This window comes from Shewanella sp. SM55, from assembly GCF_025654025.1.
GTDB classification, from domain to species: Bacteria; Pseudomonadota; Gammaproteobacteria; order Enterobacterales; family Shewanellaceae; genus Shewanella; species Shewanella oncorhynchi.
This window is the reverse complement of record NZ_JAKKRS010000019.1, coordinates 173015-220419: the sequence shown is the minus strand read 5'-3', so window position 1 is coordinate 220419 and position 47405 is coordinate 173015. Positions and strand designations below refer to the sequence as shown.

Here is a 47405-nt window from a genome sequence, read left to right as displayed (position 1 = left end):
TGTGGGGTCTCCCCATGTGAGAGTAGGTCATCGCCAAGCGCCTAATTTAGGTTAACGTGTAGACGTTAAGCTAAAGGAGCGGTAGTTCAGTTGGTTAGAATACCGGCCTGTCACGCCGGGGGTCGCGGGTTCGAGTCCCGTCCGCTCCGCCAACATTAAGAGATAAGCCTCATCGAAAGATGAGGCTTTTTTCGTTATGGCGTCGCGGATAATTCGTGTCAGTGACGCTAATGCTTCGGGCTCGAAGCACATGGTTATCGTCATACCCAGCCATCCCAATTCCTACGAGTGTACGTTATTGTTATTCGCATCAGTCCGAGATAATTTTAATCTCTTAGCTTGTAGCTGACGCTCTATCCCTACTGGTAACGTCTATCTTTTTCTAGTCCTAATTGACTTAATATCGTTTATATTGAAGTATTTATTATTAAGCAGATACTTAAATTCCAAGAATGATTGAAATTGAGTAATTTGCCCCAAGATCGTCTTAAGTGCTGCAGTTTTGTAGCGTCCATCAATGAGGTCTATGCCATGCTTTATGATTTAACGGTTGTACAATTTAGCAAGATGCTGAAAAATTTAAGCGTTATTCTTGAAAAAGGCGAATGCTTCGCAAACCTCAAGAAAGTTGATATGGCGGTGCTATTAAACTCACGTTTAGCGCCGGATCAATTCAATCTTATTCGCCAAGTTCAAATTGCCTGCGATACTGCCAAAATTGGCGTAGCACGTTTGACTGATAACTTAGATACAGTGCCAAAGCATGATGATAGCGAGACGACGCTGGCTGAGTTGCAAGCGCGTATTAGCTCAGTTTTGGATTATTTAGCGACGTTTAAAGCGGATGATTTTGCTAATGCGGCCACGATCCATGTCTCACAACCACGATGGGAAGGAAAATATCTTACAGGTTATGAGTTTGCCATTGAGCACGCTATTCCGAACATTTACTTCCATGTAACAACAGCCTACGCGATTTTGCGCCACAACGGTGTTGAAATTGGCAAGAAAGATTACCTCGGCGCTATGCCATATAAGTCGTAAATCTAGGCTAGATGTAGTACTGTTGCGTAGCCTAATTGTTGCGCAGCAGCGCTTTGCCGCTTGAGCTTACCAACCTTTCTGCATTACCACCTGTTCTTTCTCTACCTATGTTATGCCGCTTTGTCGCTGGAAATTTAGGACTCGTTAGGGTTCTGTTACGCCGATGAAGTCAATCAATACTCAGTTTTTCATTTCGACCTTACGTCTCGATTATTTTTATCCTGTTAGCATGTGATTTAATTTTGTTGGCTTAGGTAAATGATATGGGCCGTAAGTTTATGAGTCGCCAAATTATCTATTACTTAAATAGTGAATGGCGAATTGACTCATTATAAAGATGACCTGTTTGTTCGTTTTGAGCAGGGATTTACTGGAAGAGCCTATTTAAGGTTCTAATTAAAGGAGTTAGCTATGTCTATCGAATCTCAAGCCGTCGAGAGTCCTACGGATGCAACGACAACTGATTTACCGATGAAGAGCAAGAAAGCCAAAAAAGCCGCCATTACCAGTGGTTTGCGCCTCAAAGACAAGTTGACCCAAGATACTCGCCGCCGAATTGAAATTCTGCACGAGCAACGCCAACTATCCAATCGTTTCGGCGTGGATATAGAAATTGACTAAAGCCATTGGCTTGTCGCTAAGTATTGGATATCACATTTAGATATTTAGCCCGCATGTACAGCTTCACGACGTCCGTCGTGGAGCTTGCTCTCTTAACTTAGTAACTTTGCTGACTCAATTCATACTCCATTATCGTGACCATCTCGCCCTTATAATCTTCATGTGAAATCATTGACCAACCCAGCGCTCGATAAAAATCGGCTTTATCTGCAGTAAACAAATAGATTTTCTGTAAACCAATTGCTCTAGCATGCTCAATGACGGTATTGACGAGCAACTTACCTAATCCTTTATTTCGATGGTTTGCATTCACATACACATTGGCGAGCCAAGGACTTAAGTCGGTTCGGCTGTCCATATCGGCGGCGATTAATGACGATGATCCCATTACTTGATTTGCCTGTTCGCAGATAAACATCTTAGGAATAGCTGCGTCAGTTAAATAATCGTGCATTTCCTCAATCAGCGTGGTGACTGTGGCGTCCGCAGAACTTAAATGTGCCCATTCTTGATGATGCCATTGTGCCAGTTGTGGAATGTGCTGTGGGGCCGATTTTAGGTCGATAACTTTCATATAAATCTCTGACGTGTGTTATGCAAAGGGCTTAATGGTACGACATTATGGCGCGAATACTTAAGTCCGTTCGCTGGTCTACATTATGTGGCGGCAGGTTTGATTGAGCAGGTTTGACTGAGTATACCGCTTAACTTGGGAGTGGCAGAAATACGCTGGCTTCGAGTCCACCTTGTTGCGCGTGGCTAAAGCTAAGTTCGCCCTGATAACTGTCGACTATATCTTTGCAGATAGATAATCCTAAGCCATGGCCTTGGATGCTTTCATCTAACCGAATGCCGCGCTCGATGATAATCGACAATGCGGCATCGGAGACGCCTTCGCCATCATCACTCACTATGATCCCATAACCTGCGGTGGCAGCCGTTTGATGCACTATACGGATCTCAATGTTCTTGCGGCTATGTTTACAGGCGTTATCCAGTAAATTGCCTAAGAGTTCGAGTAAGTCATCCCGATCAAACGGCATCACTAAGCCGCTCGCGTAATGGCTATGAATAATGCGGTCTGGGTAGATACGCTGCATCACTTGAATCAGCGGCGCGAGATCTTCATCGAGCACTGTATAACGCCCTGGAGTGGACAGGCCGACAATCTTAGTGCGCTTAAGCTCTCTCTCGATGATGTGGTGCAGATTTGCGAGCACCTTGCTGCCCTCACTCCTCTGTTCCGGTGGAAGGCTTTCTAGGTAGGACTGCAGCCCTTGTAGCGGACGTTTCATTTCGTGGGCTAAGTTACCTAGGGCATTACGGGAGCGTTGCACTCGCTGGCCCAATTGATTGACTAAGCGATCTATCTCCTCAATCAGCGGGATGATTTCGCTCGGCATTTGATCTGGATTGATTTCTTGCCCTTGGGTGCGCATTTGCCGTATGGCTTCGGGCATCTGCTCTAAGGGTTTAAAGCCGCGTTTAAGTAGCTGATACTGCGCTAGTAATAGAATAACAATCGTGAGTAACACGGCCGCGCTGGCAAAGGCTAAAAAGTGTATTTGAGTTTGTTCGAGCTCGCTGATGTCTTCTGTCACCCACAGAGTCACTAATTGATCATCTTTGATTACGGCCTGACTGAACATCAGCCAATGTTCTTTGCCGACAAACTCAGTGGCTTGGCGTTGTTCACCAGCGGTCAGCTTAAGCATGTTTACGTTATGGTCGAATAGAGAGCGTGAGCGCAGAGTTTGTTCGCCGATTTGAATTGCAAAATAATGCCCAGAATTAACCCTGTGGTACACATTGGGTAAACGGTCTGAGGTGAGCGCCCATGTGCCATTGGGATTGTGATTCAGGGCGGAGATCAGGCTGTCGGCATCGTGTTGTAATCGCGAGGCAACAAAGTCTTGGGTTAATACTTGGATACCTTGGTACAGAAAATACAGTAACAGCACCATGGCAAAGGTGAGCGTGATCAGCAGATTGCGCGTCAGATAACCCTTGAGTGAATACACGCCTTTTACTCCTTGAGTCGATAACCTTGGCCGCGGCGGGTTTCGATATAATCCTTGCCTAGGCGCTGGCGCAGGCGGTTGACGTACACTTCGATAACATTGCTGTCTTTGATTTGATCTTCTTCATAAATGCGTTCACTGAGCTCTGACTTAGAGACGATTTTGCTGGGATTGACCATTAAGTAATGCAGCAGACGATATTCAATCTTAGTCAGCTCTATCACTTCACCGTCGACATTGGTGACGGCCTGTTTGTCGACATCGAGGGAAACGCCCGCATGTTGTAGCACATTGTCGGCGCGGCCAAAGTGGCGGCGGATCAACACTTCGAGCCTTGCGAGTAGTTCTTCAATGTGAAAAGGCTTGCCGAGGTAATCATCCGCACCCGCCTTGAGGCCGTCGACCCGCTCATGCCACGCATCGCGAGCGGTGAGGATCAGCACTGGCATAGCTAAGCCTTTTTGTCGCCATTGGCCGAGGACTTGTAGACCGGGTTTGCCGGGTAAACCGAGATCGAGGATCACGGCTTCGAAGTTTTCTTCTTCGCCTAAAAAGGCGCCATCAATACCGTTATCGGCGTGTTCGACGGTATAACCCGCTTTGTTAAGGGCGGGAATGAGGCGCGCGACCAGATCGGTATCATCCTCAATCAATAGCAAACGCATCAGTCGACCTTTTCCTTTAGCCACTCGCCGGTTTTGGCGTCAATCTTGATTTCATACACTATGCCATCGTCACGGAGGATTTCGAGTTCGTAGATGATCTTTCCATGTTTTTGCTCGACTTCGAGATCGAGCAACCGTCCCTTTAGCCGTGATTCATAGCGTTGCATTATGGTGTCGAAGGGCAAAACCTTGCCCTCCTTAACCCACTCGACCACCTTGTTTGAAAGATCATCGTCGTGGGCATTGCAGCTTGGACTGCTAATCATCCCAACGGCCAAAGCCAGGAATATTAACGGTATCTTCATCGAATATGCCCTTCTCGGCGAGGTTGTGACAATTGCTGCATTGACTGAATGAGCCGACTTTGGGGTTATCTTGCACCATACGCCTTGGGATCTCATCGTGTTTGCGAATAAAAAATGCCTGTTCTGTGATCTTCTGCGGCCCAGCGCCCGCAAGCAGTGGCGTGCTGTTTTTCATCACCTTACCATTTTGCGCCGCATGTTGAACCAGATATTCCTCAATCCTAGCAGTGACTTGAGGATCTAGGCTGGCGTTGTCACCAAAGTGATTCTCAAGATTGGTGGTAATGGCGCGCCATTTGTCGGCGGGGAGTAAGTTCGCGGGATAAGCCATGTGGCAGCTGCCACATTCTGCCGTATATTCCGCATTTTGTGGAATGGCGCGGCTGAGCTCGCGGCCATCGTCTGCATAGCCTGTGCCGGTTAAGGTTAGACTGATACCGATAACGCCAATGGCTAATGCCGCGGCTGTGAGTGATGAACCTAAGAACCAACTAATAGGGTGTGCTTGTTTAGTCATGACATCTTCCTTTTTGTGCCGTTACCTTCTGTTGAAGGTATTAATTGCTCTAATTGAATGAGTGATAAGGTCGAAATTTGGCGGTTATTGCAGGCTTAACCAAAGTAAGGCATCACCCTTTTCCTGCGGCGTACAGTCGCGTTTAAAGGTCCAGTTACAGTTACGGGTGAACCATTTCTCGATTTTGGCTGAGTCGGTTAAACGATCAGTGGTAATCGACGGCGCCATAGGGTCAATGGGTTTACGGGTATTTTGGTGCATCCCCATGTCCGTGACTTTGGCGGTATGGCAACTGGCGCAACTGCGACCGTCCATGTCCTGTAGCCAAAGCTTTTGTCCTGCGGCGGCGGTAAAGGGCCCTGCGCCTTGGGCTTGATAGCGTTGCAGTTGCGTGCCAATGCGCTCGGCGCTCAGTGGTAGGCTTTGCACTTTACTGTTGGCGGCGCTAACGCTAAGGCTAGTCAGCAGCAAGGTGGAAATCGCTATTATGACAAGGCGACTTTTATTCGTGTGTCTGGTTAATCTGTTCATAGGGCATTCCTTTTGGGCTGGATGTCTTATTGCTAAGCAAAATGGCTAATGGATTAATCTTCTTGTTCCACTGGGCGTTGTTTCTTGCCCGTGACCATGGCTCTGACTAAGTTTTCTTTGTGTAATAGGCTGCTGACGATGACGCCGCCAACATGGATGACCACAAGGAACACAGTGAAGTTGGCAAAGAATTCATGGACTTCTTTTAATGCGCCTTCGGACCAAGTGGCGAAAAAGCTCGTGGCTAATGGGCCGTATCCGTCGGTGGCGTACAGAGCCATACCCGAGAACCCCGTGATGGCTATGCTGGCAATCAAGGCCACTATCATCATTGCCCCAGCGGGGTTATGGCCTATGTAGTCTTTGGCTTTGCCCGTGATGAGCCCTTTGAGGTACACCAGCACTTCTTTAGGGCGAGTGATAAAGTTGCTAAAGCGCGCATTGTGGGTACCCACCACGCCCCATAACAGGCGAAATACGAGTAAAATTAAGATGCTATAACCTGCGTAACTGTGGATGGCCATCCATTCGTCTTCGCCCTCTGTGAGATAGGCTAAGGTGAAAAAGCCGACGAGTGACCAATGGAATATGCGGATCAACAGGTCCCAGACTTTAATGGTTTGCAGTGTGCTTGATGACATGAGGTGACGCTCCTAAGTGGGTTTAGGTGTAGGCTACTTAACCCAAACTTAAACCTCGCTTAAATTTTGAGGGGCGAATATTTATCGAATTGATGGGTTTGAGTGGTGCGCTTGCTCGTGTGGTGAGCCTTAAATGTCAACTTAAGTGTCCTTGTTAACCTATTGGTATTAAGGTAAATTCTGCCATCTCAACCGAGTGAAGGGATTAACTTATTTATGTCTACCGCCGTTATTCGCGCTTTTATCAGCCGCAATCCGAGTCGTAAATCCTTTTGTATTTATGCCGTTTTATTATTTTTGACTGAAGTCTTAATCGCTTTATATGCACCTGCGGGTTTTATCCGTGGTTTTGTGGGCGATGTATTGGTGGTGATCTTACTGTTTTGTATGGCGCGCGTTGTCGTTCCTGTCACCTATCCGGTAGAAAATACCGCAGCAAAAAACACCGGCGATGGCATTAAGCGCTTATTTCAAACTCCTTGGCTGGCGTTTGCGGTATTGCTGTTTGCCTTTGCTATCGAGTTTGGCCAGTATTGGGGTTTAGTCGACAAGCTAGGCTTGGGCGGAAATCGCTTGGCGCGGATAGTGATAGGTAGCCATTTTGATCCACTCGATCTCGTGGCATATTTTGTCGGTTACTTGATCTTATTGGGCTGTTATTGGAAAAGCCGCCAGTCCTAGTATTTGAATCCGCAAGAGCCACGTGACGTGTGTTTTCGCGGATAAGTAGGCGAGATAGGTAGACGAGATAAGTGGGGTAAGGGATGCAACCGATAACGGCATTTTCACTGCTAACAGCACGTACTGATGGACTTGAGCTTAATCCACTGAAAATGCCTTTGTATTTCAATGGCCAACATACTCATACCTTTATTGCTGGCCTAGTGATTGAAGGCCAATACCGCTGCGTTTTACCCAATAAAACCTCGGGGTATTTGGTCATTACTTCTTTTGATTGTCCCTTCGAAGAATCAACCGAGTTTAGTCTGCTTGATGAAGCGTTTAAGCTCATTGCGACGACATCTTTGGCGCAAATGTATGATTCATTTTTACTGCACTCACACTGGCCCATAGCCGATAACCGCTTGCGACTGCACTATTACGGTCAGTTTGTGCTGGATTTAGTCATTACTGCGGGCAGCTCTTGGTTAACGGCGCGGCCAAAACTTAAGCTGATTGAAGTTGTTGATCCCCAAAGCGATCCGCAAACGGCCGCCGCTATGGCCGAATTGGCTCAACGTTTAGCGGCCATCGAAAAGTCTCTAATGTGGGACTAAAAATGGCGTCATCTGCTGATTTAACCATGCCATAAAGACTTGCAGGCGTTTAGATAAATGCCGCCTGTGGGGATACAGCAAGCTTACAGGCATAGGTGGCGCAGGGTAATTTGGCAGGATCTCGACCAACTCTCCAGTGTGTAAATACTTAGCCACCCCTATGTTGGGAACTTGAATGATCCCCAGCCCCGCCAAGCAGGCTGAGCTATAGGCATCGGCATTATTTACCGTAATCAATTTAGGCAGTTGGATAGTAAGGTTCCCTTGATGAGTGTGGGGATCTTGATATTCAAAGCCTGAGTCAGTGCCACCTAATTGGCTTACGTAGTGGACGAGTTTGTGGTTTTGTTGGGTCAAATCTTCAAGGCTTTCGGGTTTACCGTATTGGGCAATATAAGCTGGGCTGACACAGTTCAGCATCTTAAAATGCCCCAGCTTTTTCGCTATTAATCCTTCTTGCTGCACACTGCCGACCCTAATCACACAATCGAATCCTTCGGCAATGACATCTACCTTACGATCTGTGCTGCTTAGTTCAAGCTCGATATGCGGATATTGCTCAATAAACTCAGCCAGTTTAGGGAGCACTAAGTTGCGGGCAATGCCAGTCGACATATCGACTCTGAGCCGTCCCGACACTTGCTCGGCTTGCAGTTGGAACAGGCTTTCTAATTCTTGAAATTCCGCCAGTAAGCTTTTACAGCGCTCGTAACAGCTCTGACCATCTTGGGTTAAGCGTACCGTCCGCGTGGTGCGTTGTAACAAGCGCGCACCTAGAAAGGTTTCGAACTGCGCCACCACATTCGACACATGGGTTTTCGATAGACCTAAGCTGACGCTCGCTTGGGTAAAGCTTTGTAATTCAGCGACCCGCATAAAAATTTGCATGGCTTGCAGTCGATCTTGCACGGCGATTGTCCTTTATTGGCTAACAGTCTTAGCATTTATAGTGTGTTTATCTCGTTAATTGCAAGTAATAAGCTGTGTTAGGCCTCAAGGCTTAGATTTCACTTCCAGCGACGATTATAAGGACTGACCATGAACACGACTCCAATTGCACTTATCACTGGCGCTAGCCGCGGTTTAGGTAAAAACACTGCCCTGAAATTAGCGGCGCAGGGGATAGATATTATCCTGACCTATCAAACGAATGCTGCAGCGGCCGCTGAAGTGGTTGCCGAGATTGAATGGCTGGGACGCAAAGCGGTAGCACTGCCGCTGGATGTGAGCGATAGCGGCTCATTTGCCGAGTTTGCCACCCAAGTGAGCACTATATTAGCTCAGACTTGGCAGCGGGAGTCGTTTAACTATTTGATTAACAATGCTGGTATCGGGATTCATGTGCCTATGGTGGAAACCAGTATCGAACAGTTCGATACCTTGATGAACATCCACGTTAAAGGGCCGTTCTTTTTGACTCAAACCTTATTGCCGCAGCTGATGGATGGGGGAAGCATTGTCAATATTTCCACCGGCTTGACGCGCTTTGCGATTCCCGGATTTGGCGCGTATGCCACTATGAAGGGCGCGGTCGAAACTATGACTAAGTATTGGGCGAAGGAGTTAGGCCCACGGGGTATTCGGGTCAATATGCTTGCCCCTGGGGCGATTGAAACAGATTTTGGCGGCGGCGCAGTACGGGATAATGAACAGATGAATCAGTTTTTAGCGCAGCAAACTGCGTTAGGACGTGTGGGCTTGCCTGACGATATCGGCGGCGCGATTAGTGCCTTGCTATCGCCTGCGGCTGCTTGGATTAATGCCCAGCGTATCGAAGCTTCTGGCGGTATGTTTTTGTAAGTATTTTTTGTGTAGAAATTTGATTTATTAATATATGAGGCAGAAACAAAGAAAGGGCGAATCGCCCTTTCTTATTTATGTGACTTCTGCACAGCAATCACTGCTAATACACCATTTTCAACAACGCTTAGCTGCAACCGCTAAGAACAACTGCTGTAGCAGGTTAGAGACGTCCTTTATAGCAGCCTCTTAGATAAAACCATTCTTCACAAAGCTTCTTAGAAGAAACCCAGTGGATTCACATCGTAACTCACCAAGAGATTCTTCGTATTTTGATAATGGTTGAGCATCATCTTATGAGTTTCGCGGCCGATGCCGGATTTTTTGTAACCACCAAAGGCGGCATGGGCAGGATAGGCGTGGTAACAGTTAATCCAAACGCGGCCCGCTTGAATGCCGCGTCCCATACGTTGAGCTGTATTCATGTCTCGCGTCCACACGCCAGCGCCTAAGCCGTACTCAGTATCGTTCGCGATCGCTAAGGCTTCGGCTTCATCTTTGAAGGTGGTGACTGAAATCACAGGGCCGAAGATCTCTTCTTGGAAGATACGCATCTTATTGTGGCCTTTCATAATGGTTGGGCTGATGTAATAACCTTCGCTTTGACCGCCATCGAGTTGGCAAAGTGTGCCGCCCAATAGCACTTCTGCACCTTCAGCCTTACCTATGGCTAAGTAACTTAAGATTTTATCGAACTGTTCTTTGGAGGCTTGAGCGCCAACTTGAGTGTCGGTATCTAAGGGATCGCCTTGCTTAATGGTTTGTGCACGGGCGAGCACTTTTTCAATAAAGCGATCGAAAATCGACTCTTGGACTAGCACCCGTGATGGGCAAGTACAGACTTCACCTTGGTTGAAGAAGGCCAGCAACATACCTTCGACGGCTTTATTTAAATATTCGTCTTCATGGTCCATCACATCGGCAAAAAACACGTTAGGCGACTTACCGCCAAGCTCAACGGTCGATGGAATTAAGGACTCGGCGGCGCATTTTAAAATGTGATAGCCAATTTCGGTGGAACCCGTAAAGGCCAATTTAGCGATGCGTTTGCTGGTGGCCAGTGCTTGTCCTGCTTCGGCACCAAAGCCGTTGACTACGTTAAGGATCCCCGCAGGTAATAGGTCTTCAATCAGTTCGAGCAAGACCAAAATCGATACCGGTGTTTGCTCTGCAGGCTTGAGTACCACACAGTTACCTGCCGCCAGCGCAGGGGCGATTTTCCATGCCGCCATTAAGAGCGGGAAGTTCCAAGGAATGATCTGGCCGACCACGCCTAAAGGCTCTGGGAAGTGATAACTGACTGTGTTGCCATCAATATCGGCGGCGCTGCCTTCCTGTGCGCGGATACAACCCGCAAAGTAGCGGAAGTGATCGGCGAATAAGGGCAAGTCGGCGTTTAAGGTTTCACGCACCGCTTTACCGTTTTCCCAGGTTTCGGCAACGGCTAAGTATTCGAGATTTTGCTCGACGCGATCGGCAATGCGCAGTAACAGGTTTGAGCGCTCGGTGACTGAGGTTTTACCCCAAGCGTCTTTGGCTGCGTGGGCAGCATCTAATGCTAATTCAATATCTTGGGCATCGGAGCGTGGGATTTGGCAAAAATTTTGGCCATTCACGGGTGAGCGATTGTCGAAGTATTTGCCATTGACTGGGGCGACCCATTTTCCGCCGATGAAGTTAGCGTATTTTTCTTTGAAGTTAACGATTGCGCCTGCGGTTCCGGGTTGAGCATAAATCATAAAATCATTCCTTCTTGTTGATGGCATGCTGGGCGTTGGCGATTTTTACGCTCTTGGCTTCAGCAAGGGAGTCTTGTTGATGCATCTCTGCTGGATGCCTTTTTAAATATTTTTCGTTTTGCTTTAAGCCAATCCTATTGATTGGCTTAGTGTTCTCTTATGCAACACCTTAGGCTTGCATACCAAGTGAGCATCGCAAGGAGAGTGCCAAACTGGCAGGAGTTGTACACTTGTTGTGCTAACAGTATGATGAAAAGCTAATTTTGCAGATTTGAATAAGTATGGGCACTCAGGGAGAGAAGTGTGTCCTGTGGTTACTTTGTCATTGAGTGGCACACAGCAATTGTGCCGAAACGGAACACAGCTCGGGGGACACGGCTATGACAGTTAAACCGCATTTACCATCGACACAGGCGTGGTTGGCCGATTCGTGGCAGCGCAGCATTGGCGCTGGCTTGTCAGAATTTCAGTTACCCCAAGATCTTAGGCTCGATGCCTGCGGACTAAAGCAGAAACATGAGCAATATCAAATGCTCATAGCATTAGTGCAATCCCATGCCTTGCCTTTGTTCAATCAGTTGATGGCGCATTCTAATAGCCGACTCCTGCTCTCCGATGCCGAGGGTTATGTGCTTAGGCACTGGGGCGTGAGCCGTTACTCCACAAAATTGGCGGACGTGGCTTTGGATATTGGGGTGAATTGGCTCGAACAGCACAAAGGCACCAATGCGATAGGGACGGCGCTCACCGCCAAACAAGCGGTCTCTGTAGTGGGTGAGCAGCATTTTATTCGCCAGAATCGTTTTATGAGTTGCACTGCTTGCCCGATATTTTCCCCCCAAGGTGAGATGCTCGGGGTGATAGATATCACCAGCGAGCAGCAAAGGCACACCCAGCAGACGCTGATGTTAGTGTCCAGTTTGGCGCAGCAGGTCGAGACCGCGCTTTTGTGCCATCTGCCCGATAGTCATTATCGAATCGATTTAGCGGCGCAGCCAAATCTGTTGAATTCGGGTTGGCAGGGCATAGTGATTGCCGATAGTGATGGTCGAATCGTGGGTTGTAATCCCATGGCGAAACAATTGCTTAATCATGCCAAGGTGGGCGATGCCGTCGAACAGTACTTAGGCGATAATTGGAGCCGTGCGGGTGGCTTTAATCAACATTTAGCTTTGCATTTACAGACTCAATCCTTAAATATTCCCAGCGCTAAGGGTCGAGTTGCGATGAGCAATAAATCGCTCAATCAATTGGGGGTTCGGTTTCGCGATCCTCTATTAGAACGCGCTTGGCAACATGCCAATAAGGTGATCACCAAGCAAATTCCGCTGCTAGTGCTCGGAGAAACGGGCGTCGGTAAAGAGCAGTTTGTTAAAAAGCTCCATGCCCAGAGCGCGCGTCGCACCGAGCCCTTAGTGGCGGTGAACTGCGCGGCATTGCCTGCCGAGTTAGTCGAATCTGAACTTTTTGGTTATCAGGCAGGCGCTTTTACTGGGGCAAACCGCACTGGATTTATCGGTAAAATTCGCCAAGCCCACGGCGGTTTTTTGTTTTTAGATGAAATTGGCGAAATGCCGCTGGCAGCCCAGAGTCGTTTACTCAGAGTATTGCAAGAGCGCGAAGTGGTACCCGTTGGCAGTAATCAAAGCTTTAAAGTCGATATCCAAATCATTGCCGCAACCCATATGGATTTAGAACAACAGGTGACTCAAGGGCTGTTTCGGCAGGATCTGTTCTACCGACTCAATGGCTTGCAAGTGCGCTTGCCTGCGCTGCGGGAGCGGCTGGATATCGAGCGTATTATCCATAAATTGCATCGTAAACATCGTATCGCCGCGCAGGATATCTGCCCAGAACTGTTAGGGAAAATGATGCAATACGACTGGCCGGGGAATTTGCGTGAGCTGGATAACCTCATGCAAGTCGCTTGCTTGATGGCAGAAGGGGACAATACCCTCAATTGGCAACATTTACCCGATTATCTGGCGGCCAAACTCACATGCGAGCCGTTAAAAGAAGACCTGTTGCAAGCTGCACCCTTATGTGAAGAATTTAAGGAGGTAAGCCGTCAACATTCAGTATCACCCCTGCCAAGTGGCAAGTTCGTTGTGGAGCCGAATGTCACACAGGTTCAATCGGATTCCCTAAATGAGGTGATTTATAGCAATGTGCTGCAGGCATACCAAGCCTGTAATGGCAATGTGAGCCAATGCGCTAAGCGTTTAGGGATCAGCCGTAATGCCTTGTACCGGCGATTAAAACTGATGGGGATTAAGGATTAATGCTAGCTTACGGCTCTTGTTGTGAAGCTCAATCAATCGCTAAATATCTCTTAATCACCCCACGTTTATCCACTTCGCAATAGACTAAAACCGAGAGGTTTTAGTCCACAATCTCTAGCTTCAGTATCTGACAATGTGACTTTTTGTTGTTGCCAATTTATGTCTAATAGGTTTTATTGATTCGTATAATCGATAAAGATCGTTTCTTCTAATTACAAATTCAGAACTATACTGCGGGCAGGCAGAAAAGAGCTTGGCGTTATGCATAGAAGAGGAACTGTTATGCATCTTACTAAAAGCCTTTTAATTATTTCTATGGGTCTGACATTGAATGTACAGGCTCAAACTTTACCAACAAATACCCTGACACGTGACAATGGTGCACCTGTGGGTGATAACCAAAACTCGACCACAGCGGGCAGTAATGGCAGCGTGTTATTGCAAGATGTGCAGCTTATCCAGAAGCTACAACGCTTTGCCCGTGAGCGTATTCCTGAGCGTGTCGTCCACGCCAGAGGCACAGGTGTCCATGGTGAGTTTGTATCGAGTGGCGATTTTAGTAACCTAACCCAAGCGGCACCCTTTGCACAAAAAGGTAAAGTGACGCCCGTATTTGTGCGCTTTTCTACCGTGATCCACTCAAAAGGTTCGCCAGAAACGCTGCGTGATCCCCGTGGGTTTGCGACCAAATTTTATTCGGACCAAGGTAACTGGGACTTAGTGGGTAATAACTTACCCGTATTCTTCATTCGCGATGCGATCAAGTTTCCTGACATGGTGCATTCACTCAAACCATCGCCAGTGACCAATATGCAAGATCCGAATCGTTTCTTCGATTTTTTCAGTCACGAAGCGGGTTCAACCCATATGTTGACTCAGGTTTACAGTAACTTAGGTGTACCTGCCAGTTATCGTGAAATGGACGGTTTCGGTGTGCATGCGTACAAATTTGTGAATCGAGATAACCAAGTTAAATACGTGAAATTTAACTGGAAGAGTCTGCAAGGTGTTAAAGGCTTACGTCCCGATGAAGTGGTTAAAGTCCAAGGGCAAAACTTTAACCATTTAACTGATGATCTTTACAGTGAGATCAACAAGGGTAACTATCCTAAGTGGGATCTGTACGTTCAATTACTCGACCCGACTGAGCTTAATAATTTTGATTACAACCCGTTAGATGCCACTAAGGTGTGGCTAGATGTGCCAGAACAAAAAGTGGGCACTATGACGCTGAACCGCATGCCTGCAAACTTCTTCCAAGAGACTGAGCAAGCGGCATTTGCGCCATCGAATTTGATCCCAGGGATTGAGCCTTCGGAAGACAGATTACTGCAAGGCCGTATGTTCTCCTACGCCGATACTCAGCTGTATCGACTCGGCACGAATTTGTCGCAATTGCCGATTAATAAACCCTTAGTGGCGGTGGCAAACCACAACCAAGAAGGTGCGGGCAATATGGGGCATACCCAGTCCGATGTGAACTATCAACCGAGCGTACATTTAGCCTTGGCCGAAGATAATCGTTATCGTGCGGTAACAACTGCGCTGACGGGGACTGTGCAACAAACGGCTATTAGCAAGCAGGATAACTTTAGCCAAGCGGGCGTCTTTTATCGCAGCTTGAGCAAGCAAGATAGAGCAGATCTGATCACTAACTTGGCCGGTGACTTAGGCAAAGTGAACGATGCCAATGTGAAACATCAGATGCTCAGTCACTTTTATCGTGCAGACCCAGAGTTTGGTGAGCGTTTAACCAAGGCCGTAAAGGGTGATCTGGCCGACGTTAAACAGCGTTCAATCTGATGTCGTTATTTTTAGGACTGTTTGGGTCGCAGAGATTTGCGCGTTAACAGTCCGAACCCAGTAAGTCCCGCAAGACGTAAACAAGCTCTTTTCTGCCCAGTTTAAGAGGGCGTCTTGCGGGCATTTCGTCACCTCTTATTGTTTAAATCTCTATTTTAGCTGTGCTGGGAGCCATTGATGAAACACACTATTGCTATCTTATTATTGATTATTGTGGCCCTGAGTATGTCGGTGGCAATGGGGGCGGGTTCGCTTCAAGCACCATTGGTTACATCCGCAACTGCAAGTCAAACAGACGAGCCCGATACCGCACAAGTACAATTGCTGGTGGACTACTTTTTTGCTGCAGCGCGTACCGGCGATATCACAGTGCTTGAGCATTTTCTCGATGCGGGCTTCCCTATTGACCAGAGAAATAGTCAAACCTATACCGCGCTAATGGTGGCGGCCTATAACGGCCAAGAGGCTGCAACGGATTTATTGCTTGAGCATGGTGCTAATGCTTGTTTACAAGATAAGCGTGGTAATACGGCAATGATGGGCGCTGTGATTAAGGCCGAATTCAATATCGTAAAGCGGCTATACGCGAAAGAATGCGATGCGAGCCTAACGAATAATGCCGGAATGACCTTGACTGAGTTTGCCCGCTACTGGGGTCAAAGTGGCGCTTTACAGCAAGCGAGTTTAAAGCAATAAAGACGCTAGATCTTGCCATCTCTTGCGCTTGATCACTCTGGGTCATTATCTTTAATCTGTTTAGATCTCAGCATTTACTATTAGCCATAAGTCTGCTTGTTAATAGCGTCTATGCCTTTTATGGTAACTTTTTGAATATCGTTTAATACGGTTTGGCCTTCGGAGAGCGATTCATGTTTGATGCCTTACTACTGACGCAAGAAGATAAACGCACGTTTGCTCAAGTTTCACAAATTACAGAAGCTGATTTGCCAGAAGGGGAAGTCTTGGTTGATGTCGCCTATTCCTCGCTGAATTATAAAGATGGTTTAGCTGTGACCGGTGCTGGCAAAATCATTCGTCAGTTTCCTATGGTACCAGGCATCGATTTTGCGGGCGTGGTGCGCGAATCGACGGATGCAAGATACCAAGTTGGCGATCAGGTGATTTTGACGGGCTGGGGCGTGGGCGAAAACCACTGGGGTGGTATGGCGCAAAAAGCGCGAGTTAAAGCCGACTGGCTGGTGCCCATGCCGCAAGGTTGTGATGCCGCTAAATCCATGATGATAGGCACTGCTGGGCTTACGGCTATGTTGTGCGTGCAAGCGCTGCAACAGGCTGGGATAACACCGCAAAGTGGGGATATTCTTGTCACAGGTGCCAGTGGTGGTGTGGGTTCTGTGGCGGTGACTTTGTTCGCCAATGCTGGCTATCGTGTGGTCGCCTGCAGTGGTCGAGTTGAACAGAATGCGCCTTTATTGAAGGAGCTTGGTGCCGCAGAAGTGATTGATCGCAGTGAGCTTGAACAAGATGCTAAGCCGCTTGAGGCGCAGCGCTGGGCGGGTGTGGTCGATACCGTTGGCAACAAGATCCTCGCCAAAGCATTAGCGCAAATGCAATACGGTGGCGCCGCCGCTATCTGTGGTTTAGCGGGCGGTTTTGCATTACCCACAACCGTAATGCCATTTATTTTACGAGGAGTGAGTTTGCTGGGAATCGATTCTGTTTCTTGTCCATTTGAGAAACGAAAAGCGGCGTGGGAAGCTGTGATTAAAGCACTGCCTGCACATTTCTATCAGCAAGCTTGCCAGCAGATTTCATTGGCAGAGGTGCCTGATTTCGCGAATAAAATTATCCAAGGTCAAGTCACGGGGCGTGTATTAGTTAAGCTGTAATCCCGTTTCCTACGTTTTAACACGATGGCAACGCCGAGGTGTTGCCAATTACGACTAAACCATTAGTTCTGCCTCCTATACTTGTTCTTCATATCGGCTACCTCGGCAGCGTGATCGTCACTTCAAGTCCGGTTGGGATACGGTTCTCGGCTTTAATCTTACCTTTGTGGGCGGTAATCGCCGCTTCAGTGATCGCCAGCCCAAGTCCCCAGCCACCGCTTTCTCTTTGTCGTGCCGAGTCGGGGCGGTAGAAAGGTTTAAAAATGGCATCGAGTTCGGCGGCATCTATGCCTGGACCATCGTCTTTTATGGTAATTTGTACTTGATCAGCCGTCGCACTCGCCTGCAGGTGAATATCGCTTGCGGCATAACGGATCGCGTTACGCAGCAGGTTTTCAATCGCGCGGGAAAGTGATTTAGGAAAATGCGCTAACTCAATTTCTTCATCTATATCGATAGTAATGCTTTTACCTTGCTGTTCTGCTTCAAATTCCGCATCGTCTAAAACTTGGCTCAGGGATTCGGCCAAGCCTAAATGTACTTTGGTTTCGTTAGTGCTGAGCTTGACCCGCGAGAGTTCTAACAATTCACTGATAAGCTTTTCGAGTTGCTCTGCTTCATAGCCGATACGATCCGTTTCTGCCGTTTGCTGGCCCTTTTTACGGGCGAGGGCTAACGACAATTGTAAACGGGTGAGCGGGGTACGTAGCTCATGGGAAATATCGCCCATCAATCTCTGTTGATTGTTCATCATAGATTCGATGGAGTCGGCCATGCTATTGAAGGCCTTAGCTAATTGGCCTATTTCATCTTTACGCTGTGTAGTGGACTTATCGACTCGGTGACTTAAGTCACCCTCTGCGAGGGCATTAGCACTCTTTTTAAGTGAATTTAATGCCTTACCTAAATGCCACGCGAGCAGGCCACATAATAATCCCGATAGGAAAATTGCTAAGCTTAAAGTTAATAACTTATTTTCGGCGAAGAAGAAAAACCAAGGCCGCGGATGGTTATCCGGCAAGCGGCCGTAGAGTGAATAGGTTTCAGCGCCCAGATTAAATTGATAGGGACCAAACACCAACTCATCTTTAAATTGATGGCTAATCGGTTGTTTTTCTTCATCTGCCATCAGCATAAAGCTGCGCACACCGCGACTCACTCTGTGGGTGTTGACCACTTGACCTTGGCTGTTGACAAGATAGACCCGTAGCGGCTTGCCTTCCATGTCTCGATGTCTTTCCCAGCGGCGAAGAAAATCGGACTCCAGTAAGGCGGGGTTTTCTTGAATGCGCTTAGCTATAGTCGATAGGACTTTTTCAAGGTGAGGTGGCAGCGGCGCACGGTCGTGACTCTGTTGCAGCAATGGCAACAGACCGACCAAGGCAATGATCAGCGAGCTGCAGAGCCAGAATCCGAGCAATAATTTGATAAATAAACGATTAGGCACAGTCGATACCGCCATTAAGGGAGCCAAATATAACCTTTGCCACGGATGGTTTTCACCCTTGGCCGACCATCGCTACGCTCGGGGAGTTTTTTACGTAGATTCGATAAATGCATGTCTAAGCTGCGATCGAAGGGCATGAGTTTTTTGCCGAGTACTTTCTCGTTCAACTCTTCCTTATTCATCAACTCTCCCGCGTGCAGCGCAAGGGTGTGCAGCAGATTGAATTCTGTGCCTGTGAGTATGATTAATTGCTCATTACAGTAAGCTTCTTGGCGCGATGGATCTAAGCGCAGATCGCCAAACTCTTGGGCTGGTGCGGCATGGATTTCTTGGGTTGTTAAGTTCGAACGACGAATAATGGCGCGGATACGGGCGATTAACTCTCTGTCATTAAACGGCTTTGGCAGATAATCATCGGCGCCAATTTCAAGCCCAACAACGCGATCGATTTCATCGCCGCGAGCGGTCAGCATTAATACTGGCGTTTGCTTGTGCTGACGCAGTGCACGCAGGACTTCAAAACCGTTCAATTTAGGTAGCATGACATCGAGTAAGATTAGATCGTAATCCGCATTTAGTGCCAGATCTAAACCCTGTTTACCATCGTAAGCCAAGGTTAACTGAAACCCTTCTAACTCGAGCAGTTGCCCTAGCAGCTCAGATAAACCCAGATCGTCATCGATTAATAATATCCGACTCATATTGTTCCTTAATCTCTGTAATATGGCCTTATGCGCCCATGTAATACTGGCACTTTTAGCGCTTTGGCTGAGTATACCTGTTTTGATGTCAATTGCTGTGTAGCAATGTAAGCCAAAGTAAAGAATAGAGAATCTGTTATACCCAAGCAGCCTCAGGATAAGAGTTTCAGAGCGTCTAGGGTGATTCAATTCAAGGCGCATCAATGACAGAATGTCGGCCACCTTTTGAATTGATGCAACTTTACAGTGATTTACTCAGGCAACGCCCTCACTTACATATAGGGGGTTAGACTGGAAGGGTCGAAAGTGACTCGGCTTAAAAGGGTCGTCACTGTGTCTTATTACTTGCCATATTAAAGTTGAACCATCGAGGTTAACACTATGAAAACATTATCACCTTTGAAAGCGAGCCTGTTTGCCATTCTAGCGAGTTCTGCGGTTTTCGCGACGGCAGTTAATGCTGCACCTAAGGATGCTGGCTGTGACTTCTCTAAATCTGAATTCCATAAAGGCGACCGCATGGAACATGGCGGCCGACATATGGACCACGGTGGCATGCATCGTATGTTTGAAGGGCTCGATTTAACGGATGCCCAGAAAGCTGACGTCAAAAAGTTGTTTGCCGATCAGAAAGCCACGCGCGCTGATAATCGTCCAACGAAAGAGGAACGCTTGGCACATCGCACTGAGATGCAGGCCTTAATTACCGCGCCTAGTTTTGATGAAACACAAGCAAAGGCACTGATGAGTGCGCAGCAAGAGCAGCGTCAAACTCAAGCCATTGAACGTATGAAGCTGCATAATCAAATATTTAATCTGCTGACACCAGAGCAGCAAGCTCAGTTTAAAGCGCGATTTGAAGCACAAGCTGGTAAAGAACCTCGCGGTTAAGCGTCTTAGCTGATATACAATAGGGTCATAGCTTCCCAAGATAGATCCCTTATGACTCAAACTTCCCAATACGATTTTTGGGTCAAACTGGCTAGCCGCGCTTCCGTGGCTACCGCTTTGATCCTTATTCTTATCAAGATGTTCGCTTGGCTTTATTCCGGCTCTGCCAGTATGTTGGCATCTTTGACGGATTCCTTTGCCGATGCTCTCGCTTCTATTATCAATTTTATTGCCATTCGTTACGCGCTTGTGCCGCCGGATCATGACCACAGATATGGCCATGGTAAGGCTGAGCCGTTAGCATCTCTAGCGCAATCCGCCTTTATTATGGGCTCCGCATTTTTATTACTTTTCTATGGTGGCGAGCGTCTATTAACACCTGTTCCGGTTGAAAATGCCACCATAGGTGTAGTTGTTTCTATCATAGCGATTGTGATGACGTTAGCTTTAGTCATGTTGCAGAAACGCGCATTAGCGGCGACAAAAAGTACTGTGGTTGAAGCTGATTCGCTGCACTATAAATCAGATTTATTCCTTAATGGTGCGGTATTGTTGGCATTAGTATTAGCGCAATACGGTTGGTGGTGGGCTGACGGTTTATTTGCGGTAATGATTGCATTTTATATCGGTCATCAAGCCTTTGGCTTAGGTTATCGCTCAATTCAAGCCTTGTTAGACAGAGAGCTAGACGAAGAAACTCGCCAGCAAATTACGCAAATCGCGATGGAAGATCCACGGGTGCAAGGGCTGCATGATTTACGCACTCGTCAAGCAGGCAAAACTGTTTTTATTCAATTTCATTTAGAACTCGATGGCAATTTGAGTTTGAATGAAGCCCACAGTATTGCCGATACAACAGGGATAAGAGTCAAAGCCGCCTTCGAAGATGCTGAGGTGATTATTCACCAAGATCCGGTTAAACCTGATGTAAACGAAACATAAATTAAGGGCAAGTTATGGCATGGATGCAGAAGCAAAGTCACAGATGGGATCATTCCACTCGATTGATATGCCGCTATCATAGGCTATCGACTCGCTTTGAGTTGATAGCCGAATCTGTGGTTTCTGACGTTAGCATTCCTATGAATGCAGAAATCACGCTCCTGATGGAACAGAAATCTTCGATAGTAAATCAAGCAGATAGTACCGTATCTCCTGTGATAGCGGGGGCTTGGAGTCAGTTAGTCCTGCGTAAACATCTTTATTACTTACCGCAGAAAATTGATCTCGACATTGCTAACCAAGCTTATCGAGTCCATGTCTGGCCATTATTTCTTTGGCGTACACGTATTACTTGTGTGGCGTCTGGCAGAGTTGTCGTATCCAAATGTTTGGATGTGAGAAGGCGTCGTTCCCTCATCCGTTGGCTATATGCGAGTTTTATAGGGCTGTTGCGGGTGTTAAGTTAAAGTTATTAATAGTTTCAATTTAAAAATAATACTTACAGTAAATATTATTTAGCCACATAACGAATAACAATAACTTCCATTTTCCGACTCAAGCTGAATCAATGCTGTATGATTTGTATTTTGATAATTTAAACCATGACACTTCTGAATTGCTTATTGTAATATCCGCGCCGTCTAATACTTTCGTTAAATCATTAGGGAATTATGATGAATAAATTATCAATTGTTGCTATCTCTTTACTATCAGCATTAGCGGCCACTCAAGTCTCTGCAGCAACCGACACTACTGGATTTTATGTGGGTGGTGCATTAAATAGAGTCACAGCTGATGCTTTTGATGGTTCAGAAACCGGTACTGGTGTAGGCGTATACGGTGGCTATAACTTCAATGAATGGTTTGGTTTAGAAGCTAACCTGTTTGCCACTGGTGACTTAGGCGATAAGGATGTTGATATTAGTGCAGGTGCATTAAGCTTCACACCTAAATTTACTGCACAAATTAATGATATTTTTTCTGCCTATGCCAAAGTGGGTATTGCATCTATGGCGGCGAATGTTGATGGCTATGGTTACGATGAAGACTTTACTGGTTTTGGTTGGACTTATGGTGTAGGTGTTAATGCCGCCGTAACAGAGCACTTAAATATCCGTGTAAGCTATGATGTCACTACAGGTGATTTAGATGCCGACCGTAGCTATTTAGGATTAAAAGATATTGACACTGATATTAAGCAATTCGCTGTAGGTATGCATTATCAATTCTAATTTTTTAGATTTGGCATATTTAATTCATGCCAATGAAAATTAATTTAAAATAAAAAGGGATGTGAAGATATCCCTTTTTATTGTTTGATATGAATAAGCTTGTATTGATATAACGAGTAGTAACGTTATTTTATCTACTCAATCCATCGACAGTTCTTTTAATTTCCGCGTTAAGGTATTTCGTCCCCAGCCTAAACGTTTCGCCGCTTCCTGTTTATGGCCTTGAGTATGGCGCAGCGCAGTTTCTAGCAGTATGCGCTCGAATGCGGGCTGCACCTCAGTTAACAGATCGCTGTTTCCTTCCGAGAGTTTTTGGTCTATCCACTCAGTTAGTGCCGATTGCCAATCTTGGCTGCCTTTCGCCGTGTGGGTGACACTCACAGGGTCTTTCAGTAATTCTGGCGGTAAATCTTGGGGTAAAATTTCTTGCCCCGATGCCATTACGGTTAACCAACGACAGGTGTTTTCAAGTTGTCGGACATTACCAGGCCAAGGTAATTGGGAGAGTTTTACCGCGGTTTCCTTGGTCATGATCTTAGTTTCTACGCCAATTTCCTTTGCTGCAGAGGCGAGGAAATGGGTGGCGAGTTGGGGAATGTCTTCCCGTCTTTGTGACAGTGGCGGTAAGTGCACGCGGATCACGTTGAGGCGATGGAATAAGTCTTCCCTAAAGCCGCCTTTTTGCACTAATAATTCAAGATCTTGGTGGGTCGCCGCTATGATACGCACATCCACTTGCACTGCATTATGACCACCGACACGGTAGAATTGACCGTCGGCAAGCACTCTGAGTAATCGTGTTTGTACATCTAGCGGCATGTCGCCGATTTCATCTAAAAAGAGCGTGCCACCGTTTGCTTGTTCGAAGCGACCTTGGCGGACATTGGCTGCGCCAGTGAAGGCACCTTTTTCGTGGCCGAATAGCTCAGATTCGATCAAATCCTTAGGGATCGCTGCCATGTTCAGCGCGATAAACGGCTTATCTTTACGTGGGCTGTGCTTGTGTAAAGCGCCAGCCACTAACTCTTTTCCCGTACCCGATTGACCATTGATCAGCACGCTGATCGATGAGCGTGAAAGCCTGCCTATGGCGCGAAACACTTCCTGCATCGCTGGCGCTTCACCTATGATTTCGGGTGTTTTGACTTGGGTTTCCTGCGCGGGTGCAGGGCTCTGTTCAGTGGCATGGGTAAGTGCGCGCTCAACCAGAGAGATAGCCTCATCGATGTCGAAGGGTTTAGGCAGATACTCAAATGCGCCCGCTTGATAGGCACTCACTGCACTGTCTAAGTCTGAGTGCGCTGTCATAATGATCACGGGAATATGGGGATAATGCACCTGCAATCGTTCGAGCAGGCTTAAACCGTCCGTGCCGGGCATACGGATGTCCGACACTATCACGTGCGGTTGCGATATTTCTAATGCCTGCCACAGGGATTCGGCGGCGGCAAAGCTGGCGGTGCTGAGCTTAGCACCTTGCAGTGCCTTTTCGAGTACCCAGCGTATCGAGCTGTCATCGTCGAGGATCCACACTTGTTCACTAATTCGCATCTTGCTTCCTCATACGGTATGGGTAGGTACTGTCGAAATTATTTAGCGCTTAAAATTGGTAATGAAATGATAAATTCTGTGTGCCCTGCGCTGGAGAGGCAATCGATCCTTCCCGAGTGTAAACGGGCAATATTATGAGCAATCGAGAGGCCTAAACCTGAACCTTGCTCACGGCTTGTCACCATGGGATAAAATAATGTGTCCATTAGCTCAGGCGGTATACCGGGGCCGTTGTCGATAATCGATAGGGTTAACACTAGCTTGTGGCGCTGTGAGCCTATGGTGACTTGGTGTTGAGTGCGAGTGCGGATCAAAATTTCGCCGCCCGTATGTTCAAGCGCCTGCACCGCATTTTGTAAAATGTTCAGCACAGCTTGCTGCATTTGGTCAGGATCCATCTCGATATCGGGAATGGATGGATCGTAATCCCGTTTGAGCTGGATGTTAGCGGGCAGCGCCATTTCAACTAACTTATAGACCTTTTGCACCACTTGATGGATGTTGTGCAGACTGTGCTGTGTCGGCCTTTGGGGGCCGAGCAGACGGTCCACTAAATTACGCAGCCGATCGGCCTGCTCTATGATGAGCGTAGTGAATTCCTTCAGCGCCGGATCATCCAGCTCCCGCGATAATAGCTGTGCCGCACCGCGAAGGCCGCCTAAAGGATTCTTGATTTCATGGGCTAAGTTGCGCACCAAAAACTGCGCCGCTTGTTGCTGTGCATCTTGACTCAGTTGCTGATGAATGCGTCTTTGTTGGTCAACTTGGCGCAGTTCGAGCAGGCTGAGTTCAGCCTCGTCATCGAGGGGAATAAGGGTTAAATCAACGGTATGATGTTGGCCATCGAGCGTGACTAGTGCTGCCGTATTGACCGTTAAGCCTTGGCCGGCTGTTACTGCATCCATTAATAGCTTGGCGTCGACACCGAGGATTTGATAGTGCTCAGGCAAAGTTTGTTCTACGAGTCTATGGCTACCAACACCTAATAATTGCTCTGCTGCTGCGTTGGCATAACAAGGCTTGAGATCCTTATCTATGACAAGTACAGCGGTAACTAAATGATTGAGCAGTGTCTCTTTATCCATCGACCGTTCCTAGAAATAGGGTTGCACCACTATGGTGCACCAATCTGGTGCAAGCTGCAACTTGTCTTCATCAAACGGTTTAGTCAGGAGGAGTTAATCTAACTTCATGTATTTAAAGTTTTTATACTAACTTTTACTATACAAATAGTGACATTAACGCTTAGCTGCTTGATGAAGAAATATCTTTCTTGGTGAACTTGATGCAAAGACTTTGCCGTTTTGAGTCAAAGCGTCAACGACTAAGGTATGTTCACCTCGGTCGATGTTTTTGAGTTTGAAGGTACCGCCAATTTGTGGCTGACCTATGGGGTTGCCATCGAGCTTGAGGGCCATCAAATACTGACTTTTTAGCTCTGGGGTGATAGTCGCAACGACGTCGAAATCGCCATTGTTATCTCTGACGGTTTCCTCTTCGGTCGGAGAGGTAATATTGACTTGATATTTAATAGATTCAATTGCTTGATTTGAGCTGTTTAAGTCTGTTTTGGGCAGAGGAAGGGCAATTTGATTTAAGGTCTTATCTTTTAGCTCAACGACTTGGGCATTTGGCTGCGGCTCATCGGAGTAATGGACTTTGCCATCTTTATCGACCCATTTATAAACAGTCGCTTGCGCTAACATGCTAAATAGCACTAAGCCGATGAGTGTGAGTGAACGCATGCTAAAGTCCCTGTAGCCTTGAGATAGAGTTAATCAAGATTAGTCTCTTTTACATCAAAAATCATGGTGTTTGTTGCGCTAAGTGGTTAAGGACGTCACCACTGAGAAGGTATAAAGTCGACAGAAAATGGGGAGGCAGAAACAGGGGTTAGTTAAAGTGGGTTAAGCTCGGGCACTAACATGTGCCCGAATTCGATCCATCAATTACAGGCTTGCATCGAGTTGTTTCTCGATCTCACTCGCTTTGACCCAAGCGGCATGTTGGGATAATTGAGTGGCATAGCGTTCAATGTGTTCAAATTTCGCGAGATCGCCACTGTTAGCCAGTAGCTCCACCACGAAGGACATCATGATATCCGCACCCGTGAGCTTGTCTGCAACAAGATAGGTTTTATCAGCCAACATATCATTGAAGTAATGACTAATCTTACTGACTTCCGTCGCGGCATAACCTTCAAGGAAATTGGTTTTACAACCGTCCTTTTGCACGAACATACGCAGTAACAAAGGCAGCATGGCTGAGCTTTCGGCAAAGTGTAGCCATTGCAGATAACTGACATAGTCTGCGCTGTCTCTGGCGGGGGCTAAGGTATCCGCCGCATATTTTTCAATCAGATATTCGGTGATCGCACCCGATTCTGCTATCACTTGACCGTCCATTTCGATAACGGGTGATTTGCCTAACGGATGAATTTGCTTAAGTTCGGGTGGCGCGAGAAAAGTCTGGCTATCACGTTGATAACTCTTAATTTCATAGGGTTGACCGAGTTCCTCTAGCAACCAGATGATACGTTTAGAGCGTGATTTATTGAGATGGTGCAAGGTGATCATGGGCTTTCCTTTGGACACTGAGAGTACATTTTGGCTGTCGCACCATTATGGTGCTACAGCTCTTTTTAACGCATTTAGCACACTTGTGCGCCTGTCTTTGTTCATTTCAAGCTGAGCGTCGCGTATTTATCGCTTAGCCTCTCGCGTTCAATTGCGCAACTATGGTTTCGGCTACGGCTTCGGATGATCCCGGATTTTGGCCTGTGATCAAATGGCCATCTGCGACGACAAAGCTTGTCCAGTCATCACCTTTGACATAATTGCCACCATTTTTCTTCAGCATGTCTTCAACCAAAAATGGCACGACATGAGTGAGTTGCACGGTTTCTTCTTCAGAGTTGCTGAAACCGGTAACACGCTTGCCGCCGACCAATGGCTTGCCATCACTGGTTTTAGGGTGCAGCAATGCAGCAGGCGCATGACATACGAGCCCTAGGGGTTTATTGGCTTGATAAAACTGTTCAATCAAGACGATAGAATGTTTATCTTCGGCAAGATCCCACAGTGGACCGTGGCCGCCCGGATAAAAAATCGCATCATAATCGGCTGCATTGATTTCACTTAAGCGAGTGGTATTCGCTAGCAGTGCTTGAGCCTCAGGATCTTTGCTAAAGCGCGCAGTAGCTTCGGTCTGAAAGTCTGGCTCATCACTTTTTGGATCGAGTGGTGGTTGACCGCCCAGTGGCGAGGCTAAGGTAATGTCAAAACCTTTATCTTTAAAAACATAAAAAGGTGAGGCGAATTCTTCTAGCCAAAAGCCGGTTTTTAAACCCGTATCACCGAGTTTATCGTGTGACGTGATTACCATTAATATATTCATTTTCATACCATTACCTAAGTTGCTCACATCAATATGTGTGAGCTTTGGGTTTAGTTCATTTGACGTTATAGGGCTAAGGTCAAAATGTCACGGCTCATGGTTGGGTCAATATTGCCATGTTCGCCTAGTGCCACCATGCCGTGCAGTTCAAGCTGTTTCACTACAGCATCAACGTGGCTGGCATCGAGATCATAGGCAGATAAATGTGTCGGTATGCCCATGGCTTCGAAGAAAGCCTTGGTTTTTGCGATAGCGGCGTCGATACGCTCGTCATCTGTACCTGTGTTGATGTGCCACACACGGTCGGCGTACTGGAGTAACTTGTCGCGTTTAGCCTCTTTTGTACATTGCAGCAGGGCAGGCAGTATGATTGCCAATGTGCGCGCATGGTCGATATCGTAAAGTGCAGTTAGTTCATGGCCAATCATATGGGTTGCCCAGTCGTGGGGAACGCCGACGCCAATTGTGCCGTTGAGTGCCATAGTGGCAACCCACATTAAGTTCGCGCGAATGTCGTAGTCTTCGGGTTGAACTAGTACCTGTGGACCAAGCTCAATCAAGGTTTGTAACAGACCTTCGGCAAATCTGTCCTGTACGGCGGCGTTAACTGGGTAAGTGAGGTATTGCTCTGTGATATGTACAAAAGCATCGACAACACCGTTAGCCACTTGGCGTTCTGGCAGAGTGAAGGTTTTCGTCGGATCAAGTATTGAGAATTGTGGATAAACCAAATCATTACGGAATGGCAGTTTAGCCTGTAGTGATTTACGGGTCACTACGCTGGCGTTGTTCATTTCGGAACCGGTCGCAGGTAAGGTTAAGACTGAGCCAAAAGGCATAGCTTGAGTCACATTGGCGCCCCAGCTAGTGAGAATGTCCCAAGGTTCACCTTCGAATACCGCTGCAGCGGCAACAAATTTAGTGCCATCGATAACCGAACCACCGCCAACCGCGAGGAGGAAGTCGATATTCTGCTCACGCACTTGGGCGACGGCTTTCATTAAGGTTTCATAGGTTGGGTTTGGCTCAATGCCATCGAACTCGACAACGAAACGATTACCCAATGATTGTTTAACTTCGTCTAACGTGCCTGTTTTTCTAGCACTGCTGCCGCCAAAGAGGATCATCACTTTAGCATCGCTCGGTACTAGGGAATCAATTTCGGCGATAGTGTCTTTACCAAAACGGATGCGGGTCGGGTTGTAATAGTTAAAATTTAGCATGGATGATGTTATTCCTATTATTACTTTAAATGAGCAGCGTTAATTGAGCCGCATTTATTAATCGCCCGTTAAATTAGTAGACCAGTCGTCTAATGTTGGGGCGTGAAAATGTATTCTTTAAAAAATCTTTGGCTGATCGATATCAGCCAGTATTAGTTTTGAGTCGGTATTAGGTTAAAGGGCCGTTTTAGGCGTTAAAATGGCTTTAGTCGTTACGAGTGCACGTTCGAGTGCCGCAGGGCTGTGGCCCAACTTGTTCATTAAGCTGGCGCCTAACCACATGTGATACAACATTTCTGCGGTCGATTGCGGATCTTGCTGGGCGATTGATCTATCGGTTATGCCCACTTGAACGCAAGTCGTTAACCTCTCTATGATGCCGGCGGAGCCTTTAAGTAAGGCAACACGCATAGCTTCCGATAAATCGGCCACTTCGGCGCTGAGTTTCACGACCAGACACTTTTGATCTACGCAGCCATCGGCTTGTACGCGCAACCATTGTTGCCAGTATTGCATCAAGCGTTGATGGCCTGTTAGTGTCGAGTCATTGAATAATGCGTCTAAATCTAATTGATATTTTTCAAAATAATCAGTAATAAGCGCTTCGCCAAATTGTTCTTTGGATTTGAAGTAGTGATAAAACGAGCCTTTTGGCACTTCGGCCGCCTGCAGCAGTAGGGATAAGCCGACGCTGGAGAAGCCTTTGCGTACGATCAGCTTGTAGCCGATGTCGAGAATATGCTGGCGAGTGGATTGAGTTTCAATTTTCATGGGGGTTAGGATAAATCAAATTAGACCGGTCGTCTAGTGTTGTTTTTATCGACGATTTCAACATATTCGATTTAGTATGCTTTGCATTGTGACTTTTGCGCTGCCTTGAGCCAAGTTAATAAAATTGCCAAATTGATAAATGTTAGACGGATAAGGCATTCTGATGGTGAAATGGTGAAATGGTGAAATGGTGAAATGGTGAAATGGTCGGGTGGACAACATACTCACAGTGCTGAGATAAACCGTCACTGTGAGCATTCGATTCACGATTGATGTGAAATATTAATCGTACTGCCACTCAATCGAGATGATTAGAGGTAGCTACAGCAATATTCGGCAATGGCTGTGTTACGAATTTTAAAGCTAACATTTGCAGCCAGCTCAAACTGAGTTCCTTCGCTAAATTCTTGCCAAGTCGTTGTTTCTGGAAGTAACACCTCAAAACGGCCGCTAGTCACTTCCATGATTTCGCCTTGGGAGGTTGAGAACTCATATTCCCCTGGTAATACAACACCTAAGGTTTGCTTGCTGCCATCGGCAAAAAATACGCTACGGCTAGCCACTTTGCCATCAAAGTAGATGTTGGCTTTTTTAGATACTGACACTTGCTCGAGTAAACTCATTATTAATCCTCTATAAATTGGCTTGATATGAATTTATATGCATATTTAATAAATTTCAATGCATCATTGTCGCATGGATGTGCGCATTCAATATCAGTTGATGCTAACGTTCGGTTTATCGCTTATTTCCCACTATATCATTTTATTTGAAATGGTCGGTATGGCGTGGCTGTCATTTAAAGTTGTTAATCATTTTTTTACTTAAAAATAATGAGTTGTCGGCATTTTAGTGAACTTTTGATGAAAATAGTCGGCACCGCTTTGTTTAGCTGAGATTCTTCTCCTATAGTTTTAAGGCAGGTTTGATTCTGCAAAGATTGAAGGAATGGAATTCGACGCGCGACAAGGAGTCTCACCATGGGTTTTACTCGTAAAATTCAGCTTATCAGTTTATTGATTGTCCTATTACCCCTCATATTTGCCACCGCAATAGTGACTTACATTGCTCGCGATGAATTGTTTGCCGAGGCTCAGTCTCGTTTAGTGGCTGTGCGTGAGATCAAGCAACGGCAGATTGTTGGCATGTTTCAGGACTTTTCCGATAACCTGCAGGCCGTCAGCGCCGTAATTGCCAGCCAAAAAAGCCTCGATACTCTTACTGACATAGATCAAACCTTGCAGTCATTAAATAAATCCCTCGGTTTTTATGACCTATTTATTATTAGTGACGATGGCACCGTTTTATATACAGTGGCGAAGGAGTCTGATTTCGGCACCAATTTGCGTACTGGACCCTTCCATGATTCGGGATTAGCACAGTTATTTAATAAGGCATTGGGATCGGCGGGCACAGTATTACTACAAGATTTTTCCGCATACGCGCCTTCAAATGGTCAACCTGCGGCATTTATTGGCCAGTCGATTCAGTTCAATCAGCAAAGATTGGTGGTGGCGGCTCAAGTATCAATCGATCGCATCAACAGAGTTATGCAAATTCGTGAGGGTATGGGGCAAAGTGGTGAAACTTATCTTATTGGCCCAAATAATCGTATGCGTTCCGATTCCTTTCTTGACCCCATTAATCGCACGGTTACGGCTTCGTTTGCGGGAACGGTAGCTCAGAATGGTGTTGATACGCTGGCGGTAAAGGAGGCGCTGGCTGGTAAATCGGGTGTGATGCAAGTGAATGACTATAACAATAATCCCGTTTTATCCGCTTATTCTCCTGTCGTTGAGCTCGGTTTACGTTGGGGTTTGATGGCTGAAATTGATGTGAGTGAAATAGCAGCTCCCGCCTACCGTATGATGTTTATCGGCTTATCTGTTTGTGCAGCAGCCTTAGTGTTGGCGTTCGCTGCCGCTAAGTTAGTTACAGGGTTTGTATTAAAGCCGCTCGGCGGTGAGCCTGAGGACATGTGTAACTTGACCAGTATGATCGCCTCTGGCGATTTAACTCATAATTTACCGCATGTTCAAACGGATAATCACCTGATGAGTTGGTTGGCGCGGATGCAAACTAAGCTCAAAGAAATCATCAGTCAGCTGGTGGGCGTTGGACATGAACTCGAATCCGCCGCTGAACAAAATTCTGCCGCTATGACCCAAGCCGATTGCAGTATTCAGATGCAGGCGAAAGAAACCGATATGTTAGCAACCGCGGTCGAAGAAATGAGTTATGCCGCCGCGGAAATCAGCACGAATACGCTTAAATCCTCCGATGAAGTGTCAGCCTGTACCCATTCGAGTGAAATTCTTTCGCAAAATTTAGCCAGTACACGTAAAAGCTTGAAAGTGACCTTGAGCAGTTTTGCGACCATACATCAACAGGTGGGCAGCCTTGAGGCCGACAGTCAGAAAATCGGTTCGGTATTGGCTGTGATTAATGCCATAGCCGAACAAACGAATCTGCTGTCACTTAATGCGGCGATTGAAGCTGCGAGAGCTGGCGAGCATGGTCGTGGATTTGCTGTGGTTGCGGATGAGGTTCGCCAGTTAGCGGTGAAGGTTCAATTAGCAACTCAGGATATTGGGCAAGTGTTAAAAGGTATTCAGCAACAGTCAGGTGTGCTGGCGTTGCATAGTGTGACTTGTTCCACTGAAGCCTCTAAAACCGCAGAAGATGCGGATGGAATGCAGACCGCGGTGGATGATATTGCTTTGCGCTTAGAAACCTTAAAGGCATTAATGATTCAAACTGCAACCGCTGCGGAAGAACAAACAACGGTTTCGGCGACGATTGCGCAGGGGATTGCGGGCTTAAGCGTGGCGGCGGAGGAAAATAGTGCGGCTATCAGTCAAGTAGCAGCGAGTACGCGGAGTCTGTTGGGGTTAGCAAATCAGCTTGGTTTAACAACGGCACAGTTTAAGGTGTAGATATTTTTCGCTGCATTTACAGTGTTCTCACCTTAGTTGGTGCTGTAAATGTGACTGAGCTGGATGTTACACATCCGCCAGAAATGGATTTCTGGCGGATATTTTTATCAGGACTTCAGTTGGTTATCCCATGAGTGAGCATTAACGTTTACGCCAAATTGTCATTTCTGAGATGGAATGTTGGAATTTACGTTTAGTCTCGCGGATCACGAAGGGGATTTCCTTCACTGCGACCAGCTCAAATTGGCCGATCAAGGTTTCGGTCAAACCATCTAAGGTGGTGAAGTTCTCTCCTTTGACTTTAACGCCACCTAACCATTTATCCTTGGGCGTATAATCTTCAAGCCAAGTGTATGGCGAGGCAATCACAAGGTATCCTCCTTGATTAATCCGCTGGGCAATACTGGTTAAAAAGTGTTTAGGCTCGTTCAACCTGTCGATAAGATTTGAGGCATAAACCAAATCATAACCTGTGTAGATGGGCTTTAAATTACAGGCATCACCTTGTATAAAGTTGACCTTTTTCGCCTCAAGCTCATATCCCAGTTTCGCGAGACTCGCACTCTTAAATTCCTGTAAGTCGCCTTCGGTGCGTATGGTGTAACGTTTTTCACCTTGTTCTGTCAGCGCATAGGCCTGTTGAATAAAGCGCGCCGAGAAGTCGATACCATCAACATGATCAAACACTTTTGCCAGCTCGAAACTCGCGCGACCAACGGAGCAGCCGATATCAAGGGCTTTAGCTGTATGAGTCAATTGAATTTCACTCAGCGCTTGCTGCACACCATTGACGCAGAAGTTAGCAACCCCGAAATATTCGGCGCCATAGTGGAATTCAAGGTATTGGGAAATCAGTTCATCTGTTTCGTACACATTGACCTCGGCCATTTGAGCTGGATTTTGGGGGGATTCCACATAGCGAAAGCCCGCGTGTTGATAAAAATGTCGACGAAACGCATAGCGTGATGAAGCTATTGCCTCATTACCCGTAGAGATCCACGAGCCGCCTTTGATGAGATTATGTTTGCCATCGAAGGTTGGGGTGGAGAAATCATCGTAAAGTGGGTGTACGGCGAAGCCGTCAAAACCGTCGATTGCGCTTTCTGTCCATTGCCAAACATTACCGACAATATCGAAAAAGCCATTATGTTCGAAGCGATTCACTGGGCAAGAAGAGGCGTAATAAGCCAAAGCAATATTGCCCGGCACTTCATGCCAATCGGGCGCATCTGCGGGCACATTCTCGCGTAAGATGTACCACTCAGCTTCAGTTAATAGACGTATATTGCTTTGCTTTTGTTCGGCTTTCCAATTACAGAAGGCCTTAGCTTCGAGCTGATTCACTTCAACAGGCCAGTTTAATGGCAGCGGAATTTCTTCCACTAAGTTACGTTGCCACCATTTATCTTGTCTTAAGCGCCAAAAACGCGGCATTTGTGCTTGGGTATAGGCAAGCCAAGCTTGGCCTTCTTCATTCCAAAATTGGTGTGAGCGATAGCCGCCAGCCTCGACGAATGCGAGATATTCTTGATTCGAGACTAAGAATTTAGCAGCCTTAAAGTCGTTAACGTTAAATATTTTATGGCCGTATTCATTGTCCCAACCGTAGGTTTGGTCTTGTTCAGTTTTGCCTAAGGTCACTTTTTGCCCTTTTACAGCCAATAAACTGTTGGTCTCGGCAGGGGCGGTGTCTTGGCACGCAGGCCAGAGGTGGTTGGGCGCGACATATTCCAGCGGCAGTTGGCGGATGATCACCGATGAGGTTTCTAAATGAATACGCTCATGTTCAATGCCCATCAAAATGATCCAAGCTGGACTATTTTGAGTGATAGGTAACGCTAGAGGCATTTCATCGATAACACGATTGATGACAGCACTAACTTGTTGGCGATAGCTTCGCACCTCTGCCACATCCGGCCACGGATAATGTTGTTCGTTCAAATCATCCCAAGACATCTCATCGACACCAATGGCGAACATGGATTCGAAGTTGTCGTTTACTCGTTCATCGAGAAATTTACCGAGTTTGAGTTTGTTGATATAGAAAGTGGCCGTATGGCCAAAGTAAAATATTAACGGATGGCGCAGCGGCTCAGCTTTGAGGTAATAGGCGCTATCTTCTTGGATCAAATCAAACAGAGACTCGTATAAAGCCCATGTCTGATTAAAGTATTGCTTAAGCTCTTGACGCTTTCCGGCCTCAGTTTCACCAATGAGCTTAAGGGCTTGAGGGGGTTGCGTTATGGGCTTATCCATAGACAAGTAAACTCCGTATTTATCGGCCTGCGGTGCAAGCATGGGAAGATTAATCTATCGTGTGTGACTCTATACGCGATTACTGAGCTCAGGATCACTTTGTCAGCTTAATGTGTCGGTTTGAGGCAAAGTGTTTTACAAACTAACAGAAAGACCAATTGAGTCCAACATCAGTGCTGGAGCTTAAAGCATCTCAGGTATGACCCTCTGGTTTGGAATTATCTTACAAAGAAAGTGATGCGCTCAATTTAGTGATGCTATCCCTTACAGGGATTAAAATTATTTTATCCCTGAAGAGTATTTTCTCTGTCGGGGTTAAGGCAGAATGATCCCGTCCGTAAAATTATTATGCAGGATATAACGGGATGACAATTAACGCATTATGGATACCCGCCTGGTATGAGCTTGATCCGTCGATCGTAGTGGGTGTGACTGAGGAGTTTGTTTTTCACAAGACTGCCGCAAACGAGGCGTTAAAGTTTTACAGCGGTGCAAAGGAAAACGATGCCGTTAAGGCAACCGGAACTATTTCGGCCATTAAGCACAATGTCTTGGGGGACATTGAAAGTGTCGATGCGCAGGGGCTCGATTATACGCTTGTGTTGCAAGATGGACGGCGTTTGTTAGTCAACGCAGAGGAAAACCCTGGCTTGGTTTATGAGTGGGTTGATGACAGTTGGCAGCCTTCAGATATGGTCATTACAGATTGGACATTAGCAGTACAATTTGCGTCTTTATCACCATTGACGCCAATAAAGTAATTGAAGGTTTATCGTGAGTAACTAGATGGCAAAGTGCAGTTAGCGCTCGGGATCCGAGGTTGACTGCACTTTTACTTGTTCAGCAAGTTGTTGGTATTCTTGTTTGATTTCTGCAATATAAACATCGTGAAAATTCAATTCATTAAATTCTTCTATACAGAGCTGATAACGGCGTAGCTGCTCAGATTTTTCTTCGGCAGTATCCCATATTTCCATTAGCATAGCGTTTGATTCCATTCATAAATTTAATATATGTATCCAGCATGCATTTTAACTATGTCTACTGATAATTAATCGAGTCGGCTTCAAAATGATTACGCTTCTTTTTGTCCTGAGACGTTATCTTTTCTATAAATCGATTTTAAACAAAGTGTTAGAGTTCACAGCTATGTTATACCGTATGAGTGGATAACTGTTTTCCTCATCTTCTTCGGGACAAATGCTTACATCAAGGCGCTGCCATATCCTTATAGTGTTTCTATCTCGATGATTGGATTGTGCCTGTGAGCATTTTGCTCTAGATTGATATTTCTTTGTTTTTATCTTCTGGCCTTGATGCTTTTTTGCCCTTTGGAGCCTTGTAATGGCTAATATTCTGTTAGTTGCCAATCTCAACTGTGATCGGATCTTACTGCTTGATAAACCTTTAAAAACAGGTGGACGTTTCCATTATCAAGATGGCGGCCAAAGGCTCGGCGGCGGTGGGGCAAATACCGGATTAGGTTTAGTCTGGGCTGGGCATAGCGTCGCGCTGGTGAGTCAAGTGGGCCGTGATGACATGGGGGATTGGCTCATTGCAGAAGCCAGTACGCAAGGGCTCGATTGTCGCTTAGTGCAGCGCCGCACCGGCAATACATGCGAAATGCTGCTTGTAATGACGCCAGACGGCGAGCGCACCATTATTCGGCCACAAAGACCCATATTTGAATTATCTGTACCGCCGAAATGGCAGCCATGGGACGCGTTGTATTTTAATACTTCCGCTGAAGGCTCTGTCAGCTGGGCAAAAACAGCTTTAGAACATTGTCTTGTGGTCGCGCAATTAGCCAAGGACGACAGACAGAGACCTTGTCATATTTTATTGGCCTCCATGAGTGATATTCAGGGGCGTTGTGATGGCGCATCTTGGGAATATGGCAAAAGCATTGGTGGCGATTGTCTGCGTTACTTTATTGTCACCGATGGTATCAATGGGGCTAAGGTTTACACGCATGATCAAGTGCAGCATGTTGCTGCTATCCCTGCCACAGTTGTTGATACCACAGGCGCGGGTGATGCCTATGCGGCAGGGTTGATCCACAGTCTCTGCATCGGCCAGTCGATTACTGAGGCCATGGCAGAAGGGGCGATTTGGGCGGCATTTGCGGTGGCAACTGATAGTTCTATTCCGGGTGAGGCACTAAAACAGTATTTAGAGGCGAAGCAAATCGCATGAAAATCTGCGGGCGACCAGTTTGAGTCATCTTTTTGTCATACGTCCTTGCTAGAGTATGTCTTGTGGCGCATAGCTTGTCCCTTAACGTTTTCTTGTACTTTTCTCCCATTTATTGGTTAGTATGTTTTTTGCCTCGTTTCCCCAACGAGGCATTTTTTTGCTCAAAATAAAGTTATTCCATCGTAGAACGCCAATACGACAGAAATCTTGTGCGGCCATGGCACAATTGCGTTAACATTTATTCAACTAAAATAGTTATCGTTAAATTAAAATAATAAGCCACTCAAGGTGTTCTGTAGTCTTTGGAGTTGAGAATGGGCAATAACGCTTGGAATGATAAAAATAAATTTATTTGGCTTCTGTCTGTTTTGCTTTTGGTCGCCTTTTTAGTGACCAGCGGTATCAGTTACAAAGTGGCTCATGATTCACTGAGCCAGCAAATAGAGAGCAATACCTTACCGCTCACAAGTGACAATATTTATTCAGAAATTCAACAGGATTTGTTACGACCCATCTTTATTTCATCCTTGATGGCGCAGGATACCTTTGTTCGGGATTGGACCTTAAGTCATGAGCAAGAGCCCGAAAAACTCATTCGTTACCTTAAGGAAATCCAAGAGAAATACGGTACAGTCACTAGCTTTTTTGTGTCTGAGAAAAGTCGAAATTATTACCATTCCACGGGCATTTTAAAACAAATCCAAGATGTAGAGCCTGACGATGCTTGGTATTTTCGAGTGCGTTCTTTACCTGAATCTGAACATTATGAGGTCAATATTGATGCCGATACGGCAGACCGCAGTAAGACAACCGTATTTGTTAACTATAAAGTTTTTGATTTTGAAGGGAAATTTATTGGTGTTACCGGTGTGGGGTTGGCGGTTGAAAAGGTTAAAGCCTTAATTGAGTTATATCAAAAGCGTTATAACCGCCGAGTGTTCTTTACCGATCGGCAAGGTAATGTCACTTTGCATGGCGATCAATATGACGGTACGGATTCGCTGCAAACGAACGTAGGGCTTGATAATTTGGCTACGCGTATTTTAACCAGCCCAAGTGCCGCCTTCAGCTATCAGAAAAACGGGAAAACGGTTTATCTCAATAGTCGCTTAGTTCCTGAGTTTAAGTGGTATTTGATTGTTGAGCAGGAGGATGCGCCACAAGAGCGGGAACTGTTAAATACGTTTTGGGGTAATTTGGCGTTAAGCCTAATGGTGACCCTAGGTATTTTATTCATCTCCAACATGACCTTAGGTCGTTATCAGCGCAAACTAGAAATTATGGCGTCTACTGATAAGCTCACTGGCGCCGCTAACCGTCAGGTGTTTGATGAGTACTTTAGGCAGGCGTTAGATAAAGCTAAGCTGACACAATCGCCGATTTCAATACTCTTGCTGGATATCGACCACTTTAAAAAAGTGAACGACAGTTATGGGCATGGGATTGGTGACTTAGTATTAAAAACCATGACTAATATGCTGCGTGGCTTACTACAACAACAGGATATTTTATGTCGCTGGGGCGGTGAGGAGTTTTTAATTTTACTTCCTGAGATGGATTTATCCCGAGCGGCAGAACTGGCAGAACAGATCCGTGACCTCATTTCCCAGCGGGAAATTAAAGTGAATGGATTACACATTTCTATTACTGCCAGTATTGGTGTTGCTGAGCATCAAGTGCAAGAGCCTGCGGAGGACCTTATCAAACGTGCCGATCTGGCCTTGTATCAGGCAAAAGAAGCGGGCCGAAATCAAGTGGTGTTAAATCATTCATAGACTTTACTCGGTTCTTCTTGGCAGCAATGTTTAGCCTACCTTTGTGGGTTATGGCGCGGGTTGATTGTGTTATTGGCGTATCGCGGTTTACACTCTGACAGTAATGCGCGATAGGTCATTGATTTGGAGTTGCAGATGTCAAAGTTGTTGATTAATAAATTGTCTGGATTGTACTTAGGAACCCATCTTCAAGAAATGTCCGGTGTAGCTACGGGGATTGATGGTAAGCAAGCGGCTCAACAACTGTTAGTGCATATCGACCATGTTGAAGGGGACGCGCAGGCCGATCCAAAACACCATGGCGGCCTTGATCGCGTGCTACATCATTTCCCCCGCGAGCACTACGGCCAATATCGTCGTTGGGACTTAATCACCCAGCTCGAAGATGCGCCCAGCATGGGAGAGAACATTAGCACAGTTGGACTGAACGAAACTCAAGTCAATATTGGCGATATCTTGCAAATTGGCGCAGTAAAAGTGCAAGTGACTCAGCCGCGTTCACCTTGTTTTAAATTGAATCTGCAATTTGGCCACAGAGAATTCGCCCTCGCTATGCAGCAAAGCCAATTATGTGGTTGGTTTTATAGAATCTTAACCCCAGGGATTATTCAGTTAAACGATAGGATTGAATTAGTTGAGCGTCGTACTGATATCAGTGTTGCCGAGGCCATGTCACTCTATTTCTCGCCAACGTTTAATGCCAGTGCCTATGATCGTTTAGCTTCCTGCGAGGGATTAGCGCTGAGTTGGGTTAATAGCCTACAACGCCGCTTAGCATTACAGACAGTAGAAGATTGGCAAATGCGTTTATATGGGCCGAGTGGAAAATAAGGCTTTATATTCAAAATGATAAAACAGGGATGACCTATGATTGAACCCGTTACAAAAAGTGATAAAGATTTTGGCTTACTGGTATACGCCTCAAGTTTTATTGGATACTTAGTGCCGTTGGGCTCTATTCTTGGTCCTTTGATCATTTGGCTGATGAAGCGTGAAGAGTCCGCATTTGTTGATCAATGTGGCCGTAGTTGCTTGAACTTTAAATTGAGCCTGTTGATTTATGTGATCATCAGTGGCGTATTAGCTTTGGTCGGCATTGGTTTCATCTTTTTAGCCATACTCGGCATATTCGATTTGGTGTGCACTGTGCTGGCGATTATTAAGGCCAGCGAAGGTAAAGTGTATCGCTATCCATTAACGATTAAATTTATTGCTATGGATTAATTACCTCTGCGAGTTAAAGAAAAACGCCTTAGATGGAAACATCTAAGGCGTTTTTTATGGCGTAAGTTTTAAGGTTTTACACCTTAAACTTGGCCACTAAGGTATCTAAGCGGTGTGACAGTTGATTCAAGGCTAAACTCGCCTGTGCCGCCGCTTGTGCAGTATTGGCAGTACGTTGAGTAATGTCATTGATTTCAGTGACGTTACGGTTTATGTCCTCCACCACTGTGGATTGTTCTTCCGTTGCCGCAGCAACTTGAATGTTCATGTCGCTGATAAGACCAATGCGATCGCTAATGCCAATTAACGATTTGCTGGCTTCATCGACGGCCACAACGCCTTCGTGGGAGCGGGTACGGCTCTGGGCCATCGCATTAACCGCGCGGCTGGCTTCCGATTGCAGCTTGTCGATCATGCCTTGCACTTCATTGGTCGATGCTGCTGTGCGTGAGGCTAAGTTACGCACTTCATCGGCTACGACAGCAAATCCGCGTCCAGCTTCGCCGGCACGTGCTGCTTCAATGGCCGCGTTGAGGGCTAACAAGTTAGTCTGCTCAGAGATAGCGCGGATCACATCTAAAATACCACCGATGGATTTAGTGTGGGTCGCGAGGGACTCAATCACTTCACCCACTTGGCCAACGTCTTTCGACAATTGGTTAATGGTATCGCGGGCACGGGTTACCACAACTTGGCCGCTGCTGGCTTCAGTATCTGCATCTCTGGCGGCAACCGCAGCTTGGGCGGCATTACTGGCAATTTCGTTAACCGTCGCGCCCATTTCATTAATGGCCGTTACCACCATCATAGTGCGATCTTTCTGCTCGTGGCTGTCTTCTAAGGTTTGCTGTGCCTGATTCGACACATCCTTAGCCGAGAAACCGAGCTGTTCGCTGGTTTGTGCCACTTCGATGACAGATTCCTGTATCTTGCTGATAAAGCTGTTAAATCCCTTGGCGAGTTGCGCAATTTCATCTTCACCATTGACAGGTAGACGTTGGCGTAAGTCACCTTCACCTTCGCCTATGTCGTGGAACATAGCGGCAACTTGTGCAATAGGACGACTCACAGAACCTGCCACCACGATGGCGAGAACAATAAAGCCCGCTGCAATGATTAGCGTCCAGATTAAGATCTGATAAGCCGCTTCGGTTAATAGTGCGAATACTTCGGCCTCTGGCACCTGTGCGACTAAGTACCAATCCATAGATGCGATATAACTACTGGCAACCAGCATGTTTTCGCCATTGATTTTGGTATTGATCAGATTGAAATCGCTGCGGTTTAATAATGAGCTTGAACTCGCATCCTTGTATAAGTTGCTTAGGCTGCTCTTACCAATTTGGCTCGTATCTGGGTGGAGTTTTACCTCACCTTTAGCATCCACTAAGTAGACTAAACCGGTTTCTTCAATCTTAAACGAGCTCAGCAAACGCACCATGTCATCGAGTGATTTAGCAAGCCCGACTAAGCCGCGACCATTAGGTTGCTGGTAGTTGATGAAGAGTTTGACTTCGCCGTTGGCCTCAGTGAATACGTTTAACATACGTTCTTGGCCACTGTCTCGGTAACCAAAAAACCAGCCATCCTGCGCTGGGGTTAGCACGCGCAAAAATCCATCCTGAGTGTAGTAGGCGGCAGTTTGTCTGTCGGCGTAGGAGGCTTGCGCTAGCTTATATTGACGCGTGATGTCTTTCAGTTGGGCAACCACTTGGGTTTCTTGGGCCTGTGGTCTGCCATCTTCGAGCCATTGGAGTAACATGCGGCTGCTGGCCAATTGCTCTGCGGCATTCATTAAAGTGGAGATGTCGAGATCGATCTTATTGCGGATCTGCATCATCAAACTCGGCAGTTCCGAACCTAACATCCGTTGTTGTACGACATTTTTAGCGCTACGTTGGCTTAATACGCCGACGAGTATGGTCGACAGCAGTACTGCAAATGTCACTGTTAACAGAATTTTCTGCTTAATGGTGAGGTTATTAAATATCATAAATATCAATATGCCTGTGTTGGACTGTTTTGCGTTATCGGTCAACGCACTCTTGTACGGTAAAAGATTATCGGACAGGAATGTGAAAAGTTAACCTTAGTCTAGGCCGAATGCCGAATAAAACAGCGTATAAAACATTTATTTGGCCTAACCCGTTGGTCTTGCAGTAGATCTAATTATGTAGAGTATAGATGGAAATGGGATGATGATTGAAAACGAACTCTTTTATGTGTGGCAATTGTGGCCAATGTCGTAGATAAGGGCAAGCAAAAAAGTGAGATGTTTGTTTCAAAGGTGAAAAAAAGGCGCTCCATTGAGCGCCGCTATTAACATTTATTGGTGACAAGTTACATATTGGGGTAGTTAGGACCACCACCGCCTTCTGGCGTAACCCAAGTGATATTTTGGCTAGGATCTTTAATGTCGCAGGTTTTGCAGTGAATGCAGTTTTGCGCATTGATCACAAATTTGGGCTGACCCGCCTCTTCGACGATTTCATACACGCCGGCTGGGCAATAACGCTGTGCTGGCTCATTAAACTGAGTCAAGTTAATGCCCAGTGGAATGCTGCTGTCCTTGAGACGTAAATGGCAGGGCTGATCTTCCTCATGATAAGTGCTCGACAGATACACTGAGGACAGTTTATCGAAGCTAAGCTTGCCATCGGGTTTTGGATAATCAATCTTGCTGTAAGCGCTCACAGGTGCCATTTGCGCATAGTCTGGGTGCTCATCACGCAGTGTGATAGGGAACTTTCCGCCAAACCAGTTTTGATCTATATAGTTGAATGCGCCGCCTAAATAGGTACCAAATTTGTGCATCGCTGGACCAAAGTTGCGGGATTTATGCAATTCTTCGTATAGCCAGCTTTCTTCAAGGTGGGTTTGGTAACAGTCGAGATCTTTACCGCCTTCAACCCCTGCCATCATGGCTTTACCTAAGGTTTCTGCTGCAACAATCCCGCTCTTCATCGCAGTGTGAGTGCCTTTGATTTTAGCAAAGTTCAACGTACCCGCGTTGCAGCCTATGATAAGACCGCCAGGAAAACTCATCTTAGGTAGCGAGTTTAAGCCGCCTTTAGTAATCGCGCGTGCGCCATAACTAAGGCGTTCGCCACCCGTTAAATACTTAGCAATCACAGGGTGGGTTTTATAGCGCTGGAATTCGTCAAATGGGCTCAGATGCGGATTTTTGTAGTTCAAATCAATAATAAGGCCGACCGCAATTTGGTTATCTTCCATGTGATAAAGGAAGCCGCCACCCGATGCGCCCTCGGTTAATGGCCAGCCACCAGTGTGAACGACTTTGCCTTGTTCGTGTTGTTCGGCGGGGACTTTCCAAATTTCTTTGAAGCCTAAACCGTAATGCTGTGGTGTTTTACCATTATCTAAATGGTATTTTTCGATAAGTTGCTTGCCTAAGTGGCCGCGGCAACCCTCGGAGAAAACGGTATATTTAGCGTGCAACTCCATGCCTGGCATAAAGCTGTCTTTGGGTTCGCCATCGGCACCCACTCCCATATCGCCAATCAAAATACCTTTAACGCTGTTATCGGCGTTAAATAGTAGTTCACTGGCGGCAAAGCCGGGGAATATTTCGACACCGAGTTCTTCTGCGCGATTGGCAAGCCAGCGGGATAGATTACCGACGCTGATAATAAAATTGCCGTCGTTGTGCATGGTTTTTGGCACAAAAGCATTAGGCATGACTCTGCCGTCGGTGGCTGAGCTGAGTAGGTAAATTTCGTCGTGGGTGACAGCGGTTTTTATTGGAGCATCTTTTTCGCGCCAGTCACTGAATAGCTCGTCTAGCACTTTTGTCTCGAACACAGCGCCTGACAGAATATGCGCGCCCACTTCTGAGCCTTTTTCTACCACACAGACGGTAATTTCTTTACCTGAATCCTGTGATATTTGCATTAATCGACATGCCGTGGCCAAGCCAGCTGGACCAGCACCGACGATAACAACATCGAATTCCATTGATTCGCGTTCCATCAGTTCACCTCTTCCTTCACGTTTCCCCGATTTTTATCGAGTGTTGTAGTTTGTAAACGGGCGTTTTATTGCTTGCACCACCTTACCTGAAAATAAGATAAGGTCACAGTGGATTAAGCTGCTGTTTAGTCTAATTCAATACAAATCTTTAGGTGAGGACTGTCACAGATTATTCACGCTAGCGTGATCTAGGTTAATAAATACCTGTTTAGGGGTATAGCTAGTGAGTACTTTCGGCCTATAATCACCGACGACGGTTCTCCGAGCTTGCCTGCCTAAGTCGAAAGATATGGAGGTGTAGCCGTGGTAATAATGCCACCGGGGTGGGATAAGAAATGCTCTCACCTCCCACACTTGGAAAGGTGATCATGTCTCAATTACAAGACAGCTTTGGTCGAAAATTTCACTATTTACGGATGTCAGTCACTGACGTTTGTAACTTCAAATGCAGTTACTGCCTCCCTGATGGTTATCATCCTGAAGGTAAACCAAAATTCTTATCTCTCAATGAGATAGAAAACTTAGTCTCCGCATTTAGCCAAGTCGGCACCCAAAAAATCCGCATTACAGGCGGTGAACCTACCCTGCGTAAAGACTTTACCGACATCATTCGTGTCGTCGCTGATAACCCGCGCATTCATACTATTGCGACGACCACTAATGGATATCGACTCGAAAAGCATGCCAAAGAATGGTTCGATGCTGGCTTGCGTCGTATCAATGTGTCCGTGGATAGTTTAGATCCCAAAATGTTTTACCAGATCACTGGCGAAAATAAGTTTGATGAAGTGATGCGGGGGATTGATGCCGCCTTGTCAGCAGGTTTCGAGCGAGTAAAAATCAACGCCGTACTGCTTAAAGGCTTAAACGATAAAGATTTGCCACGTTTTTTACACTGGATTAAACACACGCCAATCGACCTGCGTTTTATCGAGCTGATGGAAACGGGTCTTGGTCGTGAGTATTTTGAAGCACATCATCTAGCGGGCGCTGACATCAAAGCGCAGTTACTGGCAGATAGCTGGCAATTAGATACGCCAAGCGCCTCCGATGGTCCAGCCCAAAATTTCAGCCGCAGCGATTATCAGGGCCGTATCGGCTTGATCATGCCCTATGCCAATAATTTTTGTGCTACCTGTAACCGTTTACGGGTATCTGCTAAGGGTAAATTGCACTTGTGCCTCTTTACGGAATCCGGTGTCGATTTACGTGATCTGCTACAGCATTCTAACCAGCAAGCGGAATTAATTGAGCGTCTGCACGGTCAATTAGCCCAGAAGAAAGAAACCCATTACTTGCATCAAGGCATCACAGGTGTCACTCAGCATCTTGCCTCTATTGGCGGCTAGACCTGATTTTAGGTCTGTGGCTATAGCCAATTTAGCGCGAGTAAAAGCTCAATTTCCCTTGTACCCTGTTTTGACCTCAATTAAAGGATCGCTCCAATGAGCAATGTATTTACTCATATTAATGCCGATGGCAATGCCCATATGGTCGATGTAACTGAAAAAGCCGTTACCGAGCGCGAAGCCCGTGCAGAAGCTTTTATCGAGATGGCGAGCACGACACTCGAGATGATCATGAGTGGCAGCCACCACAAGGGTGATGTGTTTGCGACCGCGCGTATTGCGGGCATTCAAGCCGCGAAAAAAACTTCAGACCTTATCCCTCTCTGCCATCCGCTGATGCTAACGAAAGTTGAAGTCGATTTAGAGGCACAACCTGAACATAACCGCGTGCGTATTACTAGCCTGTGCAAGTTATCCGGCAAAACGGGCGTAGAGATGGAAGCGTTAACTGCAGCTTCAGTGGCGGCGTTAACTATCTATGACATGTGCAAGGCCGTGCAAAAAGATATGGTGATCTCCCAAGTCCGTCTGTTGGAAAAGCGTGGCGGCAAGTCGGGACATTTTAAGGTTTAGCGTATCAAAAACGAGAGAAGACTATGATTAACGTGTTGTTTTTTGCTCAAGTTCGAGAATTGTTGGGCACAGCTAAATTAAGCCTAGAGGCGAGCGAGCAGACACAAACTGCCGAAGCATTACGGGCAACGCTGGCGGCAACCGACGACAAATGGGCTAAAGTATTAACCTCTGACAAATTGCTGGTGGCGGTAAATCAGACCATTAGCCAATGGGATACACCTGTAAACGATGGTGATGAAGTCGCCTTTTTCCCACCGGTTACAGGAGGTTAATATGCGTTTATTACCCGCAGTTCGAGTGCAAGAGGTCGATTTTAGTGTTTCTGACGAATATCGCCTGCTAGCTCAAGATGATAGCGATGGTGCCGTAGTCACTTTTGTCGGCAAAGTGCGTGATTTTAACGATGGTGCCGCGGTGACAGACTTAACCTTAGAGCACTATCCGGGCATGACCGAAGCCGTGTTAGAACAAATCGTTGCCGAGGCGCGTAGCCGCTGGCCGCTCAATAAAGTGACGGTTATTCACCGTGTCGGTACTATGGCTCTGGGTGAGCAGATTGTGTTTATCGGCGTAACCAGCGCCCATCGCAAGGCCGCTTTTGCTGCCTGTGAATTCTTAATCGACTTTTTAAAAACCAAAGCGCCATTCTGGAAATTAGAAGCGGGCGAGCAAGGTAAAAGTTGGGTTGAAGCGAAAGATGCCGATGAACAGGCGGCTAAGCTATGGCAACACAAAGACTAGTCGCGTGGCAGAGATACTCGTAGTCGCAACGCAGCTTGCCAGTTTAAGACCCGCGCGAATATTGCACTAAGGTGACCCAATGCAGAGTTTGACCCGTTTCTTCCATACCTGTGTTTTTGCATTACTCTGGTGCTTGGCGGTCGCGCCATCGTTCAGTCGAGCGGCGGATAATACAGGGATTCCCGCAATTGCCGCTGCCTCAGATTTACGTTTTGCCCTCGATGATATTAGCCAAAAATTTACCAATGAAACTGGGCTAAAAGTAAAAATATCCTATGGATCATCGGGCAATTTTGCTACTCAAATCCAAAACGGTGCGCCCTATGAATTATTTTTATCTGCGGATGAAAAATATATTCAACAATTGCATAGTGCTGGCGTTGCCCGCGATGCTGGCGTGCTTTATGCCCAAGGGCAACTCGCTATTGTTGTACCTAAAACTGGTCGTTTGTCCGTTGATCCTGAACTTAAGGGGTTAGCTGAAGCACTCACTGCAGGAAAAATTACCCGTTTTGCTATTGCTAATCCTGATCACGCTCCCTATGGCGAAAAGGCCAAAGAAGCATTGCAGTTTGTGCAGTTGTGGGATGTGATTCAACCTAAATTGATCCTTGGGGAAAATGTGTCCCAAGCAGGGCAGTTTGCGATTAGTGGTTCAACCCAGGGCGGGATTATTGCGCTCTCTTTAGCTATGTCTCCTACTTTTGCCAAACATAGTGATTACGCCATAGTGCCAGCAAAAATGCATAGCCCACTGTTTCAGCGTATGGCATTAATGGCCAAGGCGAGTGAAACTGCTCAGCATTTTTACGATTATTTAAGAGCCGATAGTGCCCGTCGTGTTTTGGCCGATTATGGTTTTTCATTGCCAGAGCAACCATGATGGATTGGCAGGCACTTTGGTTATCGGTCAAGCTGAGTGGCATCACAGTTTTAGTGTTGATTCCTTTAGCTATTTTGGCTGGACGGGCATTAGCCTATCGTCAATTTGTCGGCAAATCTTGGGTCGAGGCGCTGATCATGGTGCCCTTAGTATTACCGCCAACTGTGATTGGTTATTACTTGCTGGTGGGGCTTGGCAGTCAAAGTTGGCTCGGACAATGGATTGAGCA

General features: G+C 46.5%; 48 protein-coding genes, 1 tRNA gene and 1 riboswitch (1 of these 50 cut by a window edge). Of the genes, 26 read left to right on the top strand and 23 right to left on the bottom strand.

The window, feature by feature from the left end; all coding sequences use genetic code 11:
* Positions 1 to 75: 75 nt before the first annotated feature.
* From L5L91_RS20785 to L5L91_RS20775, 3 genes are all read left to right on the top strand, one after another.
* A tRNA-Asp gene (locus L5L91_RS20785) sits at positions 76 to 152 on the top strand.
* A 379-nt stretch (positions 153 to 531) separates the two neighbouring features.
* Positions 532 to 1044 carry a DUF1993 family protein gene (locus tag L5L91_RS20780; protein WP_063885021.1) on the top strand — a complete coding sequence of 171 codons (513 nt, stop codon included), beginning with the start codon at positions 532 to 534 and terminating at the stop codon, positions 1042 to 1044.
* A gap of 411 nt (positions 1045 to 1455) precedes the next feature.
* Positions 1456 to 1665 (top strand): hypothetical protein, encoded by a 210-nt coding sequence (locus L5L91_RS20775; protein WP_105251048.1) that lies wholly within the window; start codon positions 1456 to 1458, stop codon positions 1663 to 1665.
* A gap of 97 nt (positions 1666 to 1762) precedes the next feature.
* On the opposite strand, the gene L5L91_RS20770 is transcribed toward L5L91_RS20775, so the two are convergent.
* From L5L91_RS20770 to L5L91_RS20740, 7 genes are all read right to left on the bottom strand, one after another.
* The gene (locus tag L5L91_RS20770; protein ID WP_263237604.1) at positions 1763 to 2239 is read right to left on the bottom strand and encodes a GNAT family N-acetyltransferase; all 477 of its coding nucleotides are present in this window, start codon (positions 2237 to 2239) and stop codon (positions 1763 to 1765) included.
* 130 nt (positions 2240 to 2369) lie between these two features.
* Positions 2370 to 3686 carry a sensor histidine kinase gene (locus L5L91_RS20765; RefSeq protein ID WP_263237602.1) on the bottom strand — a complete coding sequence of 439 codons (1317 nt, stop codon included), beginning with the start codon at positions 3684 to 3686 and terminating at the stop codon, positions 2370 to 2372.
* Between the two features lie 5 nt (positions 3687 to 3691).
* Positions 3692 to 4351: a response regulator transcription factor gene (locus L5L91_RS20760; RefSeq protein WP_006079718.1), complete on the bottom strand. Its 660-nt coding sequence runs from the start codon at positions 4349 to 4351 to the stop codon at positions 3692 to 3694.
* Positions 4351 to 4617 (bottom strand): PepSY domain-containing protein, encoded by a 267-nt coding sequence (locus tag L5L91_RS20755; protein WP_011982124.1) that lies wholly within the window; start codon positions 4615 to 4617, stop codon positions 4351 to 4353. The genes L5L91_RS20760 and L5L91_RS20755 overlap by 1 nt, the downstream gene beginning before the upstream one ends.
* The gene (locus L5L91_RS20750; RefSeq protein ID WP_106648440.1) at positions 4610 to 5173 is read right to left on the bottom strand and encodes a diheme cytochrome c; all 564 of its coding nucleotides are present in this window, start codon (positions 5171 to 5173) and stop codon (positions 4610 to 4612) included. The genes L5L91_RS20755 and L5L91_RS20750 overlap by 8 nt, the downstream gene beginning before the upstream one ends.
* 84 nt (positions 5174 to 5257) lie before the next feature.
* The gene (locus L5L91_RS20745; protein WP_263237601.1) at positions 5258 to 5704 is read right to left on the bottom strand and encodes a DUF1924 domain-containing protein; all 447 of its coding nucleotides are present in this window, start codon (positions 5702 to 5704) and stop codon (positions 5258 to 5260) included.
* A gap of 53 nt (positions 5705 to 5757) precedes the next feature.
* Positions 5758 to 6345 carry a cytochrome b/b6 domain-containing protein gene (locus L5L91_RS20740; RefSeq protein WP_263237600.1) on the bottom strand — a complete coding sequence of 196 codons (588 nt, stop codon included), beginning with the start codon at positions 6343 to 6345 and terminating at the stop codon, positions 5758 to 5760.
* A 216-nt stretch (positions 6346 to 6561) separates the two neighbouring features.
* Between L5L91_RS20740 and L5L91_RS20735 the strand changes: the two genes are divergently transcribed.
* Together L5L91_RS20735 and L5L91_RS20730 are read left to right on the top strand one after the other, a co-directional pair.
* The gene (locus tag L5L91_RS20735; RefSeq protein WP_263237598.1) at positions 6562 to 7026 is read left to right on the top strand and encodes a DUF2809 domain-containing protein; all 465 of its coding nucleotides are present in this window, start codon (positions 6562 to 6564) and stop codon (positions 7024 to 7026) included.
* 83 nt (positions 7027 to 7109) lie between these two features.
* A complete protein-coding gene (locus L5L91_RS20730) occupies positions 7110 to 7622 on the top strand; it encodes a hypothetical protein (protein WP_263237596.1) in 513 nt (170 codons plus the stop codon).
* On the opposite strand, the gene L5L91_RS20725 is transcribed toward L5L91_RS20730, so the two are convergent.
* Positions 7608 to 8531, bottom strand: coding sequence for a LysR family transcriptional regulator (locus L5L91_RS20725; protein WP_263237595.1), 924 nt, complete (start codon positions 8529 to 8531; stop codon positions 7608 to 7610). The two genes, L5L91_RS20730 and L5L91_RS20725, sit on opposite strands and share 15 nt — an antisense overlap.
* A gap of 129 nt (positions 8532 to 8660) precedes the next feature.
* Between L5L91_RS20725 and L5L91_RS20720 the strand changes: the two genes are divergently transcribed.
* Complete coding sequence (locus tag L5L91_RS20720) at positions 8661 to 9422, top strand: SDR family NAD(P)-dependent oxidoreductase (RefSeq protein WP_263237593.1); 762 nt, start codon at positions 8661 to 8663, stop codon at positions 9420 to 9422.
* A gap of 218 nt (positions 9423 to 9640) precedes the next feature.
* On the opposite strand, the gene L5L91_RS20715 is transcribed toward L5L91_RS20720, so the two are convergent.
* Positions 9641 to 11161, bottom strand: coding sequence for an aldehyde dehydrogenase family protein (locus tag L5L91_RS20715; protein ID WP_113941375.1), 1521 nt, complete (start codon positions 11159 to 11161; stop codon positions 9641 to 9643).
* A 380-nt stretch (positions 11162 to 11541) separates the two neighbouring features.
* Here L5L91_RS20715 and L5L91_RS20710 point away from each other — a divergent pair, with 380 nt between their 5' ends.
* From L5L91_RS20710 to L5L91_RS20695, 4 genes are all read left to right on the top strand, one after another.
* Positions 11542 to 13443 carry a sigma-54-dependent Fis family transcriptional regulator gene (locus L5L91_RS20710; RefSeq protein WP_263237592.1) on the top strand — a complete coding sequence of 634 codons (1902 nt, stop codon included), beginning with the start codon at positions 11542 to 11544 and terminating at the stop codon, positions 13441 to 13443.
* Positions 13444 to 13725: 282 nt separating this feature from the next.
* Positions 13726 to 15246 carry a catalase gene (locus L5L91_RS20705; protein ID WP_317630185.1) on the top strand — a complete coding sequence of 507 codons (1521 nt, stop codon included), beginning with the start codon at positions 13726 to 13728 and terminating at the stop codon, positions 15244 to 15246.
* A 177-nt stretch (positions 15247 to 15423) separates the two neighbouring features.
* Complete coding sequence (locus tag L5L91_RS20700; protein ID WP_263237590.1) at positions 15424 to 15942, top strand: ankyrin repeat domain-containing protein; 519 nt, start codon at positions 15424 to 15426, stop codon at positions 15940 to 15942.
* Between the two features lie 173 nt (positions 15943 to 16115).
* The gene (locus L5L91_RS20695; RefSeq protein WP_263237589.1) at positions 16116 to 17096 is read left to right on the top strand and encodes an MDR family oxidoreductase; all 981 of its coding nucleotides are present in this window, start codon (positions 16116 to 16118) and stop codon (positions 17094 to 17096) included.
* Positions 17097 to 17193: 97 nt separating this feature from the next.
* Here the strand turns inward: L5L91_RS20695 and L5L91_RS20690 are convergent, their stop codons facing one another.
* Both L5L91_RS20690 and L5L91_RS20685 read right to left on the bottom strand, forming a co-directional pair.
* A complete protein-coding gene (locus L5L91_RS20690) occupies positions 17194 to 18558 on the bottom strand; it encodes an ATP-binding protein (protein WP_263237606.1) in 1365 nt (454 codons plus the stop codon).
* The gene (locus L5L91_RS20685; RefSeq protein WP_107949713.1) at positions 18558 to 19244 is read right to left on the bottom strand and encodes a response regulator; all 687 of its coding nucleotides are present in this window, start codon (positions 19242 to 19244) and stop codon (positions 18558 to 18560) included. The genes L5L91_RS20690 and L5L91_RS20685 overlap by 1 nt, the downstream gene beginning before the upstream one ends.
* Positions 19245 to 19625: 381 nt before the next feature.
* Between L5L91_RS20685 and L5L91_RS20680 the strand changes: the two genes are divergently transcribed.
* From L5L91_RS20680 to L5L91_RS20665, 4 genes are all read left to right on the top strand, one after another.
* Positions 19626 to 20135: a Spy/CpxP family protein refolding chaperone gene (locus L5L91_RS20680; RefSeq protein WP_263237586.1), complete on the top strand. Its 510-nt coding sequence runs from the start codon at positions 19626 to 19628 to the stop codon at positions 20133 to 20135.
* A gap of 51 nt (positions 20136 to 20186) precedes the next feature.
* Positions 20187 to 21077 carry a cation diffusion facilitator family transporter gene (locus tag L5L91_RS20675; protein ID WP_212600228.1) on the top strand — a complete coding sequence of 297 codons (891 nt, stop codon included), beginning with the start codon at positions 20187 to 20189 and terminating at the stop codon, positions 21075 to 21077.
* A 14-nt stretch (positions 21078 to 21091) separates the two neighbouring features.
* Entirely contained in the window at positions 21092 to 21544 is a 453-nt protein-coding gene (locus tag L5L91_RS20670) for a hypothetical protein (RefSeq protein ID WP_263237585.1), read from the top strand.
* Between the two features lie 207 nt (positions 21545 to 21751).
* Complete coding sequence (locus L5L91_RS20665; protein WP_131525140.1) at positions 21752 to 22309, top strand: porin family protein; 558 nt, start codon at positions 21752 to 21754, stop codon at positions 22307 to 22309.
* A 138-nt stretch (positions 22310 to 22447) separates the two neighbouring features.
* Here the strand turns inward: L5L91_RS20665 and glnG are convergent, their stop codons facing one another.
* The 8 genes from glnG to L5L91_RS20625 all read right to left on the bottom strand — a co-directional run bounded on the left by glnG (position 22448) and on the right by L5L91_RS20625 (position 29873).
* A complete protein-coding gene (glnG, locus tag L5L91_RS20660) occupies positions 22448 to 23860 on the bottom strand; it encodes a nitrogen regulation protein NR(I) (protein ID WP_198572483.1) in 1413 nt (470 codons plus the stop codon).
* 38 nt (positions 23861 to 23898) lie between these two features.
* A complete protein-coding gene (glnL, locus tag L5L91_RS20655) occupies positions 23899 to 24945 on the bottom strand; it encodes a nitrogen regulation protein NR(II) (RefSeq protein WP_105251067.1) in 1047 nt (348 codons plus the stop codon).
* A gap of 153 nt (positions 24946 to 25098) precedes the next feature.
* The gene (locus L5L91_RS20650; protein ID WP_263140863.1) at positions 25099 to 25605 is read right to left on the bottom strand and encodes a DUF4124 domain-containing protein; all 507 of its coding nucleotides are present in this window, start codon (positions 25603 to 25605) and stop codon (positions 25099 to 25101) included.
* A gap of 204 nt (positions 25606 to 25809) precedes the next feature.
* A complete protein-coding gene (locus tag L5L91_RS20645; protein WP_131525136.1) occupies positions 25810 to 26436 on the bottom strand; it encodes a glutathione S-transferase family protein in 627 nt (208 codons plus the stop codon).
* A 133-nt stretch (positions 26437 to 26569) separates the two neighbouring features.
* Positions 26570 to 27262, bottom strand: a complete 693-nt coding sequence (locus L5L91_RS20640) for a type 1 glutamine amidotransferase domain-containing protein (RefSeq protein ID WP_212600234.1) — start codon at positions 27260 to 27262, stop codon at positions 26570 to 26572.
* 59 nt (positions 27263 to 27321) lie between these two features.
* On the bottom strand, positions 27322 to 28479 hold the full coding sequence (locus L5L91_RS20635) for an iron-containing alcohol dehydrogenase (protein WP_212600235.1): 1158 nt from the start codon (positions 28477 to 28479) through the stop codon (positions 27322 to 27324).
* 174 nt (positions 28480 to 28653) lie between these two features.
* Positions 28654 to 29250 (bottom strand): TetR/AcrR family transcriptional regulator, encoded by a 597-nt coding sequence (locus tag L5L91_RS20630; protein WP_263207357.1) that lies wholly within the window; start codon positions 29248 to 29250, stop codon positions 28654 to 28656.
* Between the two features lie 311 nt (positions 29251 to 29561).
* A complete protein-coding gene (locus L5L91_RS20625) occupies positions 29562 to 29873 on the bottom strand; it encodes a pyrimidine/purine nucleoside phosphorylase (protein ID WP_063884943.1) in 312 nt (103 codons plus the stop codon).
* A gap of 357 nt (positions 29874 to 30230) precedes the next feature.
* On the opposite strand from L5L91_RS20625, the gene L5L91_RS20620 reads away from it, so the two are divergent.
* Positions 30231 to 32186: a methyl-accepting chemotaxis protein gene (locus L5L91_RS20620; RefSeq protein WP_263207360.1), complete on the top strand. Its 1956-nt coding sequence runs from the start codon at positions 30231 to 30233 to the stop codon at positions 32184 to 32186.
* 141 nt (positions 32187 to 32327) lie between these two features.
* Here the strand turns inward: L5L91_RS20620 and ovoA are convergent, their stop codons facing one another.
* Positions 32328 to 34442 (bottom strand): 5-histidylcysteine sulfoxide synthase, encoded by a 2115-nt coding sequence (gene ovoA / locus L5L91_RS20615; protein ID WP_263237583.1) that lies wholly within the window; start codon positions 34440 to 34442, stop codon positions 32328 to 32330.
* A gap of 365 nt (positions 34443 to 34807) precedes the next feature.
* Between ovoA and L5L91_RS20610 the strand changes: the two genes are divergently transcribed.
* Positions 34808 to 35203, top strand: a complete 396-nt coding sequence (locus tag L5L91_RS20610) for a hypothetical protein (RefSeq protein ID WP_105251074.1) — start codon at positions 34808 to 34810, stop codon at positions 35201 to 35203.
* Between the two features lie 39 nt (positions 35204 to 35242).
* Here the strand turns inward: L5L91_RS20610 and L5L91_RS20605 are convergent, their stop codons facing one another.
* On the bottom strand, positions 35243 to 35425 hold the full coding sequence (locus L5L91_RS20605) for a hypothetical protein (RefSeq protein WP_105251075.1): 183 nt from the start codon (positions 35423 to 35425) through the stop codon (positions 35243 to 35245).
* Between the two features lie 361 nt (positions 35426 to 35786).
* On the opposite strand from L5L91_RS20605, the gene L5L91_RS20600 reads away from it, so the two are divergent.
* The 4 genes from L5L91_RS20600 (at position 35787) to L5L91_RS20585 (ending at position 39637) form a co-directional block, all read left to right on the top strand.
* Positions 35787 to 36638 carry a PfkB family carbohydrate kinase gene (locus L5L91_RS20600; protein ID WP_263147868.1) on the top strand — a complete coding sequence of 284 codons (852 nt, stop codon included), beginning with the start codon at positions 35787 to 35789 and terminating at the stop codon, positions 36636 to 36638.
* A 314-nt stretch (positions 36639 to 36952) separates the two neighbouring features.
* Complete coding sequence (locus L5L91_RS20595; RefSeq protein ID WP_105251077.1) at positions 36953 to 38413, top strand: diguanylate cyclase; 1461 nt, start codon at positions 36953 to 36955, stop codon at positions 38411 to 38413.
* A 135-nt stretch (positions 38414 to 38548) separates the two neighbouring features.
* Positions 38549 to 39244: an MOSC domain-containing protein gene (locus tag L5L91_RS20590; protein ID WP_198572493.1), complete on the top strand. Its 696-nt coding sequence runs from the start codon at positions 38549 to 38551 to the stop codon at positions 39242 to 39244.
* Positions 39245 to 39280: 36 nt separating this feature from the next.
* Complete coding sequence (locus L5L91_RS20585; protein ID WP_105251079.1) at positions 39281 to 39637, top strand: DUF4870 domain-containing protein; 357 nt, start codon at positions 39281 to 39283, stop codon at positions 39635 to 39637.
* A 76-nt stretch (positions 39638 to 39713) separates the two neighbouring features.
* On the opposite strand, the gene L5L91_RS20580 is transcribed toward L5L91_RS20585, so the two are convergent.
* Both L5L91_RS20580 and L5L91_RS20575 read right to left on the bottom strand, forming a co-directional pair.
* Positions 39714 to 41630 carry a methyl-accepting chemotaxis protein gene (locus L5L91_RS20580; protein WP_105251080.1) on the bottom strand — a complete coding sequence of 639 codons (1917 nt, stop codon included), beginning with the start codon at positions 41628 to 41630 and terminating at the stop codon, positions 39714 to 39716.
* Between the two features lie 347 nt (positions 41631 to 41977).
* A complete protein-coding gene (locus L5L91_RS20575; protein ID WP_105251081.1) occupies positions 41978 to 43627 on the bottom strand; it encodes an electron transfer flavoprotein-ubiquinone oxidoreductase in 1650 nt (549 codons plus the stop codon).
* 247 nt (positions 43628 to 43874) lie between these two features.
* A riboswitch (molybdenum cofactor riboswitch) is annotated at positions 43875 to 44008 on the top strand.
* Between L5L91_RS20575 and moaA the strand changes: the two genes are divergently transcribed.
* The 6 genes from moaA to modB all read left to right on the top strand — a co-directional run.
* Positions 43996 to 44976, top strand: coding sequence for a GTP 3',8-cyclase MoaA (moaA, locus tag L5L91_RS20570; protein WP_263164940.1), 981 nt, complete (start codon positions 43996 to 43998; stop codon positions 44974 to 44976). Its footprint overlaps the riboswitch before it by 13 nt.
* Before the next feature lie 96 nt (positions 44977 to 45072).
* Positions 45073 to 45549, top strand: a complete 477-nt coding sequence (moaC, locus tag L5L91_RS20565) for a cyclic pyranopterin monophosphate synthase MoaC (protein WP_006079755.1) — start codon at positions 45073 to 45075, stop codon at positions 45547 to 45549.
* 23 nt (positions 45550 to 45572) lie between these two features.
* Positions 45573 to 45824 (top strand): molybdopterin synthase sulfur carrier subunit, encoded by a 252-nt coding sequence (gene moaD / locus L5L91_RS20560; RefSeq protein ID WP_006079756.1) that lies wholly within the window; start codon positions 45573 to 45575, stop codon positions 45822 to 45824.
* 1 nt (position 45825) lies between these two features.
* Positions 45826 to 46293, top strand: coding sequence for a molybdopterin synthase catalytic subunit MoaE (gene moaE / locus L5L91_RS20555; RefSeq protein WP_263147854.1), 468 nt, complete (start codon positions 45826 to 45828; stop codon positions 46291 to 46293).
* A 79-nt stretch (positions 46294 to 46372) separates the two neighbouring features.
* The gene (gene modA / locus L5L91_RS20550) at positions 46373 to 47176 is read left to right on the top strand and encodes a molybdate ABC transporter substrate-binding protein (protein WP_263183889.1); all 804 of its coding nucleotides are present in this window, start codon (positions 46373 to 46375) and stop codon (positions 47174 to 47176) included.
* A protein-coding gene (gene modB / locus L5L91_RS20545; protein WP_106648406.1) for a molybdate ABC transporter permease subunit crosses the window boundary here: on the top strand, positions 47176 to 47405 show its 5' portion. The gene runs 451 nt beyond the window's last position; the window shows 230 of its 681 coding nt (coding positions 1-230); it begins with the start codon at positions 47176 to 47178; the stop codon falls past the right edge of the window. Before modA ends, modB begins: the two co-directional genes overlap by 1 nt.

What these genes read in the sequence shown, in the direction of transcription:
- L5L91_RS20595 (WP_105251077.1), top strand. Translation starts at nt 36,953, where the DNA reads ATGGGCAATAACGCTTGGAATGATAAAAATAAATTTATTTGGCTTCTG.
- L5L91_RS20695 (WP_263237589.1), top strand. Translation starts at nt 16,116, where the DNA reads ATGTTTGATGCCTTACTACTGACGCAAGAAGATAAACGCACGTTTGCT.
- L5L91_RS20590 (WP_198572493.1), top strand. Translation starts at nt 38,549, where the DNA reads ATGTCAAAGTTGTTGATTAATAAATTGTCTGGATTGTACTTAGGAACC.
- moaE (WP_263147854.1), top strand. Translation starts at nt 45,826, where the DNA reads ATGCGTTTATTACCCGCAGTTCGAGTGCAAGAGGTCGATTTTAGTGTT.
- L5L91_RS20585 (WP_105251079.1), top strand. Translation starts at nt 39,281, where the DNA reads ATGATTGAACCCGTTACAAAAAGTGATAAAGATTTTGGCTTACTGGTA.
- L5L91_RS20600 (WP_263147868.1), top strand. Translation starts at nt 35,787, where the DNA reads ATGGCTAATATTCTGTTAGTTGCCAATCTCAACTGTGATCGGATCTTA.
- L5L91_RS20705 (WP_317630185.1), top strand. Translation starts at nt 13,726, where the DNA reads ATGCATCTTACTAAAAGCCTTTTAATTATTTCTATGGGTCTGACATTG.
- L5L91_RS20645 (WP_131525136.1), bottom strand. Translation starts at nt 26,436, where the DNA reads ATGATCACCTTGCACCATCTCAATAAATCACGCTCTAAACGTATCATC.
- L5L91_RS20670 (WP_263237585.1), top strand. Translation starts at nt 21,092, where the DNA reads ATGGCATGGATGCAGAAGCAAAGTCACAGATGGGATCATTCCACTCGA.
- L5L91_RS20605 (WP_105251075.1), bottom strand. Translation starts at nt 35,425, where the DNA reads ATGCTAATGGAAATATGGGATACTGCCGAAGAAAAATCTGAGCAGCTA.
- L5L91_RS20610 (WP_105251074.1), top strand. Translation starts at nt 34,808, where the DNA reads ATGACAATTAACGCATTATGGATACCCGCCTGGTATGAGCTTGATCCG.
- L5L91_RS20740 (WP_263237600.1), bottom strand. Translation starts at nt 6,345, where the DNA reads ATGTCATCAAGCACACTGCAAACCATTAAAGTCTGGGACCTGTTGATC.
- L5L91_RS20680 (WP_263237586.1), top strand. Translation starts at nt 19,626, where the DNA reads ATGAAAACATTATCACCTTTGAAAGCGAGCCTGTTTGCCATTCTAGCG.
- L5L91_RS20775 (WP_105251048.1), top strand. Translation starts at nt 1,456, where the DNA reads ATGTCTATCGAATCTCAAGCCGTCGAGAGTCCTACGGATGCAACGACA.
- L5L91_RS20685 (WP_107949713.1), bottom strand. Translation starts at nt 19,244, where the DNA reads ATGAGTCGGATATTATTAATCGATGACGATCTGGGTTTATCTGAGCTG.
- modA (WP_263183889.1), top strand. Translation starts at nt 46,373, where the DNA reads ATGCAGAGTTTGACCCGTTTCTTCCATACCTGTGTTTTTGCATTACTC.
- L5L91_RS20675 (WP_212600228.1), top strand. Translation starts at nt 20,187, where the DNA reads ATGACTCAAACTTCCCAATACGATTTTTGGGTCAAACTGGCTAGCCGC.
- L5L91_RS20690 (WP_263237606.1), bottom strand. Translation starts at nt 18,558, where the DNA reads ATGGCGGTATCGACTGTGCCTAATCGTTTATTTATCAAATTATTGCTC.
- L5L91_RS20780 (WP_063885021.1), top strand. Translation starts at nt 532, where the DNA reads ATGCTTTATGATTTAACGGTTGTACAATTTAGCAAGATGCTGAAAAAT.
- L5L91_RS20630 (WP_263207357.1), bottom strand. Translation starts at nt 29,250, where the DNA reads ATGAAAATTGAAACTCAATCCACTCGCCAGCATATTCTCGACATCGGC.
- L5L91_RS20575 (WP_105251081.1), bottom strand. Translation starts at nt 43,627, where the DNA reads ATGGAACGCGAATCAATGGAATTCGATGTTGTTATCGTCGGTGCTGGT.
- L5L91_RS20750 (WP_106648440.1), bottom strand. Translation starts at nt 5,173, where the DNA reads ATGACTAAACAAGCACACCCTATTAGTTGGTTCTTAGGTTCATCACTC.
- L5L91_RS20770 (WP_263237604.1), bottom strand. Translation starts at nt 2,239, where the DNA reads ATGAAAGTTATCGACCTAAAATCGGCCCCACAGCACATTCCACAACTG.
- L5L91_RS20635 (WP_212600235.1), bottom strand. Translation starts at nt 28,479, where the DNA reads ATGCTAAATTTTAACTATTACAACCCGACCCGCATCCGTTTTGGTAAA.
- L5L91_RS20730 (WP_263237596.1), top strand. Translation starts at nt 7,110, where the DNA reads ATGCAACCGATAACGGCATTTTCACTGCTAACAGCACGTACTGATGGA.
- moaD (WP_006079756.1), top strand. Translation starts at nt 45,573, where the DNA reads ATGATTAACGTGTTGTTTTTTGCTCAAGTTCGAGAATTGTTGGGCACA.
- L5L91_RS20625 (WP_063884943.1), bottom strand. Translation starts at nt 29,873, where the DNA reads ATGAGTTTACTCGAGCAAGTGTCAGTATCTAAAAAAGCCAACATCTAC.
- ovoA (WP_263237583.1), bottom strand. Translation starts at nt 34,442, where the DNA reads ATGGATAAGCCCATAACGCAACCCCCTCAAGCCCTTAAGCTCATTGGT.
- L5L91_RS20710 (WP_263237592.1), top strand. Translation starts at nt 11,542, where the DNA reads ATGACAGTTAAACCGCATTTACCATCGACACAGGCGTGGTTGGCCGAT.
- L5L91_RS20650 (WP_263140863.1), bottom strand. Translation starts at nt 25,605, where the DNA reads ATGCGTTCACTCACACTCATCGGCTTAGTGCTATTTAGCATGTTAGCG.
- L5L91_RS20735 (WP_263237598.1), top strand. Translation starts at nt 6,562, where the DNA reads ATGTCTACCGCCGTTATTCGCGCTTTTATCAGCCGCAATCCGAGTCGT.
- L5L91_RS20700 (WP_263237590.1), top strand. Translation starts at nt 15,424, where the DNA reads ATGAAACACACTATTGCTATCTTATTATTGATTATTGTGGCCCTGAGT.
- L5L91_RS20665 (WP_131525140.1), top strand. Translation starts at nt 21,752, where the DNA reads ATGAATAAATTATCAATTGTTGCTATCTCTTTACTATCAGCATTAGCG.
- L5L91_RS20745 (WP_263237601.1), bottom strand. Translation starts at nt 5,704, where the DNA reads ATGAACAGATTAACCAGACACACGAATAAAAGTCGCCTTGTCATAATA.
- L5L91_RS20720 (WP_263237593.1), top strand. Translation starts at nt 8,661, where the DNA reads ATGAACACGACTCCAATTGCACTTATCACTGGCGCTAGCCGCGGTTTA.
- L5L91_RS20715 (WP_113941375.1), bottom strand. Translation starts at nt 11,161, where the DNA reads ATGATTTATGCTCAACCCGGAACCGCAGGCGCAATCGTTAACTTCAAA.
- moaA (WP_263164940.1), top strand. Translation starts at nt 43,996, where the DNA reads ATGTCTCAATTACAAGACAGCTTTGGTCGAAAATTTCACTATTTACGG.
- L5L91_RS20755 (WP_011982124.1), bottom strand. Translation starts at nt 4,617, where the DNA reads ATGATTAGCAGTCCAAGCTGCAATGCCCACGACGATGATCTTTCAAAC.
- L5L91_RS20640 (WP_212600234.1), bottom strand. Translation starts at nt 27,262, where the DNA reads ATGAAAATGAATATATTAATGGTAATCACGTCACACGATAAACTCGGT.
- glnG (WP_198572483.1), bottom strand. Translation starts at nt 23,860, where the DNA reads ATGCGAATTAGTGAACAAGTGTGGATCCTCGACGATGACAGCTCGATA.
- L5L91_RS20760 (WP_006079718.1), bottom strand. Translation starts at nt 4,351, where the DNA reads ATGCGTTTGCTATTGATTGAGGATGATACCGATCTGGTCGCGCGCCTC.
- glnL (WP_105251067.1), bottom strand. Translation starts at nt 24,945, where the DNA reads ATGGATAAAGAGACACTGCTCAATCATTTAGTTACCGCTGTACTTGTC.
- L5L91_RS20580 (WP_105251080.1), bottom strand. Translation starts at nt 41,630, where the DNA reads ATGATATTTAATAACCTCACCATTAAGCAGAAAATTCTGTTAACAGTG.
- L5L91_RS20620 (WP_263207360.1), top strand. Translation starts at nt 30,231, where the DNA reads ATGGGTTTTACTCGTAAAATTCAGCTTATCAGTTTATTGATTGTCCTA.
- moaC (WP_006079755.1), top strand. Translation starts at nt 45,073, where the DNA reads ATGAGCAATGTATTTACTCATATTAATGCCGATGGCAATGCCCATATG.